The sequence below is a fragment of the Haemophilus parainfluenzae genome, assembly GCF_003252755.1.
Taxonomy (GTDB): Bacteria; Pseudomonadota; Gammaproteobacteria; order Enterobacterales; family Pasteurellaceae; genus Haemophilus_D; species Haemophilus_D parainfluenzae_N.
Map to the genome: position 1 here is coordinate 1 of NZ_QEPT01000009.1, position 57,671 is coordinate 57,671.

40 protein-coding genes and 2 pseudogenes (1 of these 42 running past the window's edge) are annotated in these 57,671 nt (G+C 38.9%); 23 read left to right on the top strand and 19 right to left on the bottom strand.

The features are described 5' to 3' along the window. The 16 genes and pseudogenes from DPV95_RS09345 to DPV95_RS09425 all read left to right on the top strand — a co-directional run. The coding region (locus DPV95_RS09345; protein ID WP_207974269.1) for a hemagglutinin repeat-containing protein at positions 1–2,639 on the top strand (2,639 nt) is incomplete at its 5' end. Beyond that, positions 2,623–3,066 carry a ribonuclease toxin immunity protein CdiI gene (gene cdiI, locus DPV95_RS09350; protein WP_111406987.1) on the top strand — a complete coding sequence of 148 codons (444 nt, stop codon included), beginning with the start codon at positions 2,623–2,625 and terminating at the stop codon, positions 3,064–3,066. The genes DPV95_RS09345 and cdiI, both read left to right, overlap by 17 nt. Before the next feature lie 62 nt (positions 3,067–3,128). Continuing rightward, positions 3,129–3,299 carry a hypothetical protein gene (locus tag DPV95_RS10455; protein ID WP_165818938.1) on the top strand — a complete coding sequence of 57 codons (171 nt, stop codon included), beginning with the start codon at positions 3,129–3,131 and terminating at the stop codon, positions 3,297–3,299. Positions 3,300–3,645: 346 nt separating this feature from the next. Then, complete coding sequence (locus DPV95_RS09355; protein ID WP_111406988.1) at positions 3,646–7,278, top strand: hemagglutinin repeat-containing protein; 3,633 nt, start codon at positions 3,646–3,648, stop codon at positions 7,276–7,278. 554 nt (positions 7,279–7,832) lie between these two features. Next, positions 7,833–16,112, top strand: a complete 8,280-nt coding sequence (locus DPV95_RS09365; RefSeq protein ID WP_111406989.1) for a two-partner secretion domain-containing protein — start codon at positions 7,833–7,835, stop codon at positions 16,110–16,112. A gap of 1 nt (position 16,113) precedes the next feature. Further along, positions 16,114–16,476 carry a hypothetical protein gene (locus DPV95_RS10640; protein ID WP_005634597.1) on the top strand — a complete coding sequence of 121 codons (363 nt, stop codon included), beginning with the start codon at positions 16,114–16,116 and terminating at the stop codon, positions 16,474–16,476. 333 nt (positions 16,477–16,809) lie between these two features. After that, on the top strand, positions 16,810–17,163 hold the full coding sequence (locus DPV95_RS10645; protein WP_165818939.1) for a hypothetical protein: 354 nt from the start codon (positions 16,810–16,812) through the stop codon (positions 17,161–17,163). A gap of 1 nt (position 17,164) precedes the next feature. Next, positions 17,165–17,524 carry a hypothetical protein gene (locus DPV95_RS10465; protein ID WP_049357091.1) on the top strand — a complete coding sequence of 120 codons (360 nt, stop codon included), beginning with the start codon at positions 17,165–17,167 and terminating at the stop codon, positions 17,522–17,524. A 148-nt stretch (positions 17,525–17,672) separates the two neighbouring features. Further along, positions 17,673–20,465, top strand: a pseudogene (locus tag DPV95_RS09385) (hemagglutinin repeat-containing protein); the annotation flags it as partial. A gap of 1 nt (position 20,466) precedes the next feature. After that, on the top strand, positions 20,467–20,970 hold the full coding sequence (locus tag DPV95_RS09390) for a contact-dependent growth inhibition system immunity protein (protein ID WP_111406990.1): 504 nt from the start codon (positions 20,467–20,469) through the stop codon (positions 20,968–20,970). A gap of 97 nt (positions 20,971–21,067) precedes the next feature. Beyond that, positions 21,068–21,793 carry a GH-E family nuclease gene (locus DPV95_RS09395; protein WP_243583181.1) on the top strand — a complete coding sequence of 242 codons (726 nt, stop codon included), beginning with the start codon at positions 21,068–21,070 and terminating at the stop codon, positions 21,791–21,793. Between the two features lies 1 nt (position 21,794). After that, complete coding sequence (locus tag DPV95_RS09400; protein ID WP_111406991.1) at positions 21,795–22,325, top strand: ankyrin repeat domain-containing protein; 531 nt, start codon at positions 21,795–21,797, stop codon at positions 22,323–22,325. Positions 22,326–22,469: 144 nt separating this feature from the next. Continuing rightward, a pseudogene (locus DPV95_RS09405) lies at positions 22,470–24,521 on the top strand (hemagglutinin repeat-containing protein); the annotation flags it as partial. Position 24,522: 1 nt separating this feature from the next. Then, complete coding sequence (locus DPV95_RS09410; protein WP_207974270.1) at positions 24,523–24,873, top strand: hypothetical protein; 351 nt, start codon at positions 24,523–24,525, stop codon at positions 24,871–24,873. A 394-nt stretch (positions 24,874–25,267) separates the two neighbouring features. Next, the gene (locus tag DPV95_RS09420; RefSeq protein ID WP_111406992.1) at positions 25,268–27,886 is read left to right on the top strand and encodes a VENN motif pre-toxin domain-containing protein; all 2,619 of its coding nucleotides are present in this window, start codon (positions 25,268–25,270) and stop codon (positions 27,884–27,886) included. Then, entirely contained in the window at positions 27,886–28,074 is a 189-nt protein-coding gene (locus DPV95_RS09425; protein WP_049368180.1) for a hypothetical protein, read from the top strand. Before DPV95_RS09420 ends, DPV95_RS09425 begins: the two co-directional genes overlap by 1 nt. A gap of 209 nt (positions 28,075–28,283) precedes the next feature. On the opposite strand, the gene purT is transcribed toward DPV95_RS09425, so the two are convergent. The 4 genes from purT to DPV95_RS09445 all read right to left on the bottom strand — a co-directional run bounded on the left by purT (position 28,284) and on the right by DPV95_RS09445 (position 31,313). Further along, entirely contained in the window at positions 28,284–29,465 is a 1,182-nt protein-coding gene (gene purT, locus DPV95_RS09430) for a formate-dependent phosphoribosylglycinamide formyltransferase (protein ID WP_049368181.1), read from the bottom strand. Between the two features lie 9 nt (positions 29,466–29,474). Beyond that, on the bottom strand, positions 29,475–29,978 hold the full coding sequence (luxS, locus tag DPV95_RS09435; RefSeq protein WP_005694994.1) for an S-ribosylhomocysteine lyase: 504 nt from the start codon (positions 29,976–29,978) through the stop codon (positions 29,475–29,477). 256 nt (positions 29,979–30,234) lie between these two features. Beyond that, positions 30,235–30,714 carry a YqaA family protein gene (locus DPV95_RS09440; protein ID WP_111406993.1) on the bottom strand — a complete coding sequence of 160 codons (480 nt, stop codon included), beginning with the start codon at positions 30,712–30,714 and terminating at the stop codon, positions 30,235–30,237. Further along, positions 30,714–31,313, bottom strand: a complete 600-nt coding sequence (locus tag DPV95_RS09445; protein WP_111406994.1) for a beta-phosphoglucomutase family hydrolase — start codon at positions 31,311–31,313, stop codon at positions 30,714–30,716. Before DPV95_RS09445 ends, DPV95_RS09440 begins: the two co-directional genes overlap by 1 nt. A gap of 111 nt (positions 31,314–31,424) precedes the next feature. Here DPV95_RS09445 and DPV95_RS09450 point away from each other — a divergent pair, with 111 nt between their 5' ends. Beyond that, positions 31,425–31,790: a hypothetical protein gene (locus DPV95_RS09450; RefSeq protein WP_054420051.1), complete on the top strand. Its 366-nt coding sequence runs from the start codon at positions 31,425–31,427 to the stop codon at positions 31,788–31,790. Positions 31,791–31,812: 22 nt separating this feature from the next. On the opposite strand, the gene ppx is transcribed toward DPV95_RS09450, so the two are convergent. The 7 genes from ppx to DPV95_RS09485 all read right to left on the bottom strand — a co-directional run bounded on the left by ppx (position 31,813) and on the right by DPV95_RS09485 (position 41,589). Continuing rightward, entirely contained in the window at positions 31,813–33,357 is a 1,545-nt protein-coding gene (ppx, locus tag DPV95_RS09455) for an exopolyphosphatase (protein ID WP_111406995.1), read from the bottom strand. 8 nt (positions 33,358–33,365) lie between these two features. Continuing rightward, positions 33,366–37,259, bottom strand: coding sequence for an autotransporter assembly complex protein TamB (gene tamB, locus DPV95_RS09460; protein ID WP_111406996.1), 3,894 nt, complete (start codon positions 37,257–37,259; stop codon positions 33,366–33,368). A gap of 9 nt (positions 37,260–37,268) precedes the next feature. Further along, the gene (tamA, locus tag DPV95_RS09465; protein ID WP_111406997.1) at positions 37,269–39,005 is read right to left on the bottom strand and encodes an autotransporter assembly complex protein TamA; all 1,737 of its coding nucleotides are present in this window, start codon (positions 39,003–39,005) and stop codon (positions 37,269–37,271) included. A gap of 188 nt (positions 39,006–39,193) precedes the next feature. Continuing rightward, positions 39,194–39,628, bottom strand: coding sequence for a D-aminoacyl-tRNA deacylase (dtd, locus tag DPV95_RS09470; RefSeq protein WP_111304931.1), 435 nt, complete (start codon positions 39,626–39,628; stop codon positions 39,194–39,196). Further along, positions 39,625–40,449, bottom strand: a complete 825-nt coding sequence (locus DPV95_RS09475; RefSeq protein ID WP_005697972.1) for a virulence factor BrkB family protein — start codon at positions 40,447–40,449, stop codon at positions 39,625–39,627. Before DPV95_RS09475 ends, dtd begins: the two co-directional genes overlap by 4 nt. Next, positions 40,449–40,922, bottom strand: a complete 474-nt coding sequence (locus DPV95_RS09480; RefSeq protein WP_005697987.1) for a YchJ family protein — start codon at positions 40,920–40,922, stop codon at positions 40,449–40,451. The genes DPV95_RS09475 and DPV95_RS09480 overlap by 1 nt, the downstream gene beginning before the upstream one ends. 1 nt (position 40,923) lies before the next feature. Next, positions 40,924–41,589 (bottom strand): MOSC domain-containing protein, encoded by a 666-nt coding sequence (locus DPV95_RS09485; RefSeq protein ID WP_111304932.1) that lies wholly within the window; start codon positions 41,587–41,589, stop codon positions 40,924–40,926. Positions 41,590–41,711: 122 nt separating this feature from the next. Between DPV95_RS09485 and DPV95_RS09490 the strand changes: the two genes are divergently transcribed. Together DPV95_RS09490 and udp are read left to right on the top strand one after the other, a co-directional pair. After that, complete coding sequence (locus tag DPV95_RS09490) at positions 41,712–43,211, top strand: helicase HerA-like C-terminal domain-containing protein (RefSeq protein WP_070713268.1); 1,500 nt, start codon at positions 41,712–41,714, stop codon at positions 43,209–43,211. Between the two features lie 47 nt (positions 43,212–43,258). Next, a complete protein-coding gene (gene udp, locus DPV95_RS09495; RefSeq protein WP_049369700.1) occupies positions 43,259–44,017 on the top strand; it encodes a uridine phosphorylase in 759 nt (252 codons plus the stop codon). A 46-nt stretch (positions 44,018–44,063) separates the two neighbouring features. Here the strand turns inward: udp and DPV95_RS09500 are convergent, their stop codons facing one another. The 6 genes from DPV95_RS09500 to DPV95_RS09530 form a co-directional block, all read right to left on the bottom strand. Then, a complete protein-coding gene (locus DPV95_RS09500) occupies positions 44,064–44,879 on the bottom strand; it encodes a shikimate 5-dehydrogenase (protein ID WP_070713266.1) in 816 nt (271 codons plus the stop codon). 82 nt (positions 44,880–44,961) lie between these two features. Then, positions 44,962–45,546 (bottom strand): hypothetical protein, encoded by a 585-nt coding sequence (locus DPV95_RS09505; protein ID WP_070713261.1) that lies wholly within the window; start codon positions 45,544–45,546, stop codon positions 44,962–44,964. A gap of 896 nt (positions 45,547–46,442) precedes the next feature. Continuing rightward, entirely contained in the window at positions 46,443–47,240 is a 798-nt protein-coding gene (gene cysE / locus DPV95_RS09515; protein WP_005695011.1) for a serine O-acetyltransferase, read from the bottom strand. A 9-nt stretch (positions 47,241–47,249) separates the two neighbouring features. Further along, a complete protein-coding gene (gene gpsA, locus DPV95_RS09520; protein WP_005695012.1) occupies positions 47,250–48,257 on the bottom strand; it encodes an NAD(P)H-dependent glycerol-3-phosphate dehydrogenase in 1,008 nt (335 codons plus the stop codon). Positions 48,258–48,310: 53 nt separating this feature from the next. After that, positions 48,311–48,820, bottom strand: a complete 510-nt coding sequence (gene secB, locus DPV95_RS09525; protein WP_005695013.1) for a protein-export chaperone SecB — start codon at positions 48,818–48,820, stop codon at positions 48,311–48,313. 9 nt (positions 48,821–48,829) lie between these two features. Beyond that, positions 48,830–49,276, bottom strand: a complete 447-nt coding sequence (locus DPV95_RS09530; protein WP_005695015.1) for a rhodanese-like domain-containing protein — start codon at positions 49,274–49,276, stop codon at positions 48,830–48,832. Positions 49,277–49,525: 249 nt separating this feature from the next. Here DPV95_RS09530 and ansB point away from each other — a divergent pair, with 249 nt between their 5' ends. The 3 genes from ansB to DPV95_RS09545 all read left to right on the top strand — a co-directional run bounded on the left by ansB (position 49,526) and on the right by DPV95_RS09545 (position 52,792). Further along, complete coding sequence (ansB, locus tag DPV95_RS09535) at positions 49,526–50,575, top strand: L-asparaginase 2 (RefSeq protein ID WP_049364285.1); 1,050 nt, start codon at positions 49,526–49,528, stop codon at positions 50,573–50,575. Positions 50,576–50,730: 155 nt separating this feature from the next. Further along, positions 50,731–52,032 carry an anaerobic C4-dicarboxylate transporter gene (locus tag DPV95_RS09540; protein WP_005695017.1) on the top strand — a complete coding sequence of 434 codons (1,302 nt, stop codon included), beginning with the start codon at positions 50,731–50,733 and terminating at the stop codon, positions 52,030–52,032. A gap of 124 nt (positions 52,033–52,156) precedes the next feature. Continuing rightward, positions 52,157–52,792, top strand: coding sequence for a hypothetical protein (locus DPV95_RS09545; RefSeq protein WP_049368196.1), 636 nt, complete (start codon positions 52,157–52,159; stop codon positions 52,790–52,792). A gap of 47 nt (positions 52,793–52,839) precedes the next feature. Here DPV95_RS09545 and DPV95_RS09550 read toward each other — a convergent pair whose 3' ends face one another. Then, the gene (locus tag DPV95_RS09550; RefSeq protein ID WP_049368197.1) at positions 52,840–54,363 is read right to left on the bottom strand and encodes a YfcC family protein; all 1,524 of its coding nucleotides are present in this window, start codon (positions 54,361–54,363) and stop codon (positions 52,840–52,842) included. A gap of 171 nt (positions 54,364–54,534) precedes the next feature. Further along, a complete protein-coding gene (locus tag DPV95_RS09555) occupies positions 54,535–55,413 on the bottom strand; it encodes a VirK/YbjX family protein (protein WP_111406998.1) in 879 nt (292 codons plus the stop codon). A 235-nt stretch (positions 55,414–55,648) separates the two neighbouring features. Between DPV95_RS09555 and lon the strand changes: the two genes are divergently transcribed. After that, on the top strand, positions 55,649–57,671 hold the 5' portion of the coding sequence (lon, locus tag DPV95_RS09560; protein ID WP_049371975.1) for an endopeptidase La. Its footprint extends 395 nt past the window's final position; the window shows 2,023 of its 2,418 coding nt (coding positions 1–2,023); it begins with the start codon at positions 55,649–55,651; its stop codon lies beyond the right edge, outside the window.

Consider the following 57,671-nt stretch of genomic DNA (forward strand, 5'->3'; position numbering starts at 1 on the left):
GCGAAAGCCAAAGTATTAGTCATCAAAAATCAACCGTGAATACGGGGACATTTAATGCAAAAGCGCGCGATGAAAAACTCAGTTTTGAGGGCGTTGATGCGAATGCGAAATTGATGGCATTATCAGGTAAAAAAGGGATTGAGATAAAAGGCGTGAAAGACGAAGAGCATCAACGCACAGAAAATAAATCTGTAGGGGGAAGTGTAGGCGTCTTTGTTGGAACCAATGGTAATAGCTATGGAATTGGTATTGAGGGTTCGGTGAATGTGGCTAAGGGCAAGTCGAACTCAGATAGCGAACGTTGGCAAAATAGTCATTTTACTGCAGATAAAATCATCACGAATAGTGAGGAAGGCGGCTTAAACCTTGATGCGGCGAATCTCAAAGCAAAACGCTGGGAAGCGGACATTCAAAATCTCACTGTCACGAGCCGTCAAGATACAGAGAAATACGAATCCAAACAAACGAGTGCGAGTGCAAGTGGCTCGGTGGCGTATGGTTCAGGTGGTGGCGGCTCAGTGAGTGCATCATACAGTAAAGCGAAAGTGGATTATGCTCAAGTAAAAGAGCAAGCCGGCATTAGTGTGGGTGAGGATGGCATGGATGTCGCTGTTCATCACCACACGCAATTAAATGGTGCGATTATTGAAAGTGATGCTGATGCAAGTAAAAACCGCTTTAAAACCCAATCAATCTCGACAACAGATATTGAAAATAAAAGTGAGATTAAAACCGAAAGTGCAAGCATTAGTGCAGGCAGTGGTGGAGTGAATCCAATGCAGGCGCTTAGCAGTGCCTTGAGCTTGCTTGGCAATAGTCATGAAAGTGAACATAGCCAAACCAAATCAGCTATCAGTGGCAACATTCAGATAGAGACCGAAACACCGGAAAATCTGACCGCACTTTCACGTGACACAAAAAATGCGAATCAACGTGTTGAAAAGCAAGATTTACAAAAAGTGCAAGAACGTCAGGAAATGGCGAAAGTTATCGGTGAGATATCGGAGAATGCGATTAATATCGCCACCTATGAAGAGCGAGAGAAAATCAACAAGCTAGGGCTTGAGAAGTTTAAGCTGGAAGAGCAAGAAAAAGCGTTGAAGGGACAAGCGGGTAATGAACAACAGCTTGCCGCCATTAAGCAACAGCTGACAAGTGTTCAAACAGAAATCACAAAAACGCAAGATGAAATCGACCGCGCTTACGGCATTGGTAGTGAAAAAGGCATGGCGATTCGAGCGGTGACGGCAGCATTACAAGCAGCGGCACAAAACGATACCGCAGGCAGTCTTGTTGCACTGGCTTCACCTTATCTCAATCAAACCATCCACGAGATGACGGCGGGTGATACCGCAAAAGCCAAGGCGACGAATCTGATGGCGCATGCGCTGCTTTCTGCAGTGGAGTTCCAAGTGACAGGCAAAGACCCATTGACGGGCGCAATTGCAGGAGTGACAGGTGAAGCAACGGCTGAAATCATCGCGAGAGCTTATGGCAAACCGGTCAGTGAATTAACGGCAAATGAGAAGGAAAACATTAGCACGTTAAGTCAATTGGCAGGCGGATTGGCTGCAGCATTGACGGCGAAAGCAAATGGCACCCTAACGGAACAAGGAGGGAGTTTCCTTGCGGCAACTTCTGGAGCTGAGACGGCTAAAAGGGCGGTGGAGAATAATTACCTAAGTGTTGCAGATGTTGAGAATCTCATTCGGGAACTGAGTAAAGCACAAAAAGAAGGCCGTGATACTAAACCGATTTTAGAGAAATACGAAGGGATTAGTGAAGAAAACCGCCAGCAACTTATAGCGTGTAATGGTAATGTGGCTTGTGAAACGGCACATTTACATGAAATGAATACAGGGGCTGAAGAGCTTGAGAGAAATTTAGGGTTCTTTAGTCGTATGACGGTGTATTACCCAAATGATTTAAATACAGCAAATCGTATTGCACTATCTAATTTAGTTGAACGTGAAAATGCAGAAAGTTTTAGCAAGCTTTCAGATACAACGAAATTTGGTTTGAATTTGATGGAGGCTGGTACAGCAATAGGTCTGGGGGCAGTAGCAGGTTCTGCAAAAGCTGGATTAAGCAATGTTAAGAGCTTAATTAATGGAAAAAATAAAGCTTATCCGACTTCAGGAATGGATGGATATAAGCGTACTAATGTTGGGGATGAGGATTATCCAGAAGGCATTCATTTCAGTATGAATTTGAAAAATCACCTAATCCAAGGGGAAGGTATTAATCAACGAAGAGGTGTTGCTGGAGGACACAATAGAGAAAACTTCCTAAATACTCTTTCCCAGGGAGGCGGTCGAATCGTTAAGGAGGAATCAACAAATGTTGATGGTATTACTCGTATTCATTATGAAATTCCAAGATTAGGAAGAGACGGTAAACCTGATGGGACTTATAAAGCAATATCTAGCCCTAAAACGGTTTATGATCCTATCAAATTCTCAGATCATGAGATGCTTGAAATGGGGCAAAAGGCTGTAGCTAAAGGATATGTTAGTAGTGTTAAAGCAAGTAATAATTATTTAAAAAATTATCAAGATTCCCAGCAAATTAATGGGATAAAATTTCGTTATTATATTGATAAAGATACTAAAGGAGTAACAAATGTACACCCAGAATAGTATTCCCTTATATACAGCCAAAGGAGAAGATTCTCGTAGTCCTTTAAATTTTTTTTATGGTGGAACAGGTGGCTTAGATGAACCTGAGTTTAGTATAAAAAGCTACTTTAATATTGTTTATTATGAGGGAGATTTTTTAAAAGCTATTTATTCTGTTCTGGTAGAAAAGGATGGATTCTGTGAGGAGGGAGCAGATTGCTATTACCCTGATATGAATAGCCCATTTCCAGAAGATCACTTTGAAGGGGTAAGGTTTGAGATTGGAGGCTTATGTGATCCTAGATATCAGGTTCATGTATCTGAAGAAATCTGCTTTATGTATTTTAAAAAAGCATGTGAACGTTTTTTGGAATTACATCCTGAAAAAGAATATGCAGAGTTTATTTATGATATTTTAAATAATTGGGAACCATCAAAGATGAAATAAAAGTCAAAATTTATGTCTGTTTTTATAGGTAAGTTAATAATATAAGAGTGCTAGAAAAAATAATGGATATATTTAAATTTTTTGAAAATGTTGTTTATCCTAGGGTGATTGAAAAATTCGGAGTTGTTCAAGTTGATTTTGAGAAAGAGGGAGATTTTGGTTATTTAACTAGATTTGACTTATATTCAAATAAAAAACGACAACTATTGAGCTCTGGAGTAGTCATTGGGTAGGATTGGAAATATATAAATTAGAAAATAGGGATATAGATATTATATATAACAAAATGATTTCTCCTGAGGAAGTATCAGAAAAAGATTTTTTTGAATTTATGGAGGTTTTATTTAATGTGATTAGTGAAAATCTGTTTTTATAGCTTGGATATATCAAGAGCGGCTAATTTTTAAAGAGTTTTTGAACCTCTCAAAAATTGACCGCACTTTTTGTATTTTTAGAGCTGTTTATCTTTAAGCAAATCTTATAATTCCACATCCAACTTCGCGTAGTAACGCTACCAAGCGGAAAACAAGTCAAAATATTTTATCCGAAGGTGCACAGCTGGAGAGTGAAGCGAAGTTGATGGCTATCGCGGAAAACGACCTTGTGCTGAATGGCGCAAAAGAAAGCCGAGATTTTGAAGAGTTTCATAAAACGAAAAGCGGAAGCGTGGCGAAGGTAACGAAAACCAGCCTTGACCAACAACAATCCGTTACTCAAGTCGGCACACAGGTGAGTGGTAAAGACGTGGTTCTTTCAGCAGGTCATGATGTAAAGGCGAAAGGCATTCAGGCTATTGCGGATGATAATCTCCATGTTCAGTCTGGACATGATGTTGATATTGCAGCAGATACCAATCATTTCAAAAATAAGCGCGTGGAAACTAAGAAAACGTCAGGGGTATTCACAGGCGGTGGTATTGGCATTACCTTTGGTTCAAAATCAGAAAAACACGATTATGAGACAGAAGGTTGGACACAATCAGATGCACGTAGCACGCTAGGTTCAATGAATGGCAATATCACAGTGAGTGCGGGTAATCATACAAATGTTCTTGGTGCGGATATGATTACACCACGCACAAATCGAATTGATATTGAAGGCGCAAGTGTGAAGGTCGAAGCCGGAAAAGATATTATTGAAAGTAAAGAGGGGCATGAGTATAAACAATCAGGCGTGACGATTGCCTTGAGTACACCGGTGACCGATATGGCACAAGCGGCTTATAACAGTGTGAAGCGAGCCAAGCAGGTGAGCAATTCAAAACTTCAAGCGCTTTATGCCATGAAAGCCGGAGAAGAGGCTTTCATGGCTGCTCAAAATGTGAGTAAGGTAGCGGAAACCTTGGATGCCTTAAGAGCCGGTAATATGCAGAATACTGGGACGACATCCAGCCCAAGTGTGAAAATTAGTATTGGTTATGGCAGCCAAAAACAAACTCAAACCAGCGAAAGCCAAAGTATTAGTCATCAAAAATCAACCGTGAATACGGGGACATTTAATGCAAAAGCGCGCGATGAAAAACTCAGTTTTGAGGGCGTTGATGCGAATGCGAAATTGATGGCATTATCAGGTAAAAAAGGGATTGAGATAAAAGGCGTGAAAGACGAAGAGCATCAACGCACAGAAAATAAATCTGTAGGGGGAAGTGTAGGCGTCTTTGTTGGAACCAATGGTAATAGCTATGGAATTGGTATTGAGGGTTCGGTGAATGTGGCTAAGGGCAAGTCGAACTCAGATAGCGAACGTTGGCAAAATAGTCATTTTACTGCAGATAAAATCATCACGAATAGTGAGGAAGGCGGCTTAAACCTTGATGCGGCGAATCTCAAAGCAAAACGCTGGGAAGCGGACATTCAAAATCTCACTGTCACGAGCCGTCAAGATACAGAGAAATACGAATCCAAACAAACGGGTGCGAGTGCAAGTGGCTCGGTGGCGTATGGTTCAGGTGGCGGAGCTTCGGTGAGTGCATCATACAGTAAAGCGAAAGTGGATTATGCTCAAGTAAAAGAGCAAGCCGGTATTCGTGTGGGTGAGGATGGAATGGATGTTACCGTTCATCACCACACGCAATTAAATGGTGCGATTATTGAAAGTGATGCTGATGCAAGTAAAAACCGCTTTAAAACCCAATCAATCGCGACAACAGATATTGAAAATAAAAGTGAGATTAAAACCGAAAGTGCAAGTATTAGTGCAGGCAGTGGTGGTGTGAATCCAATGCAGGCGCTTAGCAGTGCGTTGAGCTTGCTTGGCAATAGTCATGAAAGTGAACATAGCCAAACCAAATCAGCCATCAGTGGCAACATTCAGATAGACACCGAAACACCGGAAAATCTAACCGCACTTTCACGGGATACCAAAAATGCGAATCAACGTGTTGAAAAGCAAGATTTACAAAAAGTACAAGAGCGCCAAGAAATGGCGAAAGTGATAGGCGACATCAGCAACAACGCGATTAATATTGCCACCTATGAAGAGCGTGAGAAAATCAACAAGCTAGGGCTTGAGAAGTTTAAGCTGGAAGAGCAAGAAAAAGCCTTGCAGGGACAAGCGGGTAATGAACAACAGCTTGCAGCCATTAAGCAACAGCTAACAAACGTTCAAACAGAAATTACGAAAACGCAAGGTGAAATCGACCGCACTTACGGCATAGGTAGTGAAAAGGGCATGGCGATTCGAGCAGTAACAGCAGCATTGCAAGCAGCGGCACAAAACGATACCGCAGGCAGTCTTGTTACTCTTGCTTCACCTTATCTCAACAAAACCATCCACGAGATGACGGCGGGTGACACGGCAAAAGACAAAGCTGCGAATCTAATGGCACATGCGCTGCTTTCTGCAGTGGAGTTTCAAGTGACAGGCAAAGACCCATTGACGGGGGCTGTGGCAGGGGTGACAGGAGAAGTGACTGCACAAATCCTTACGCAGGCAATCTATAATAAAACGCCAAATCAACTTACGGCAAATGAGAAGGAAAACATTAGCACGTTAAGTCAGTTGGCGGGCGGATTAGCTGCAGCATTGACAGCGAAAGCGAATGGCACCACAGCGGAACAAGAGGGGAGTTTCCTTGCGGCAACTTCTGGAGCAGAGACGGCTAAAAGGGCGGTGGAGAATAATTACCTTTCTAAGGATGATTGGGATAATTACCGCAGAGACCTTCAAAATTGCCAAGGAAATAAACAGTGTCAAATGGATATTAATAAAAAATATGCAAAACTTGACTCTGAAAAATATGCTGATTTAGTGGCAGCTTGTAAATTAGGCGGAAGTTCTTCTAAATGTCAAACAATGTCTGAAGAAGCTAGAGATGGTGTTGACTATGCTGTACAAGAATTTTATAAACCGATGTTTGATGGGCGTAATGAATTATGGTTAAGGCAGCGTATAGAGCAAGGTTATTCCGATAGTAAAAAAGAACCAAGTGTTGCACTTTTAGGTGATGAGTCACTTAATAATTTAAATGACATGGCTAAGAATCCTAAAGTTTTAAAAAAATTAAAATCTGATGAGAATTTACGGAAAGAATTTATTGATGCAGTTGATGAATCAACATTAGCAGTTAGGATGGAAAAAAGCAATGCGTATGAGTTTGGAGAAGGGCTTTCAAAGTACAAGAATTTGGTTGATCTTACTGATCTCACAGGTGGTTATAAATACTTTAACCGAGAAATTCCTCTCGAATCGGTATACCCTGAAACTTTCATTGCTCCTTTTGCCCTGAGGGGAGCGCAAGCAATATCTTCAGCTGAAGGATTAATTGTTCAAGGCACCTCAAAAGTATTGCCTAGAGTAGGCATGGTTGCAGAGAAATATCCTTTACTTTCTGAATTAGTTGTTTCTGGAGCTATAAATACAGGATATCAACTGTCATCAAAGAAAGAATTTAGTGGGGATGACTTATTAAAAGCAGAATTATCTACATTGTTCAATAGAAACAAATCTCTAGGTCAACAAACCGCAATTAATATTGGGCTTAATGTTATGGCTACAACAAAACCAGAGGATTATGGTTGGAATGCAATCAGTGCTGTTACTGGAACCTTAGGTTCAGCTGCGGTATCTAATGGATTATCGAAAGTAAATATATCGCCTTCAATAAATAAAATGATTGTTCCCACAGGTTCAGCTATTACAAGTGAATATTTAGGTGATGCAGAAAAACTGAAACAACACTACAGATTTCTCGAGGAAAAATATGCTAAATAAGCTTAGGAAAAATTTATGGTTTAGCAATCTAGTGTTATTTTCTCTTTTATATTTATTATTTATCTCTAGAGATATAATTTTCTCTCTATTTATATATTTTAAATTTAATGAGATATATTGGAATTCAGATACATTTAAAGAGGCGTTGACCCCAACACTAGCTATGTATTTACCTCTTGGATTTCTTGATTTTGCAATAAAATTTCATAGGAAAACCAAAGATAAAAAATATTAGGAATATATCAAGAATGGTTTATTTATAGGTTATTCTTTGTTTGATATTTAAACAGACTACAATTTAAAATACTGAAGTACAAAGTGCGGTCAATTTTCAAAGAGTTTTAAAACTTCTCGAAAATTGACCGCACTTTTACAAGTAAAACGTATCACGATAATATTAATAGCCTTGGTAGATGTGGCAGTATTTTTATAATTTAGAACCAGTCATGTAACAACCGGATTTAATGTGAGCTACCGTTTTTAATGCTTATGCTTTCAGATTAGTGAATGAATTAAAACTAAACAGAATTTAAAACTTTAAAGGAAATTAAAAAATGAATAAACGTCATTATAAAGTGATTTTTAGCCGTGTATTAAACCAGCTTGTAGTGGTATCTGAGTTGGCAAAATCTCAAGGTAAAGCACAAAGTGAAAATGTGAGTCCAGAACAAGCAAAAACAGGACTATTTTCAAGTACTCTTTCACTTAATCCTATCCATTTTAGCTTAATGTTGGCATTAGGCTTTGTCTTCTTATCACCTTCTGTTCATGCAGAAGATATGGCCATTCGTGCAGATAAATCTGCACCGGGTAATCAACAACCCACAGTACTTCAAACCGGCAATGGTTTACCGCAAGTGAATATTCAAACACCAAGTGCTGGTGGGGTATCACGTAACCAATATTCACAATTTGATGTGGCAGAGAAAGGTGCTGTGTTAAACAATGCTCGTAAAGCGGCACAAACACAAATGGCGGGCTGGGTGCAAGGTAACCCGAATCTTGCTCGCGGTGAAGCAAAAGTCATTCTTAACGAGGTGAACTCCGCTAATCCAAGCCGTTTAAAAGGTTATGTGGAAGTCGCAGGCAAAAAAGCAGATGTGGTGATTGCCAACCCTAGTGGTATCCAATGTGATGGCTGTGGTGTGATTAATGCTGGACGCACCACGCTGACAACCGGTAAAGCGGAAGTAGAAAATGGTGAGTTGAAAGGCTATCGCGTAAAAGGCGGTAAAGTGACTGTTGGTCAAAAAGGGATGGATAACAGCCAATCTGATTACACCGATATTATCGCGGAGAAAGCCGAAATCAAAGGTGGGGTTTGGTCGAAGAAAGGGATTAAAGTTACCACAGGTAAAAACAACGTTGACCGCACTAACGATTCAGTTGTGTACGTGGGTGATAAAAACACCGACAACACTGACCGCACTTCTGATACTCAAGGCGAAAACCAAAGCTACAGTGTGGATGTAAGCCAATTAGGTGGGATGTATGCTGAAAAAATCCATTTAGTGGATAACGGCCAAGGCCTTGGTGTACGCAATGCGGGACACATTGGTGCATCTGCTGGAAGCGTGAAAATCGATAGCCAAGGACGTATTGTTAATAGCGGTACGATTAGTGCAACACACCAAGCTGATCTTAATGCAGAAAAGGTTATTGAAAATAAAGGTAAAATTGAAACTAAACAGGGGAATGCTGTATTGCGTTCACAAACTCGAGTAGAGCAACATGGTTCAATTGTTTCTCGTCAAGGCGGCGTGTTATTACAAACTAAAGATAAGGTGACTCAAACCGGTGAAACTGTTGCTAAGGGCGATATTCAGTATCAGGCAAAAAATATTGAAGTAAAAAGTGGTGCTTTAGTTGCTGCTGGCGTTACGGTACAGGATACTACGCAAGGTGAGATTCGTTCTCTAGATACTCAACATGCACAAGGTGCAAATCTTACTCTTTCAGCTGAAAAGACCATTTCATCCAAAGCAAAACATCTAGCGAGTGGTGAGATTAATGTGAGAGCGGAAATGGTTGATTTATCTGATAGTCAATTAAGTGGAGATCGCATCGCTCTCCAATCTGCTCAATCAGCTTTAAATCTGAATAAAACAACGCTATATAGCGAAGGAAAAACAACATTAAGCAACCCAAATCTTATTTCAACTGAAAATGCACATTTGAATGCTGATCATTTTGTGGTGGATAGTGTTCAACTTAATAATCATCAGGGCAGTTGGATTCAACGTGGCGCCGAAGCTTTTGCATTAAATGTACAAAAGGGATTAGACAATACTGAAGGAAAAATTGTCGCAGAAGGTACGCTTTCTGTTCAAACGCCATTAATTCAAAATAATCAAGGTGTGATTTGGTCAAATCAAGGTGTGAAACTTAACACAAATGCAGGACATATAGAGTCTCAATCTGGTTATTTATTTGGAAAAAATAGTCTTGATATTAGTACTTCAACCTTGAATAACCAAAAAGGTGAAATGTTAGGTGGACAGGTTTTATTGGCTGCACAGCAAGTTAATAATGAGGAAGGGAAGTTAATTGTCGGAAATCGCGCAGATTTATCAGTTAATCAATTTAATAATCAGCGTGGTATTGTTTATAACCAAGGTGAACTATCATTAAAGACAGAAAATTTACACAACCAAGATGGCATTATTTCATCTGTTTCTCGTGCGACATTGCTTGCAAATGATTTAAATAACCTTAAAGGAGTGATTCAGGGAGAGTCTGATTTAACGATTCAAACCCAAAATTTGAATAATACACAAGGTGATATTTCAGCGAAAACAGCAGCGATTTCTTCTGCTGCAATAAATAATGCACAAGGTGTAATTTCATCTCAGGATTTAACATTATCTGGTACAAATTTAAATAACAAAGGTGGCATTGTTCAAAGTGTGAATGCAACATTAAATTTGACCAAGATGGATAACCAGTCTGAAGGTGATAAAGGCTCTTTGGTTAGTGCAACAAATCGTTTAGTGTTAAATGTTACAAATGTAAATAATAAAAATACAAAAGCTAAGCAAGATACTCCTACTCAAGGTATTCAAACAGCTAATTTAGTAATGGATGCAGAGCATATTGAAAACCAATCTGGTGGTATTTATGCAGGAAAATCAGCAAATATTACAGTTAATCAATCTCTTGATAATCAAAAAGGTGAGATTTTATCAACTGGTCGAGTTGATATTGTAAATCCAGATTTGACCTTAGTTGTAAATAATGCACTAGGGACAATTGAATCAGTGATTGGAACGACATTGCAAGCTAAAACATTAGTTGATGAGGGGTCAATTAGTACAAAAGGAGATTTGGGTATTGAGTTAAATGATAGCTTTACCCTAAATAAAGCCTTTGGTGTAGGTAATAATCTTACTTTTAAAACAAAAGGTGATTTTGTTAATAACTCCAACCTTGTGGTAGGTAATTCAGCATCAGTTGAAGGATCTACTATTCAAAATAGTGCTAATGCAGAAATTTCTTCAATAAATACACGTATTCAAACTAATAAGCTAAATAACTTTGGCTTAATTGATGGCGATACCACAGTGATTAAAGCCAATGATGTAAATAACATTGGTACGGCACGTATTTATGGAGGACACCTTGCAATTCAAGCAAACAATTTAAATAACCTTGAGAATGCTGACGGAACAGCGGCGACAATTGCTGCTCGTGAGAGACTTGATTTAGGTGTCGGTAATTTAGTAAACCGTAACCATTCACTTATTATGAGTTTAGGTAATATCTATATTGGTGGACAGTTAAATGAAAATAATCAAGCAACTGGTTACGCAAATAGTATTGATAACGGTAGTGCAACCATTGAAGCTTTAGGAAGTGGTTGGATTAAAACCCATCGTCTGCTAAACCACGATTTACATTTAAGGTTAGGACATAAATATACTAAAAATCATTTTGTTACGTATTCCCCGTTTGATAGCAGTGCGACTTATTATAGTAATGAAGGAGAAAAAGGTGAGGGCTATTTAGATCATGTTAATAATAGTCGTCATAATAGCAATCAATATTTTCGTTTCAATGATGGACGTAAAGCTGTGGCAGCTCAAAATTGGCTGAAACAAGATTACATTCGAACCACAGATACAAATACCATTGAACACCAAGATCCAGGTAAATTGCTTATTGGGCAGTCTTTACATTTGGAAGGGGGGGAGTATACGAATAAACACTCCCGAATTGTGATTGGTGACACCTTATATTTAGCGGATAAAGCGATTAAGGAATCCGTCAGTACAGTAAGCCAAGGATCACTAAAACTTGATAATATTGATGTTGATGGTGAAATTCATCGTCGAGATATCGGTTTGAAAACAGATATTAAAAAAGAACATCGTTATCATGGTGTGAGAGGTAAAAAAGTTTGGGCTGTGTATGGACGAAATAAACAAAAAATCGACCGCCTATTACCTGTCGAACCGTTTAAATTTGGGCTGGAACTTTTAAAAATAGGTGAGCCGGTGGAGTCTACTGGCACAACTGTTGGGGATAAATCAGATTTCCAAGGCATTTCATTAGCGGAGAAAACACCTTTAAATACAGATTTAAATGTTCACCGCGTTAACCTGGAAGCAATCACGTCTGGAGTGATGAAAAATAAAGATAACCTTGATATCAAAACGCATTTACCAGATATTTCATTGCCACAGGCAAGCCTTTACAAAATTAACCCAGTGCTATCTAGTCAATACCTAGTGGAAACTGATCCACGTTTTATTCAGAAATCTAAATGGCTAAGTTCTGATTATATGTTTAAACAGATTCATAGCGATCCGAAAAATATTCTGAAGCGTTTGGGTGACGGTTTTTATGAACAGCGTTTAGTAAATGAGCAAATCAATCAACTCACGGGCAGACGTTTCCTTCAAGGTTACTTATCTGATTATGAACAGTATAAAGCCTTGATGGATAATGGTGCGCAATATGCGAAGAAACTTAATTTGATCCCTGGCGTGGCATTAACGGCTGAGCAGATGAAACAACTCACCTCAGATATGGTATGGATGGTAAAACGTGAAGTAACGTTAAAAGATGGTTCGAAAAAAGAAGTACTTGCACCACAGGTTTATGTAGTGAGCCGTAATGCAGATATTGATAGTCGAGGCGCAGTGATTTCAGCCAACGATGTAATTGTCAATATTCAAGGCGACATTCAAAACAGTGGAGTTATTTCGGGGCGTAATTTGACCCATTTGGCGGCAAATAATATAGAAAACCTAGGCGGAAAATTGCAAGGGCGTGAGCTTTACTTAAAAGCGAAAGAAACTCTTAATAATCTCGGTGGAGAACTCAATGCAGAAGAGCGTTTAGTGGCTCAAGCTAAAAACATTAATATAGAAAGCCGCACGAGTGAAACCGAGGATACTGGCAATTTTTACCGCAAATCCCTTGTTCAGCAAGCCTCAATTAATGTGGGTAGAAAAGATGCAGCTGATAAGGGGCAAAAAGGCACTGCTCTTTTAATGGCAACGGAAAATATCACAGTAAAAGGCGCTAACTTTAATATTAAAGGTGATGCGGCATTGCAAGCGGGTGATAAATTAAATCTTGACACGATTGAAACCCAAAACAAAGAACATTATGTCTCTAACGCTGATAATTATTACAAGCTTGATCAAAAACAAGAAGTTGGCAGTCAGTTAAATGTCACTGGAAATCTTGATGCTGTGGGTAAAAGTGCGGTTGAAATGCGAGGCGTTTCTGTAACCAGTAATGGCACTATGAATGTGATGTCTGAGGGGAATATTAATATCCAAGAAGCCCGTTATAAAGAGCAGCTTTCTAGTGGTTCAAAAAGTAAATCTAGAGGTTTAACAAGCTCAACGACAGAAGTTTATCGACATAAACACGATTATGACGTTGCGGAAGCCTCAAATTTAGATGCAGATAAGATTTATCTTCATTCAAGCAAAGGTAATGTCACTATTCAGGGCTCAAATGTAGCAGCTGGTAATGGTTTGACGGTGAAGGCTAAAAACATTGATATTCGCGAAGCTGAGAACCGAGTCTACTCTGATGATTATTACAGCAAGAAAAAATCAGGCATATTGGGAGGTGGTATTGGAGTAACCTTTGGTTCTCAAAAACAAACCACAGAAAGTGATCAGACTAAGCTTTATGCGAAAGGTAGCCAAGTAGGTAGCTTGAACGGTAATACTACGATGATTGCGGAAAACACTTATACTCAAACTGCGAGTAAGGTGAGTGCAATCAAAGACGGCGATGTGAATATTCTGGCGAAAAAAGTCGATATTAAAGCTGCAGATGACAAATATGAAACCAATACCAAACAAAAATTTGAGCAAAAAGGTTTAACTATTGCTATTAGCTCTCCTGTTATTTCTGCTATTCAAGCAGTACAAGGGGCTATCGAATCCACTAAACAAGTTGGCGATAGTAAACATGACCGAGTGAATACTATGTCGGCAGCTAATGCTGGCTTTGAGGCTTATCGTGCCTACCAATCTGGAAAAAAAGCTGTAACCGATGTCAAAGATTTTATGAATGGTGAAGGGGATGTCGACTCCTTGATCGGTGTACAAATCACTTATGGTCAACAGAAGAGCGAATCTCACTCTCATACTGAAGGAAAAACAGCCTATAAATCCCAAGTTAATGCTGGCGGCAAAGTAAATATTATGGCGACAGGTGCAGGAAAGGATTCCAATATTAATATTGAAGGCTCAGATATCTCAGGCAAACAAGGCACAACATTGATTGCAGATAACCAAGTCAATATCAAAGCCACAGAACAAAACCACCAAGAACGTAGTACCAATAAATCAAGTGGTTTTAATGCAGGGGTAGCCATTAAAGTGAGTAATGGTGAGGCTGCCGGGGTTACTGTAGGGGGTAATTACGGGAAAGGCTACGGCAATGGTGATGAAACTACTTATGTTGCTAGCCATGTAGGTGATAGCCAAAGTAAAACTGTGGTTAAAGCAGGCGGAGATGTAACCCTTGCGGGCAGTCAAGTTAAAGGTAAAGGTGTCGAATTAGATGCAGAAAATCTGAAAATTGAAAGCTTGCAAGATAAATCTAGCTATCGCGGTAAGCAAATGAATGCAAGTGCTAGTGTGACAGTAGGCTACGGTTTTGCTGCGGGTGGTAGTTTCAATAAGTCGAAAGTTAATACAGACTATGCGAGTGTAAATGAACAGGCAGGAATTTTTGCAGGTAATGATGGCTATGATATCAATGTAAAAAATAAAGTTTCTTCTATTGGTGGCGCTATCATTTCAAGTGCACCAAAAGAGAAAAATCAAATGACAGCAGAAGATTTCGAATATTCAAATATTGAAAATTATTCTAATGCGAAATCATCTGCGATGGGATTGATGGGAGGTTTTTCTGTAGATCGTGATCAAACTTCTGATGAGGATAAAGCTTTAAATAAAATTTATCGTGGTGAGGATAGAAAGGGCGAAACCTTTGAACAGGCGAATCCAAATAAAGCAAATCAATCGCTGGTAAAATTTGGTTTAGGCACAGATGATGTTCATAGTACAGATTTATACGCTGCAGCAAAAATTGGTCTAGCTAATTTAGCGAGCAATAGAAGTCAAAGTGAAAATAATCAGAGTACAACTAATGCTGTGATTAGTGATGGTAACTTTAATATTGCGAGTACGCAGGGTAAACAGAATATTGAGACTATCAAGAAATCTACTGAGCAAGAAGTAAACAAACTTGAAAAAGTAGATCATGCGAAAATGCAAAAAGAGGTTGAGCAGGATGTTGCAACGATTCAAGCGTTTGCGAAGAATGTTGGTGGTGTTACGGATGAAGCTTATCGAACAATGTTTATCGCAGAACATCGGATGTTTACTCATAAAGTGGATGAAAAAGGAGATCTTATAAAGGATCCAGAAATTCTGAAGAAAATAGATGAAGAAGCTGATGCTAAAGGTGTAAATCGAAAAGAATACTATGATCAACAAGTAAGTAAAGGACGCAATATTTATCAATTGCATGAGTTGTCAGATCAAGAGCGTAATCAATTACAAAAAGTTACTTATACTGATCCCAAAACAGGGAAAACAGAGAGTAAATATGTCGTTGCATTTAATGGCATCTTTAATGATCATAATGCAGCAGCAAAATTTGCGGTACAAAACTACATTGCAGGCAGGGATGATAAAACAGGCAATATAGATCAAAAGGTATATAAAGATGTTTATTTTGTTCACCATCCTGAAGCGAAAAATGGTTTGTCAGAGCTCTTAGTGGCGGGTTATGAGAAAATGTTTGAAACTTCTTTTGGAAATCTATTAGGTATGGATAATTCAAGTTTACAAGCGATGAATATTATGAAGCAGTATGGTAAAGATGATTTATACCTTGGTTCTCATAGTCGTGGCACATTAACATTAAGTAATGCATTAAAAGCGCTAAATACGGAAGATAACCGAGCTAAAAAGTTACTTTCGGGTACAACAATTAAAATGGTTGGCCCTGCAGCAGATGTAACAAGAGCGGATGGTTATTTAAGTCAATTGCAAACGGGTAAAGAAAGAACGGTTTCTGATGGTTCAATTCGGATTGAGAATCATGCTAGTGACCCAGTAGGTAGTATGCCGATTTTATTGGGAGGAAACCCTGCAACAACATCTGAAAATAATCTGAATAAAAGCTGGTTACAGCGAACAGCAGATATGTTTAGTGATGAACGTTTATCCGTACATAATTGCCATGGCTTAGGGCAACGACAATGCGTTATTGATGGATATCGAACGAAGAGAGATCTTAAAATGGGTAATGAAAGAACTATTTTTGAATTAAATAAAGCGAAGGAGAAATAAAATGAAAATAAGATTTTTATTCTTAATACCCTCAATCTTATTGCTTACAAGCTGTAGTGGATGGTTTCAACCACTTCCACCACATGATCATTGGCGCTTACATAATGCAGATGCATTATTCCCTGAATCAGATCCTAATGTTTTAACTAAATATGTTGATAGAAAAGAAAAAGATATGAAGGATTGCGGTATGGATTATGTGGTAGGAGAAAGTGATAATCCGGAGGTCAATCTTTGTTTAGAGAAAAAAGGTTGGTATCTAGAAGGTGGGCCGATCTGTGAAGAAAAAACAATGTGGGATAGTCCAATATGTATCCAATGGCGAAAAAAACATAGCAAGCCTGATGCTAAGCCTTGGCAGTAATTAATAAAGGTGCTTAAAAGTGCGGTCAATATTCAGTGAATTTTAAAATCTCTTGAATATTGACCGCACTTTTCTAAAGGCAAGATCTACCGCTAGATAACGCGTCTCCTGACTCGAGCTTGAACTAACTAAAATAGACAAACTGAATAAAGTTATTCATGAAAATAGTAAAAATCTTAATCAAACGAAATTGATGTTTTAGGCACCCGTCAGGAGAAGCTCGCCATCGTTTGGGCTCATAGTCGAGGAACATTAACTGTTAGTAATGCATTAAAAGCGTTAAATACAGAAGATAACCGAGAGAAAAAATTACTTTCAAACACCACTGTTAAAATGGTGGGTCCTGCAGCTGATGTTACAAGAGCGGATGGTTATTTAAGTCAATTGCAAACCGGTAAAGAAAGAACGGCTTCAAATGGTTCAATTCGGATTGAAAATCATGCTAGTGACCCAGTAGGTAGTATGCCGATTTTATTGGGGGGAAATTCTGCAACGACATCTGAAAATAATCTCAATAAAGGTTGGATTGCACGTATTAGCGATATATTTGGTGACAATTCATCAGTACATAATTGCCATGGCTTAGGACAACGACAATGTATTACTGATGGATATCGAACTGAGGGAGATCTTAAAATGGGAAATGAGCAAACCATTTTTAATTTAAATAAATCAAAAGGAGAATGATATGAAGATTCTATTTTTTATATTTGGTTTGCTAACAATCAATGCTTGTTCTTTTGGAGGATTTCAACCTCCACCACCACATGATCATTGGCGTTTGCATAATTCTAGGGTTTTATTTCCTAACTCAGATCCTCAAGGACGTATTAATTTTCTTGACAGAAGAAAAAAAGATATGTCGGATTGCGGTATGGATTTTGTTATTGGTGAAAGTGATGATCCGGAGGTGAATCTTTGTTTAGAGAAAAAAGGCTGGTATTTAGAAGGTGGACCAATCTGTGAAGAAAAAACAATGTGGAATAGACCTGCATGTATTCAATGGCGAAAAAAACATAGCAAACCTGATGCTAAGCCTTGGCAGTAATTAACAAAGGTGCTTAAAAGTGCGGTCAATTTTCAGTGAATTTTAAAATCTCTTGAATATTGACCGCACTTTTTGTGTTTTAAATATAGACTTTGTAGAGTTTTTAAGCAAAATATTTGTGCAATATTATAAGTTTTATTTATAGCTTAAAAAGAGCGAATCACGTACTCATACTGAAGGAAAAACCGCAGCCAAATCTCAAGTTAATGCGGGTGGCAAGGTGAATATTGTGGCAACGGGTGCTGGAAAGAATTCTGACATTAATATTAAAGGTTCGGATATCTCAGGCAAACAAGGCACAACATTGATTGCTGATAACCAAGTCAATATTAAAGCCACAGAACAAAACCATCAAGAACGTAGCACTAATAAATCGAGTGGTTTTAATGCAGGGGTAGCCATTAAAGTGAGTAATGGTGCGGTTGCTGGGGCTACTTTAGGCGGTAATTCCGGAAAAGGTTACGGCAATGGTGATGAAACCACTTATGTTGCAAGCCATGTAGGTGATAGCCAGAGTAAAACCGTGATTCAAGCCGGTGGTGATGCCAATATTATTGGTAGCCAAGTAAAAGGCAAACGAGTAGAACTTAATGCTGAAAACTTGAATATCGAAAGTTTGCAAGATAAATCTCGCTACTATGGTAAACAAATGAATGTAAATGGTAGTGTGACAGTGGGGTATGGCGCATCCGTTGGAGGCAGTTTCAATAAATCGAAAATCAATGCTGATCATGTGAGTGTGAATGAACAGGCTGGAATTTATTCGGGTGATGAAGGCTATGATATCAATGTTAATAAGCATACCGATCTTAAAGGAGCATTGATTATATCTACCCAAAAAGCAGAAGAAGATGGTAAAAACCATTTCAGTACAGGCAGCCTGACCCATTCAGATATTGAGAATCACTCAAACCATAGTGGCAGCAGTTTTGGTGTGAGTGGTAGTGTGTCAGCTAACTTTGAAACACCATTTGGAGAGAATGGTGCAGCTCAAAGTACAAAACAAGCCACGGATAAAGATGGTAATCTGCTTTATACCGATAAAAATGGCAACACAACTGTTAATTCTAAAGGAGTAGATGGACAAGAGAACACCAAGAAATTGGCTGAAGGCAAGGAATCTCTCCAATTCTCCTATGGCATGGGCTATGGTAAAGATTCCGATAACCAATCTAGCACAACAAAAAGTGGTATTAATACACAAAATATCATTATTAAAGATGAAGCAGAGCAATTAAAACGTACAGGTAAAACGGTACAAGAAGAGATTGCTGCGATTAAAACTGAGATCACTACAGAGAGTGCACAAAGCCAAAGTGGTAAATTAGAGAATCGTTTTAATAAAGATGATGTTCAAAAAGAACTTGATTTCCAACGTGAGGTGACAGAGAAATTTGGACCAAATGTCGCGGAAGCAGGAAGTTTGCTTGCTAATAAATTTGGCGAAGAAGCGAAAGCGAAACGTCATGAAGCCGCAATTGCGTTAGAAGAAGCAGAAAAAACCAAGGCAGAAAACAACAACGAAATTAACCAAGCTTTAGTAAAACAAGCACGAGATAATTTTGAGACAGCGAGTCGCGAAGCCAAAGAATGGGAAACGGGAGGAAGTCAACGTCTTGTCATTGATTCGGCATTAAATGTTATCAGCACAGCTTTAGCTGGCAGACCAGCAGCGGAAGTGGTGGCTTCAGGATTATCGCCTACGGTGAATAATCAAATTAAGAAAGCGACCACAGATGCAAAAGGTAATGTGAATACCGCTCTCAATTTGACTGCTCATGCACTTTGGGGCGCGGTAGAAGCCTATGCGGGCAATCGTAATGTTGCTGCGGGTGCGGCGGGTGCTGCAGGTGGAGAGGCGGCGGCTCATTTTCTTTCCTCGACACTTTATGATAAATCACCTGAAAAGCTGAGCGAAGAAGAAAAACGTACAGTATCTTCTTTAAGCCAAGTAGCAGCAGGTATTGCGGGTGGTAGTTTATCAGATAGTTCTGATGGAGCGATTATTGCGGCTAAAACAGCGAAAAGTGCGGTAGAGAATAATGGCATGGCAGATGATGTTCATCCTAGTGATGAGCGTAAGCAAAACATTGAAATGTATGCCAAGGTTTTATTCAATGGAGATGAGGATAAAGCTAAAGAATATCAAGAAGGTCTAGAGCTTGCAGAGGCTCAGGGTCAAATTGATAGTATTAAAGACACAGCGGATGCGGTTGTTAATTTAGATGATACCGTAGTGTCTTTATGGGAAGCAATCTCAAATCCAGGGAAGACCTATAATAATGTTGTGGTCTCGTTGAAAGATTGGGATGAGGCTTATGCGCTTGCTCTTCAAGAGAATCCAAAACTCGCGGGAGAAATGCAAGGTTACCGCCAAGGCAAAATGAAAGGTGTTTCGACTGGAGGCGTGGTTCTAAGTGGTGCTGGATTGGCTATGGTTGAAGGGATCTCTAAGATTACAGATATAGCTAAATCAGGAAAATTAAACTTATCAAGAAAAGGCATACCTAATAGTCAAATAGGTATTCAATGGGGGAAAGGGATTTCAAATCAAGGTAAACCATGGGAAGCTTATGTTCAATCGAAGCTTCCGGATGGCTCAATAAACTTAAATGATATCAAACCTAATTTTAAAACCTTTGATCATCTTCTTCCTGATGGTACAGCAATAAGTTCAAAAACAATGGATACGGTTGGTTCAAAAACTTACCAAAATCCATCAAAAATTACTTATACATTGAATAAGTATGTTGATGATATGGTTAATTTTAGAAATGATGGTAAAAACGGAGTTATAATTAACAATTCAGATATAAAATCAAAAGAATTATATTTGGCAATTCCGGCTAAAACATCAAAAGAACAGATGAAAGCTATAGATAAATCTATAGAATATGCTAGATCGAAAGGAACTAATATTATTGTTAATAAGGTAAATTGATATGACCAAACCTAAAGCTGCTTTTGTTAGAATTAATAAAGATTTCTTATTAGTTACCTCTTTTATTAGAGGAATGATTGCAATGACAGATCCAGATCAAGATTTTATTTTTAATGAAGTTGATATTTCTGATTTAGATCTAGGAAAGTTAATTAAAGAAAAGCTTAATGAAAGTAAAGAAATTTCGTTCGAAGAGTTTCAGGCTATCTTTAATTCTGAAAAAATGAAAGGACTACAAAAAAATCTCGAAGAGGAGATGAAAAAACGCTATGGATACAAAAATAAAAAATCTATCTATAAGGATATGTCTTTTTTATCTTTAGAACAGGACGCTAGTTTTATAATTATAGCGCCACTTCACCAGGATTCTCTTGGTGGTTATTCAGGAATTTCACTTCCTGACAATTCACCATTAGAATTTAAATATGATAAGAATATTTCAGATGAAGAATTAGGAAAAGCTGTAAGACAAGCCTTGACGTATTGTACGAGTATTTATCGGTAAGATATTGTCCTCAAAATATAAAGTGCGGTTAATTTTAAAGAATTTTAAAACCTCTTAAAAACTGGCCGCACTTTTGTATTTTCAACGATATAAGTTATTGTCAGAAAATAATCACTGGCAAACGGTGAAGGGTGTTAGCATCAAGGCTGAGAAGTTAAGTGCATATAACCTGACAGTTGAGACTGACCATACTTACTTTATCAAAGGAGCGAATTCTGACCTTGATGGGGTGTGGGTGCATAATGATTGTTGGCATGCTTTACCTGATGGGGCTAAACGAATAAAAGATATTGATGGATATCATGCTTATAAGTTTAAAAATCAGGATGGAAAAGAAATTACTGTGATCAAAAAAGACTTAAATCGTTTTGAAACAGTGAATCACAACGCAGGGACAGATCCTCATTTTAATAGACTATCTCAACGAATTGATGAACAAACAGGACGTTATTTATCGACAGATAAACCTGTAGATCAATTTTATAATCGTTCCTATCTTCGTTCTGATACCATGAAGAAAATCTTTGAACAATACGAGGCTCTACCTAATGGTAATTACCGAGATAAGATTGCTCGTACGATAATCAAAGGACCAATCGATATAGGACATGCTTATGGTTGGGAGCATAGACGATTATCTCTTGCAGCTAAAGAATTAAATTGGAGTCAAAAACAATTTAATGATTATGTAAATGCAAGACCTAATAAATTTAGGTTAGAAAATATGTCTGAAAATCGGAGTCATAGAAATGAGATGCCTGGTAAAGGTGATATCTTAGATATAAAACAAGATATGAGAAATTTTATGAATGGAGGAAAATAAGATGGATTTTTCTAAATTTAATGACTTGGATTTGGAAGAAAAAATTGTAGAGAGTAATTTTAATAATGATTTTCAACTATTAAGAAAAATATTTTTAGAAAAAAAATTATCAGATATAAAAAAAATTACTAGCTTAGATAAATGGAATTATCTACATAGGATACTTTGCTATTCGGAACCTAAAGTAGAATTAATACAATTCTATATTGATAATGGCGTTGATGTTAATGCTCAGGATATATATGGAATGACTCCTTTGCATTATGCATTACGAAGTAAAAATGCTGAGGCGGCGATAGCGTTGCTCAAAGCAGGAGCAAATCCTAATTTACCGAACCAAGATGGTTTAATCCCTTTATCTATGATTGGATATATCCCAGAGAGATTGGATGTTTTAGAGCTTATGCTTCAAAAAGGGGCAAATGTGCATTACTTAGTCAATGAGGATGAAACCATTCTTGAAAGTTATAAACCTACAGAGAATGAGCCTCAATTAAAACCAATTTATGAATTAATGAAAAAGTATTCGTAGAATTTAATGTTTGAAAGTGCGGTCAATTTTCCAAGAGTTTTAAAACCTCTCGAAAACTGACCGCACTTTTTGTGTTTTAAATATAGGCTTTGTAGTGTTTTTAAGCAAAATTTGATGCAACATTGTAAGTTTTATTAATAGCTTAAAAAGAGCGAGTCACGTACTCATACTGAAGGAAAAGCCGCAGCCAAATCTCAAGTTAATGCGGGCGGCAAGGTGAATATTGTGGCAACGGGTACCAGAAAGGATTCTAATATTAATATTGAGGGTTCAGATATTTCTGGTAAACAAGGCACGTTTTTATCGGCTGATAATCAAGTGATTGTTAAAGCGGTTGAGCAGAATCATAAAGAGCGTAGTACCAATAAATCTAGTGGCTTTAATGCAGGAGTTGCTATTAAAGTTGGCAGTGGTGTAGCTGCTGGGGCTACTTTCGGCGGTAATTACGGAAAAGGCTACGGCAATGGTGATGAAACTACTTATGTTGCTAGCCATGTAGGTGATAGTCAAAGTAAAACCGTGATTAATGCAGGTGGTGATGTCACTCTTGCAGGCAGTCAAGTGAAGGGTAAACGTGTTGAATTGGATGCGGAAAACCTGAATATCGAGAGCTTGCAAGATAAATCTCGCTACCATGGTAAACAGATGAATATGCAAGGTAGTGTGACGGTAGGCTATGGTTTTGCCGCAGGTGGTAGTTTCAATAAATCAAAAATCAATGCTGATCATGAGAGTGTGAATGAACAGGCAGGAATTTATGCCGGAGATGAAGGTTATGATATTAATGTTAATAAGCATACCGATCTTAAAGGTGCATTAATTACCTCTACACAAAAGGCAGAAGCAGATGGTAAAAACCATTTTAGTACCGGCAGCATTACCCATTCAGATATTGAAAATCACTCAAATTATAGTGGCAGCAGTTTTGGTGTGAGTGGTAGCGTGTCAGCTAACTTTGAAACACCATTTGGCGAAAATGGTGTCCCACAAAGTGGAAAACAGGCAGTGGATGATGATGGTAATTTGATTTATAGAAACGACCGAGGAGAATTGACCACAGAAGCCAAAAATGCGCAGGGTAAAGACAACGCAAAAAAACTTGCTACAGGTTGGGATTCTTTAGAAACATCAACTGGATTAGGTGTTGGGCGAGATAAAGAAAGTCAAAGTAGCGTGACAAAAAGTAGTATTAATACTTCGAATATTGAAATTAGAGACCAAGCGGAACAACTAGCGAAAACTGGAGAAACGGTTGAGCAAACTCTAGATAGCATTAGAACCGATGTGACTACGGATAATGCAGAGCAGCATTCCGGTAAGTTAGAAAATCACTTTGATAAAGACAAAGTGATGAAAGAGCTAAACATTCAAGTGAAAGTTACTCAAGATTTTCGTAAAAATGCCTTCTCAATGATTGATGCCTATGTGCTTCCAAAACAGGCTGAATTGAGAAAACAAATCAAGGAAGCTAAAACTGAAGAGGAAAAGATCGCACTTTATGGAGAAATTTATAAATTGCAATATCAAAAACGTTTGCTTGAAACAGTGGTTGGTATTGCCGCTGGCTCACCGGATGTTGCAATCACTCAAGGAACTTTGCAATTAGCCGCGACGAAGATGAGAGAGGAGACTTTGGCCAATTCAAGATTATTTAAAGGCATTAAAGATGCTAAGACGGGGAAAATTCTTCGTAATGATAGTTATGATAGCGGTTATTTTGATGGAGTAAAATTAGGTGGTGTTCGAATTGATATCAATGCAATTTGTACTCAAGGAGTCGGTTCCTGTGAAAAAAATGCAGATGGGTTAGTTGTATTTAAAGGTGAAAATGGATTTTCATTGGATGATGCTATTGATCCAAAGAAAAATGAAAAAGCGAGTGGATTGTATGGAGAAACCGGTGGCTTTCAATCTGTTCAAGGTGAGTGGAATCTACATTTTACGAGAATTCCGTATAGCATCGGTTCTATCTCGGATATGGCGGTAGAATCCTTTGCCGGTACTCACGACCTGTTAGGAGGCCAAGTATGGGGCTGGTATGATAAACAAGGAAATACTGCAGAAAAAAATAAACTTACTGGTGTAGCATCAGGTGTAACAACTGTTATTGTAATACCGGTATCCGCACCATTTGCTTTATCCGATGTAATGTCATCAGATATGTTTGAACTTTTGATGAAAATAGGAGGTAAATAAAATGAGATACACCTTATTTCTTCTTTGTTTTATATTAAACGGATGTTGGTATTCAAGCGGATGTTTTTATACTCCACAAATGGTTAATTGTGTTGATAAAGGCAAATTATGGCCAGCTATAGCACATTATCAAAAGCCTTATAGTATAGGTAAAACTGATCAGCAACAGCGTTGGAAAGATGCTGTTAGCTGCGGTAGTAAATATGGAGATCAAGAACTTCACTATATCAATAAAACTGGTAAATACAAAGAATTTCAATCTTGTATGGAAAGAAAGGGATATTACCGATACTGGCCAGCTGAATGTGGCTATCAAGATCCTAAATGGGATAAGGGAAAATGTAATTTATAAAGCATTGAATTTATTATTTAAATAGAGTGCGGTCAAAAATTTTGGAGTTTTTAAATTTTAAAAACAATCTGAAAAATGACCGCGCTTTTTTTAGAGAAAGAAAATTAATTCGTCATCAAGTTAGCGTACGTTAATTGTTGGTTCACGCACCTTGCACTAGTTATGGGGATGGAAGTAATGAAATCTTTAGTTATATTCTTTATGACTATTTTTATTCAATCTTGCCTTTCATATTCTTCAGATGAGGCTTGGCATAATCTTAATAAAATGTACAAAGAGGCTAATGGAAAAAAATATGCATGAAATATAAAGGAAATGTACATGTCATGTATTATTGTGAAAATGAAAATAAAGAACAATAGCTAAAGTAGAAAGTAAAAAATACATATAATGGATGAGATTTTTTCCACCGTGTACTTTATATATATATGGTTTTTCTGCTGGTGGTAGTTTCAATAAATCGAAAATTAATGCTGATCATGCAAGTGTGAATGAACAAGCAGGAATCTATGCGGGTGATGAAGGCTATGATGTGAATGTAAAAAATCACACAGATTTAAAAGGTGCGATCATTACTTCAACTCAACAAGCTGAAAGCTTAGGATTAAATCAATTTAGTACTGGTACATTAAGCCATAGTGATATTGAAAACCACTCATCTTATAAAGGTTCTTCAATAGGTATATCTGCTAAGGGAGATGCAAATGGCGGATGGACTGGTCAAGAGAAAAATGGTATTTCTGGCGGTGTGGGTTATGGTCGCGAAAGTGATAATCAAGATAGTGTGACTAAAAGCGGTATCAATACTCAAAATATTGAAATCCGCAATGAAAACGCACAACAAGCACGTACAGGGAAATCCATCACCGAGACCCTTGCAGCAATTAAAACAGATATCAATACTGATAATGCAGAAAGTCAAAGTGGTAAATTAGAAAATCGTTTTGATAAGAATGCCTTACAAAAAGAACTTAATATACAGGTGGAGGCAACAAAAGGGTTTGTTCAAACAGCGAGTGCAGCTGGGAATGCAATTGCAAATAAATTAGGTGAAGAAGCGGTTGCTAAACAACGTGAAGCACAAGCTGCTCAAGAAGCGGCTGACCGTGCGTATAAAGCTAACCCAAGCAAAGAAAATGAAGCTGCATTAAATACGGCGAATCAAAATCTGATAACGGCTAATAATGAAGCGGACAAGTGGCAAACTGGAGGAGAATATAAGCGAAAAATTGATGGTGCCATGAATGCCATTTCTGCAGCATTGGGTGGTTTGCCAGCAGCGGGTATTGCTACCTCCGCAATTTCGCCAGAAATAAATCATCAAATTAAGCTAGCCACTGAGGGTAGCCCTATGGCTAATAAGGTTGCCCATGCAGTTTGGGGCGCGGTGGAAGCTTACTCCGCAAATCAAAATGCAGCAGCGGGAGCTGGCGGTGCTTTAGCGGGTGAGGTGATGGCTGATGTAATTGCAAAAGAGCTTTATGGTAAAAAGCCGAACCAACTTAATCGAGAAGAAAAAGAAGTCGTATCTTCTGTTAGTCAAGCAGCCGGTGCTTTAGTGGGCGGAGCGGCAGCAAATAGTAGCCAAGGAATTGGTGTAGGACTAACTACAGCTAAGAATGCCGTGGAGAATAATTTCTTGAGTGATGCATCAAGAGCGAGATTAAATGCCTTAAAAACAAAATATCATCGTGGAGAAAAATTAACAAACAAAGAAAAATTGGAGTTTAGAGATTTAATTGAATCAGATCAGCGTAGTGACATTCTCTTGGATAAATTTAGAAAAGATCCAAATTCCTTAAATAGCAAGGAAAGAGAGGCATTTTTAAGCTATGTAGATCGTTATTATATAGAAACTGTTACGGGGAATACCGCATCTGGTTATAAATTGGCATCACCAACATCACTGGTTAATGCTCAAAATCGTTTTGAATCAGAATATTTAATAAACGATCCTGTACCAAAACGAGATTATGGTCATTTCCCTTTTGCTGGTACGGATGCGCAAAGATCGCAAGCAGTGAATACTTTGCCAGAAGAGAGTAAGAACTGGCTAGGATGGCGTTCTGAAAAACATTCTCGTGATGAAGATATGTATTATACTGTCAAGAACGAACTTGATGCTTCTGAGAATTATAAAAATTCAGCGAATGGGAAAATAGCTTATTCAGTTAAGGATGGGTTGGAGGCAGGCTCTATGTTTGCTTTAGGTAGTGGAACTGCTGTTGTAAGAAGTGTTGCCCTCATGGAGAAAGCCGCCGCAACAGTTGGAGGTGAGGCTATTACTCTAGCTAATAAAGGGGGGCAAGTGTTACGTCTTGGCAAAGATGCGGCAACAAAAGCTTACATTGATGGTCAGATAAGATATGTTAATTTAGTTGATAAGGGAATTAAAGCCTACAATACCACTTTAACAAAAGCAGCAAATGCCTATATCAACGGACAGCTTGCGTATGCGGATGCTATTGCGAAAGGAGTTAATACAGCTAAAATAGCGGCACGAGAAGGTATTGAAGGAACTCGGGAATTAGTGAGTCAAGGGATTTATTATTCTTATCGACCAGCTGAGTTGGTTGTTGATACTGGGAAAGCTATAGCTTCAATGCCTAAACCATATAAGACAGCACTTGGTGTCAGTACTGGTGCAGGGGTCGCAGGTGAATCGTTTTATTATATGGATGGCTCGAAAAGTTTATCTAATCCAGCAGATGTTTTGGGCTCTGTATATAATGTTGGTGTAAATGCAGCTTATGATTCCGCTTTTTATACGGCAAACCCATTGCAATCTTTAGGACTTGATACATTGAAAGGGATTGCTAAAGATGGTAAAGGTGCTAACGATGCTTTTTATGATTCTGGTAAATCTAATAGCATATCAATGAGCATTGAGGGGTTAGGTAAAAAATTTGGTTTGAGTGATACAATGACTAAATTTATATCTTCATCAGTTAATAATGCTGTTGATTATAATAAAGAAAGCATAAATAGAGATAAGCCTTCTAAAGGAGAATAATGAAATTTATTATTACACTAATAAAAGTAGCTATAGTTTCTTTTTTAGCTACATCAATTTTTTATTTATTTGAATATATAGAATATGGAGGAGTACAGGATTTCTTCTCTTTTATAAAAAAATTTTATTTATATATACTTTTTATTGTTATATTAGGAATCTTAGGTAGGGAAAAAATAGATCATTGAATTTTAATGGATAGGTATTTCAGTAATATATCCAAAAGATTAAGTTTTCTGACGTTAGGTTTTTATTGGCTTTTAAATTTTTAGCTACCTAAAAGGTATATAATTTAAAATATCTAGATATAAAGTGCGGTCAATTTCCAAAGGGTTTTAAAACCTCTTAAAAATTGACTGCACTTTTTATTTTCAACGATATTTAAGTTGAGCAAACTTTATAATTTCACATCCAACTTCGCGTAAGCGCGCTCTACTTTTTCTAATGCTTTTTCTACGGAAACATCACGAGCAAGTAAGACACCTAAACGGCGATGGCCATTGACTTCGACTTTGCCGAAAATGCGAATATTGGTGTGCGGTTCAGCCAATACTTCGGTGATATTGCCAAATTGCACGTTTTTCGATTGACCTTCTACCACAATGGCTTTGGAAGCGGATGGGCTAATTAAGGTGATTTCTGGGATAGGTAAGCCTAAAATTGCACGGGCGTGTAAGGCAAATTCAGATAATTCTTGAGAAATTAGCGTGACCATACCAGTATCATGTGGTCGAGGGGAAACTTCATTGAAGATAACCTCATCACCACACACAAACATTTCCACGCCGAAAATACCGCGACCACCTAATGAAGTGGTGATTTTTTCTGCGACCTCTTGTGCTTTTTTCAAGGCTGCATCAGACATGGCTTGTGGTTGCCACGATTCACGATAGTCGCCATCTTCTTGACGATGGCCGATTGGCGCTAAGAAGCTGGTGCCATTAATGTGGCGAACGGTGAGTAAGGTGATTTCATAATCGAATTTAACAAACCCTTCTACAATCACGCGTCCTGCGCCTGCGCGACCACCTTGTTGAGCGTAATCCCAGGCTTTTTGTAAGTCGTCTTTGGATTTTAAAATACTTTGACCGTGGCCAGAAGAAGACATAATTGGTTTTACCACGCAAGGAATACCGATTTTTTCAACCGCACTTTGGAAGTCCGCAAAGTTATCGACAAATTGATAAGGTGAGGTTGGTAAGCCAAGCTCTTCGGCAGCCAAACGGCGAATGCCTTCGCGATTCATCGTCAGCTTGGTGGCTTTGGCGGTAGGCACAACATTAAAACCTGCTTTTTCTAATTCAATCAGCGTATCTGTCGCGATGGCTTCCACTTCCGGCACGATGTAATCTGGGCGCTCTTTTTCCACTAAGGTTTTGAGGGCTGCCCCATCTAGCATGGAAATCGTATAAGCGCGATGTGCCACTTGTTGTGCTGGGGCGTTTTCATAACGATCGACGGCAATCACTTCCACGCCTAAACGTTGTAATTCAATCACCACCTCTTTGCCCAGTTCACCAGAGCCAAGCATCATCACTTTAATAGCATTCGGGGTTAATGCTGTACCTAGGGTTGTCATGTTGTGTCCTTATTTTAAGAAAGATTCATCAAGTGCTAAATCGTCATTTTTATTAATCCCCACACCGCGAGCAATCACATTTTTAGCAATATCATGTGCTTCTTCTAAAGAATGCTCGGTGTAAGTTCCACATTGGTATTCGTTTAATTCAGGAATTTGGTTTTGATCTTGCACGGTTAAAATATCTTTCATAGAAGCTAACCATGCATCAGCCACTTGTTGCTCGTTTGGTGTGCCAATTAATGACATGTAAAAACCTGTGCGACAGCCCATTGGGGAAATATCGATAATTTCTACATTGTCATTGTTTAAATGGTCACGCATAAAGCCCGCAAATAAATGCTCAAGGGTGTGAATCCCTTTTGGTGGGAGAATTTCTTTGTTTGGAATGCAAAAACGAAGATCAAAAACGGTGATGTCATCGCCCTTTGGGGTACGCATCGTTTTGGCAACACGTACGGCTGGTGCGTTCATACGGGTGTGATCCACTTTAAAACTGTCGAGTAATGGCATATTTATTTCCTTGAAAATCAGTGATTTGTAAATTAATCGCAGGTTTTTGTAAATTTTTTTACATTTTTTTACAATTTCTTTGAACTTTTCTTTTTAGCGTCGGTCTTATAGAACAAGCAACTTGCAGTTGTTTTAATAAAATTGGTTCCTTAGGTTATTTGCCCCTTACTTGATAAGGGGCGTTTTTTTATCTGTTGAATATCAATTCGTCTTTATTCTAGCCCACAACCCGGTTATGCACAAAGGCTATTCTCGGCTATGACACGAAAGGTAAACTGAAAAAGAGCAAGGCAATATAACGCAGTCCTTTTCCAATCGTCATAAAAATCAAACAACTTAGCCAATTCAATCGAAGCCAACCGGCTACCGCACAAAACACATCCCCGATAATAGGCAACCAGCTCAATAATAAAGTGATGGCGCCATAGCGTTGTATTTTGTTTATCACCCATAAAGTGCGGTCATTTTTGCTGTCAATTTTCGGAAACCATCGCCCAATCCAGTAAGTGGTGAGGCTACCTAGTGTGTTTCCTGCGGTTGCCATAAAAACAAGCCAAAAAATATCCGCACTTAATAATGAACCGACCAATACTTTTGGCACAGCCAGGGAGACAAACACAATTTCTGAATTACCTGGCAAAATGCTGGCGCTTAAGAAAGCGCTGAAAAACATCAGCCATAAACCATGGGTTTGCCAAAAATCAGCCCAAAAGCTGAAAGAGAAAATGTCCCACATTAGGCTCTAATAATCTCGCGCGTTCTGACATCAAACACATCCATCCCTGCATTTAATCCCGCTTTTACGCCGAGATCGGCATCTTCAAAGACTATACAGCGTGATGGTTCGGCTTTTGCCAGTTCTGCGCAGCGTAAAAAGGTTTCTGGATGCGGTTTATGTTCTTTCACATCATCAGCGCTGACAATAGCGTTAAAGTAATGTTTGATATTTAATTTTTGCATTAACATATCAATGATTTGGCGGTTTGAGCCTGAACCAAGTGCAATTGGCTTTTGTTGATAGTAATGACGCACCACGTCAAAGGTCGGAAGTAATTTTGATTCTGTTGGAATCAATTCATAGGAAAGTTTGCGTTTTGCTTGTATCACTTCATTTAAACGTTCTTGTGGCATACCGGCATCTTGCATAATGGCAGAGGCGATAGTGCTCACGGTTGCGCCACCTAAATCATACATAATTTGGCTGTTAAAACGATAACCAAATTGTTCTCCCACCATGTTCCAGGCGCGGGCGTGTACTGGCATGGTGTCGATTAAGGTGCCATCCATATCAAAAATAAGGCCATCATATTTTTCAAAAAGTCTGTTATCTATCATTTATTGCTTTCCTAGTTAGTAAATTTTTTCACTTTGTTTCAATTTTGTGATCTGTGCACTGGTAATTTTGTGAAATAGCGGTAAAGTTATCCTATCTTAAAAAGGAATGTTATGTCGTTACTCAAACAATTAACCCGTTGGAAAATTCGCGGTCAGATTGATCAGGACGTTATTGATATTATTCTGACTTTGCAAAGTCGCCTAGAGCATCATTGGCGCATTGATGTGTCCATTCCGACGGTTATCACACTCTTATTGCATATTGCCAACAGCCTTGCCCGATTAAAACGAGGCGGTTGCGTTTCTCCGCTTCATCAATCCTTTTATGATGAAATGCAAAGTGCAGTCATTTTCCCTGATGTTTTGGAAATTCACCACGATTTGCTTTCTTTTATTCCGCAAGACATTCCCGAAGCCGAGCAGAGCTATTATCTCGCCAATATTTATAGCTTGCTGTTGGAGCAAGATAAAAAATAAGGGCACGAAAGCCCCTATTCTATCAGTTAAAAATTAAACTGAGTTCTAAATCTTTGAGTAAATTGCTTTCTAAGCGTAAATCATTCCATACTAACGGATTATTATCCAAGTAATGTTTCTCAAAAGTCAGTTCCCAAGTCTGCAAAGAGCGGTCAATTCTGAGATTGATTTTATCGGTGCTATCTGTCGCCTGGCGAGATTTATTCAAAATTACCGAAATGCGTAAAAGAAGCAGTAAAGCAAGGACATCTTCATCCGCATAACGAGCAAAAATCGGTAAATCATTCTTTTTAAATGCACCCGTGTGATAACGAACTAAATTCACCAATAAGCGTTGTTGCTCACGATCAAAACCCGGTAATTCCATATTTTGCAGAATATAAGCGGAATGTTTTTGCACATTGCGATGATTAATGACAATACCGACTTCTAATAAGCGTGCCGCCCAAATCAGCAGGTTTTTCATTTCATCAGCAAGATGCGGTTTTTGCCAATGGGTGTATTGGCCAATTAAGGTTTTCGCACTATTGGCTACGCGATCAGCCTGCGCCAAATCTAAGTTAAATTGTTCGGCAAGTCCTAGCGCGGTACGAGTACGGATGTCTGAAACTTGGAAGTTTTTTTCTAAGCTGTAAATAACTCCTTCACGCAAAGCACCGTCAGAATAGCGCATATTTTCTAAGCCAAAAACGTCAAAAACGGCACTTAAAATGGCTAAGCCTGGTACAAAGACATCGATGCGATCAGGGTTTAAACCCGCTATGTTAAGCTCTTCAAAATGGGAAGCTTGTAAGGTTTGTTCAATTAAATTTTGTAATCGTTCAGCTGTGATGATGCCGTTAGGATCAAGGGTCGCGGTAATCACTTGATAGACGGTTTTGATGGTGCCAGATGAACCTAACACTGATTGCCACCCGAGCTTGCGATATTCCCAGCTTAAATCTTCAATTTTATTGACCGCACTTTGGCGAGCTTGCTCGAAGTTTTCTTTGGAAATTTCGCCATTCGGAAAGAATTTTTTGGCAAAGCTCACACAGCCCATGTGACGACTTTCTGCCACTAAGGGGGTGAAATCATCACCGATGATCATTTCGGTCGAGCCACCACCAATATCGATGACCAGTTTACGTCCGCTTTCTGGTTGAGTGTGGCAAACACCCGCATAAATGGTTTTGGCTTCCGTTTGACCGCTGATGATATTAATCGGATAAGGAAAGACAGTGGCAGCCTGACGTAAAAATTCGTCATTATTGACCGCTCTTCGTAAGGTATAGGTGCCTACGACATTCACATCTTCTGGTGCAAAACCTTGTAAGCGTTCAGCAAAAAGTGCAAGGCAATTTACACCGCGCTCAATGGCTTCTTGGCTTAATACATTGTGCTCATCTAAGCCGTCGGCGAGCCTCACTTTTTGTTTTAAACGAGAAAGCACCTGAATCGAACCATTGATAATGCGCGCCACAATCATGTGGAAGCTGTTTGAGCCTAAATCAATGGCGGCAATCTCCCGGGCCTCACCTCGGTGATGAGGTTCTACGAGTTGAGCCAGTTGCTTGTCGTTATGCATGTCCTTTCCTAAAATTCAAATTGATACAATAAATCAAAAACTTGGTTTGTGCTGGAAACCGATTGGAAATAAAGTTGTGGCATTAAGCGGTAACGTAAGGTCACTTCGGCTAAGCCATCAAACAATCCTACACCATATTTCACTTGTAAGCGTTTACCAATATTACCACTAACTTGTACTTTGGAGCTATCCCCAACACCGGCAGTGCCTAAGTTTAAGTCTTGAATACCAAAGGCTTCACCAATACCGCCGACTACTTTACCACTTTTCGCTAAACCTAAGCCAAGTAATGCGGCGCCCACAGAACCACTAGAACCTGCTTCACCGCTGTTTTCTAATGAGCGACCGGTTAATAAATAAGAAAGTGCCTGGTCTTGAGATTTGGCTGGATCAGAGAAAATAGTGACTTGTGGGCTAGATGCCATACCAATCACTTTTACCCCTGCGGTCACTTTACTGTCTTCCATGGCTTCTGGGTTACGAATCGCCTCAATATTTAACATCGGTTGTGAAGGTAAACCGGCGAAGCTGATTTGCCCTTTACGAATTAATAAATCCTGTCCAAAAGAAGCATAACGACCATTTTTCAGGTTAATTTGACCGAATAAACCTAATTTGCCTTTATCCTGTTTTACAGAAAGTAAGCCGTTCAAATTGGTTTTTAAACCATAGGCATCTAAATGCACATCATCACCGATTTTAATTTTTAAATCAGATTGAATTTGCATGCCCGATTTGGTTTCTGAAGCAAATTGGCGATTAATGAGTTCTTCTTTACTTTTTCTTGGGCCATTTAAAATGACTTCGTCTTCACTCACCGGTTCAGCATTATCCGGCAAGCTTTCAATGGCAATTCTTGCCCATGGAATATCCACGTTTCCGCTTAAATCTAAGCGTTTTGGTGACGCTTTGACAACCACATTTGGGCTGACTTTTAATTTCGCCATAGATGGAATATCGACTTTGAAATTATCTGCTTGCGCTCTGACTTCTGCCGTCCAGTTATCCATGTGAGCCCAGTTAGCTTGCCCGTTAATATTTAGCTTGCTATCTGGTGTTTGAACATGACCATTTAAGATTGAAGAGGTACCATTAAAGCGAATTGCGACTTGGCCATCAGTTACGTCAAAAGGCAGGCTTTTTAGTTTTGTTTTTATATTGCGAATATCGAAATTACCGTTTAATAATGGTTTTTCTAAATTGCCACCGAAACTTAAGCGAGAAACCACTTCACCATCCATGCTTTCCCCGCTAGAGAAAAGTTGATTCGCTAAGGATAAGCGTAAACCTTCAATGGTAAAGGTGCCGCCTAATTGACGACCTTTACTTAAATCATTAATTTTTAAGTCCGTGCCGATTCGGCCTTGATTCTGAACGTTAATGTCTGATTTCAGAGTTAAATTGTTATTTTGAATATCGGCATTCACACTTAATTTAGGAATATCTAGCTTAAAGGTGCGGTAGTCTAATTTTTGTGCCACACCAATGTTATTGCCTTCCACTACCACATTTAGTTGTAACGGTTTATCACTGAACCATGCCACTTTTCCTCGGCTTTGTAATTGGCCTTTGAGCGTGTTTTGACCCATCAATCTATTCACTAAATCTAAATTAATGCGTTTAAGCTCAAAAGGAACTTCGCCGTTTTTCCCTGCCGTAAATTGTTGTGGAAAACACAAATCTAAATCTTGGTTAACCCAGCAGTGTGACCCAATGGTGGCTTGGATTTTTTTATTGTCATAAGTCACCGGAATGGTTTGATTCACTTTAAAATCACCAATAGGTGAGTTTAGGCTCACTTGGCTTAAATTGCCTTTCCATTGCTGAGAAGTGCGGTCAAAATTCCCCGCGATTTGTAAATCAGCTGCAACGGGTTCACCTTTTGATTTTAAGGTGAGCGTATGATGTTTTTCATCACCTGATGCATTCAAATCAATGTTATGCAATTTAACGCTGTCACCATAACGGAAGTTTTCCGCTTTGACGGTGAGTTCACCTTTCACTTGTGGTTCACTGACAACATTACCTTTAATTAAGGCTTTGGATAAATCTAATCCTTGGAAGTGCAAGCCTTGTGCAGTTAAATCAGTATTAATGGTTGGCGCAGTAAGCTTACCTAAAATCTGTGCTTTGCCGACTACGGAGCCCGATAAATCTTGCCACAGGCCACGTAAACTTGGTGCGTTGATATCTAAATCTAGGTTTGATTTGTCACCTAATATACCTTTTGCCGCAATGCGGTTATCGCCATAGTTCAGCAATAAATCAGGAATGTTTAATAAGGTTTCATTACTTAAAAAGACACTACCTTTTAAGCTTAATGGGCGAGAGGAAAGACTACCGGTTAAATCCACGGTAGGTACATCCACTTTCCAATGATTGGAATCAGCGGAACCTTGTGAGCTCACTTTGCCTGATAATACGGCTGGCATGGCAGGCACATAAGGGCGAATGTTCATTTTGTTTAAATCAGCGGTCACATCCCATTGCGCGCCGTCTTTCCAGTTTGATGAGCCTGTTAAACGTGCCGTACCATCTAGGGCGGCAAGTTTTAATTCGTTGATGGTGATTTCGTAGAGTTTACCGTCTGCATTTAAATCGACGTGAGTATGAGGGATATGATCCATACCTTCCACGCCCCCAACAACCTCTGCGTGATAATTCAATAAATCGCCTGTGAGTTTGATATCAACATCGTTAATTTTGAGCGGTGCTAGGCTGTCTGCAAAAGCATATTGACCTTTTTTCGCTTTTAACTGCAGATTTAATGGCATTTTATCTTCGGCCAGTTTCACGTCACCGGTTAAGGTGGCATCAAGTACACCCTGTGTGGTTAACGAAAGTGCGGTCGTTTTTTTCAATGAACCCGATAAATTGAGATCAACTTTGCTGGCAGGCAGAATGGTTTTGTCTTTTGATTTAAATGCTTGGAGATCAGATTTTAATGTGAGAGCCACCGGAAAATCTTCATTGAGCTGGAGTTGTCCTTGGCTAGAAAGTGTACCAAGAGAGCTGTCAATGTCGAGTTTTTGTAATTTCACTAAATGATCGGTGGCATCCGCTTGCAATTCCACTTTAGGCACAGTGATTTTTTGGATTTCTTCGCCTTTTTCATTGAGCGATTGATATTGCCAGTTTGTACCCAAAAAACTTGGAATGTGCATATCAAAAGGCAAGTTCACCGCATTTAAATTACCTAAAAAAGCCGGTGTGAGTGTTTGCTCAATTTGCGCCCAATCAACGGGTTTAGCGGGTTCTTTTTGCTCGGGCTGAGGGGGATTCGGTTGAGTTTGGGAGACCGTTGAGAAAAGCACGTCTGAAAGCGTGGTGGGCTCAAGGGTAAGGCCAGATTCATTGTTTAAACTGATCGCACTTTGAAAAGACGAAAACGTAATATTGCTTTGATCGAGTTTCATATCAAAGTCAGTAATCGCCACATTTTTCACTAGCACAGAAACCGGTAAATGGATTTTTTCCATTGGACCACTTTCCGTTTGTTTCTCTTCAGAAGGTGGCATTACACTGGTATCAATGGCAATTTTCGGCTGTGTTAAGCTGAGATCATCAACAATAATATCACCCGAAAGTAAACGAGCTAAATTCAGTTGTAAGCGCGTTTTAGGGAGAGCTACATCTACGCCGGTGGTTTGAAAACGTAAATTTTCTAAGACTAAACCATCTTGTAAGCCACCGCTGACTTGCTCAATAGATAAGCTATCGAGCATTTTATCCGCAAGTTGAATAAGTGCACGTTGTCCACTATCAAAAGACAGTGCTGTGACTAAGCCTAAAACAGGGACAAAAATGACCGCACTTCCAACACATAAAATTTTACGGTAGGTCTTTTTCTTTTTAATGGGGTGCATGGTTTGGTTATCTGGTTGTTTTTCTTGTTCAGACATAGTCATACCCTAAATTTCAGCACCTAAGCCAATGTAAAATTGAATGTTTTTGCTGTTATCTTTATCTCGAATTGGCGTTGCAATATCAAATTTGATGGCACCGACAGGCGATGCCCAACGTACCCCAACACCCGCACCATAACGCAATTCATTGGCTGTGTAAGAGTTAGCAGCTAAGCCTGTATCTGCAAATACCGCTCCCCACCAATTAGAGTAAACTTGATATTGATATTCTAGGCTACCCGTCAATAAGCGAGACCCACCCACGAGTTTTCCATCTTTATTTTTTGGTGAAATTTTCTTATACCCATAACCTCGTACGCTGCGATCGCCCCCAGCAAAGAAACGTAATGCAGGTGGAATTTTACGAATATCAGTGGTATTTAAATAACCAATTTCTGCACGGGTAATAAAACGGTGATTTTCTGCATAAGTACGAATCCAGGCTGTGGAAGCCTGAACTTTAAAGAAGTTGGCTTCAGACATCCATAGTTTATTCCCTAAATCGACCGTGATTTTTTGGGTATCTCCCCATGTTGGGAATTGACCACCTTTTAAACGAGTTCGATTAAAGCCTCCTGTTGGGTAAACAAGGAATGTTTTATCAGCAAGATCTGCTTGTGTGAAACTGTCATAACGGACACGAATACCGCCAAAATATTGCCAACCCTCGCTATTATTCCAATAACGTAATGCAGCGAATGTGAGGGCCTTGGTATTTGTGTCATTTTTATTTTCTTTTTCATAACCAGTTGAAAACTCATAATAATAATTTAATGGATTTTTCAATAATGGCATTTTATAGGTGGCTTCAAAGTTTTGCTTTGGCGCAGAGACGTAAAGATTTGTACGAAAGCTATGGCCTCGACTATTGATCCAAGGTTTTGTCCAACCAATTTGGACATGAGGGCCCGTATCGGTTGCAAAACCTACCCCAAGTTCCATGGAGTTTTTCTTACGTGGATAAAGTAAAAGTTCGATATCGACTAATTTATCTTCTTCACGGACATGCGGTTGTAAAAGTACGGAGCTAAACCAGTTGGTGGAAGAAAAATTATTGGTTAATTCAGATAAATCACTGACTAAATAAGGCTCGCCCGATTTGATGTTGAGCATGTTTTGCAAATAATCTTCGCGAATTTGGGAATGGTTGAAGGTGATATTGCCATAATGATAACGTACGCCACTATCAAACAGCATGCGCCACCATGCTTCATGCGTTTCTGGGCTGATTTCTAAACGAGAAATTTGGAATTTCCCGTCAAGATAACCACGAGCTAGCGCAAGGTTTGAAATGCTGCTTTTATAGTCATCGTATTTTTGATGCTCAACTAACTCACCTTGTTTTGGCAAGTTTTTACGGAGTGCCGTGAAGTTTTCGTCTTCTGCGGCTTCGCCTGTAATTTCAACGTCTGTTCCCGCAATTTTACTTGGCTCACCCGGGGTGACATTCGCAATAAGTAAATCTCGTTGACCTTTACGTTTTTTCAATTCAAAGGTCACGGAAGAACCATAATAACCGAAGACTCGAAGGCCTTTATCGACAGCATCTGAAACTAATTGTTTATACCGATCTGAGCCGTCCATCTCGCCTTTATCAATGAGATTGACATTCATGTCAGTATTGCGAATGGCGCGTTCACCCTTAATACCGCGGATCTCAATATCTACGGTTTGTTCTGCAAGGGCTGAAAAACTCATCCATCCAAGCAAAAGTGCGGTTATTTTTAACGAAATTTTTTTCATTTTATTACAAGCTAAACTTTAAGAAGATCCACATCAAACCGCCCTAGTTTACCCATAAAATAAGGGGATTACCAACGCAATTATGGATGGGATTTGAAATTGTTATATGCATTTGAGCGTTAATACGACAATGCGATCAAAGAAAGAGTTTCCTTTGCTTTGAAAAAAATAGCGATTTTTCTCTTTATTCAGACATTTAACCAAAATGTAACTGGGCCATCATTGGTGAGGCTCACTTGCATATCTGCTGCAAATTGTCCGTTAGCAACGGTCACTTTTTCTGTACATTTTTGCGAAAAATATTCATATAATTCGTTAGCTAATGCTGGTGCGGCACCTTTTGAGAAACTTGGTCGTAGCCCTTTTTGTGTGTCTGCAGCTAAAGTAAATTGGGATACCACAAGCACTTCGCCACCGATTTGTTGCACGTTTAAATTCATTTTGTCATTTTCATCACTGAAAATACGGTAATTTAACACTTTCTCAGCGAGCTTATCTGCTTTGGCTTGGTCGTCTTCTTTTTCCACGCCTAATAAAACCAATAATCCCTTGCTGATTTGTCCCACAATTTGACCTTCAACTTCCACTTTAGCCTGAGTCACACGCTGGATTAATGCAATCATTTTACTTCCTCTAAATTTGTTTGATTCATTGACTGCACTTCTGCAAGCACTGCAGCTAATTGTGCACCGAATAACACCACCGTCCAGCTGATTTGAATCCACAATAACATGATCGGCAGTGTTGCCATGGCGCCATAAATTAATTGATAAGATGGGAAGGTGGTGATGTACCAAGTAAAGGCTTGTTTCCCTAAAGTAAAGAAAATTGCCGCAATTAATGCGCCTGCTGCGGAGTGTTTGATGCTCACTTTCTTATTTGGCACGACCATATAAATGAGCGTGAAAATAAACCAAGTAGAAAGAAATGGCACAAAGCTGAGGAGTTTTAAGCCAAAAGAGAGCGTTTCAGATTGCTCGAACATGGCTTTAACATAGGAACTTGCCGCAATGCTAGTACCGATTAAAAGCGGGCCGAGCGTTAAAATGAGCCAATAAATAGCAAATGACGTAAAAATCGGGCGATTACTAGTGTCTTGCCAAATACCATTGAGTGTACGGTCGATGGAGTTAATGAGCATCAATGCCACTAAAATCAAACTCACAATCCCCACGGCACTCATTTGCTTGGAGTTACGGACGAATTCATCAATATATTGTCCCACAACATCACTCGCGGAAGGCGCGAAATTGGTGAAGATGAATTCTTTCAATGCACCGGTTACTTCGTTAAAAACGGGAAAAGCAGAGAAAATTGAAAACACCACCATAATTAATGGCACGATAGCGAGCATGGTGCTGTAGGTGAGTGAACCGGCAGCTTGCGTTAATTTATTTTCTTGAGAACGCTGCCAGAATAATGCGAAAAAAGACGTTAAGGTCATTAGAGCAAGCCTCCGCAACAATGTTTAAATTTCTTCCCTGAGCCACAAACACAAGGCTGTTTATTGCTTGGGAGCGGTACAGTGGGATCAACAAAATACCAACGACCATCAATTTTTACAAAAAGAGAATATTCGTGATGCACTTGCGGCTGTTCGTTGCCTTGAAAATGTGCTTTAAATTCAACCGCACTTTGTGTTTTGGTTAAGGTTTCTGCTTTGACAATATCTAAACCGAGCCATTGCGTTTCATCAGCCCAATCTTGCAGGGCTTTTTCATCTAATAACGTTTGTTGGCTTGGCACAGTGGTTTGCACGATATAAGGAATCTTTTTAAGCACAAACGCTGAATAGCGGGAGCGCATAAGTTGTTCCGCGGTTTCTGGAAACATGTTGCCTGAATGAAAGCGTCCGCAACAATCTTCATAAGAAAGCGAAGATTGGCACGGACAAAGTGCGGTCGTTTTAGCCGACATTTTAGGCTGCCTTTTGTAAATTACGTAATTGTGAATGAATAGAACGTTTAAATGCTGGCGCTAATTCCTCAATGGCTAAGGCTTCTTCTAATTCTGCCACACTTGAAGGGGCAGAAAGTAGCGTGTTTAAACGACGAATAGTCCATTCTGGATAAGGACGGTGTTGCAAGATGAGTTCATCGCCTTGATGAATTTCACCTTCTTCGATCACGCGAACATACCAACCTGTCCAGCCAGACTGACGAATTACCTCTCTTGTATTCTCATTCTTGGTATTATGAGATAAACGCTCGCAAGGTTTGCGTGGTTGAGACACTTCTAAAAGCGTAGTGCCAATTTTGTAAAGATCGCCTATGCAGACATTATCCTCATGCAAGCCGGATACCACAAAGTTTTCACCATAAATCGCGCTACCGTGAAAATCAAACTTTTCACCAAGTAGCTCGTTTAAAGCGGGGAAAGATACATCAGACATAAAAAATAAGGCTTTATCAACACCACCGTGATGGGCTTTTAAGCCTACATCGTTACCTTCTGCACCCATCGTGTGAATGTTTACCATCGGTACCGGTTTTTTACGGATAGCACTTTCATATGAGCTGCCATCCGAGAAAGTTAATATTTCTACTAACCCTGTTTTAATAATAAGAATTTTTGCGTTTGACATCTATTTTTCCTGCTTTTAATTAGTTTTGAGAAATTATACCGTAAAATCACTTAAATTTTGACCGCACTTCGTTTTTTCCTTATTATTCGTTTAAATAAAACCAACAAAACAAAGGAATCTTTATGCAATATTCTCTCGCGCGTACCGAACAAGGTCAAACCCTTGGTATTACCGCAAAAATGGCAAACCGTCATGGCCTGATCGCTGGGGCGACAGGGACGGGTAAAACTGTCACACTACGCAAAATGGCAGAAGCATTCAGTGATGATGGCGTGCCAGTCTTTTTAGTGGATGTAAAAGGCGATTTGTCCGGTTTAGTTAAAGCGGGGACATTCAGTGGCAAAGTGGCGGAACGCATTGAGCAATTTGATTTAGGTGGCGAGAGTTATTTAAATGGCTATCCTGTGTCATTTTGGGATGTATTCGGTGAAACCGGTATTCCACTTCGTACCACGATTTCTGAAATGGGACCATTATTACTTTCCCGTTTATTAAATTTAAACACAACTCAAGAAGGCTTATTAAACCTCGTATTCCGTGTGGCAGATGACAAAGGCTTGCTACTCATCGACTTAAAAGATTTACGTGCAATGCTTAAATTTGTAGCAGAGAACGCCAAATCGTTCCAAGTAGAATATGGCAACGTATCAGCTGCGAGTGTGGGCGCGATTCAACGTGCTTTACTGACACTTGAAAATGAAGGGGCGACCAATCTTTTTGGTGAGCCAGCATTGAACCTTGAAGATTGGTTACAAACTCGTGATGGTCGTGGCGTGATCAATGTTTTAAATTCTGAAAAATTAATCAATTCCCCAAGAATGTATAGCGCATTCTTGCTTTGGTTGATGTCTGAATTATTTGAACAATTACCGGAAGTCGGCGATCCGGATAAACCAAAATTTGTGATGTTCTTCGATGAAGCACACTTACTCTTTGATGGCGCACCGAGTGTGTTGGTGGACAAAGTGGAACAAGTGGTTCGTTTGATTCGTTCTAAAGGTGTAGGGATTTATTTTGTGACCCAAAACCCATTAGACTTACCGGATACCGTGTTAGGCCAATTAGGTAACCGTGTTCAGCATGCGTTACGTGCTTTTACACCACGCGATCAAAAAGCAGTGAAATCTGCGGCAGAAACGTTCCGTTCAAATCCAGCAGTTAATGTGGTGGAAACTATTTCAACTTTAGGTGTGGGCCAAGCATTGATTTCATTCTTAGATGAAAAAGGTATGCCAACGCCAGTTGAAGTGGCTTACGTGTACCCACCGAAAAGCCAACTAGCCCCGATTACTGAAGAAGAGCGAGCCGCGTGGGTGAAAGACGATGAGCTTTATGCCTTCTATAAAGATTATGTGGATAATGAGTCGGCTTTCGAAGTATTAAATGCTCAAGCGGATTTAGCAGCAGTGCAACAAAAACAAGCTGAACAAGCGCAGCAAGAGGAAGAGAGCGGTTTATTTGGTCGCTTAAGCCGAATGATTTTTGGAACACAAAAACGCGGGGATAAACTTTCTCCGACAGAACAAATTGTGAATAGCGTGGCAAAATCAGTGGGTCGAAATATTCGTAATGAAGTGACTAAACAAATTATGCGTGGTATCTTAGGCGCATTGAAAAAATAACGAAAATTTGACCGCACTTTGCGGCAAGAAGAAAAAAGGAGACTGTTATGTCTGATGTATTTCACTTAAACCTGACTAAAGCACAACTGAAAGGTGCAACACTCGCTATCGTACCAGGGGATCCTGCACGTAGCGAACGTATTGCTAAAAAACTTGATAACCCTGAGTTTCTTGCAAGTACACGTGAGTTCACTTCTTGGTTAGGCTATTTAAATGGTCAACCGGTGGTGGTGTGTTCAACCGGTATTGGTGGCCCTTCTACGTCTATCTGTGTGGAAGAGCTGGCTCAGCTTGGCGTGCGTACATTCTTGCGTATTGGTACAACAGGTGCAATTCAACCACATATCAATGTAGGTGATGTTCTTGTTACAACGGGCGCAGTCCGCCTTGATGGTGCAAGCCGTCACTTTGCGCCAATTGAATATCCAGCAGTGGCAAATTTTGAATGTACCACGGCACTTTACAATGCAGCTAAAGAAAAAGGCATAGAGCCATTTGTAGGAATTACAGCTTCTTCAGATACGTTCTATCCAGGTCAAGAACGTTACGATACCTACAGCGGCAAAGTGTATCGTGATTACCAAGGCTTGTTAAAACAATGGCAAGATCTCAATGTGATGAACTATGAGATGGAATCAGCCACATTATTTACGATGTGTAATGCCCTTGGCTTACGAGCAGGTATGGTAGCTGGTGTGATTGTAAACCGTACACAACAAGAAATTCCAAATGAAGCCACCATGAAAGATACGGAAGATAAAGCAGTATCTGTGGTGGTGGAAGCAGCAAGAAAATTGTTAGCGTAAAACTCAGATAAAAAGAACCGCACTTTTTAGAAGTGCGGTTTATTTTTTAACTATTTTTTCGAGCAAAAGCGGCGGCTTCGGCGATTAATTGGTCATCAGGTCGAATGCCTGTGTAGAGCTCAAATTGTTCAACAGCTTGTAGCACAATCACTTCTGCACCAGAAATCGTTTGTTTCCCTTGCTGTTGAGCAAATTGGATAAATGGTGTTTCAGCAGGAATCGCCACCACATCAAAAGCGGTTTGAGCTTGTTGAATAAGATTTTCAGGAAAGGCGAGATTAAATTCTTCTTTTCCACCTTTCATCCCAATTGGCGTAACGTTGACTAAAATGTCTGCCGATTGATTGCCTAAAGATGGGATATATTCATAGTCATAAAGTGCGGCTAAATTTTTACCTGTTTTTTCATTTCGAGCAAAAATCTTAAGATGCTCAAATCCACTGTTTTTAAAGGCTGCGACGACGGCTTTTGTCATACCACCACTGCCTTGTACAATCACTCTACTCTTTTTATCTAATTGATATTCTTCGATAAGTTTAACAATGGCAATATAGTCGGTGTTGTAAGCACGAAGAAAACCTTGATCATTCACAATGGTATTCACAGACTGAATGGCTTGTGCAGAAGGGGAGATTTCATCTAAAAATGGCATGCAGCTTTCTTTAAAAGGCATTGAAACGGCACAACCTCGAATACCAAGTGCACGAATGCCTTTGACGGCGCTTTCAATATCCGTGGTAGTAAAGGCTTTATAGATAAAATTAAGCCCGAGTTTTTGATATAGATAGTTATGGAATGTTGTGCCAAAATTGCCCGGTCTGCCAGAAAGAGACATGCAAAGTTGGGTGTCTTTGTTAATCATATTTTGGTCTTAAATATTCAAATTTATATCATCATCAATAAAATATTGATTCATTTCAAAAGCTGGTTTTGCCGCTTTGTCTTTAATTAGATTGGTAATGATATCTTAAAAAAGTTATAGGGTGTAATACTACACTAAATAGAAAAGTAAGAGCGAAAAGCGTTCCGATGCAAAATACACAATTTAAGAACAATAAACATACAACATTATCGGTAATAAATAATGTATTAGTTTCTACAGCTTGAAGATCCCAGCTATCGATGTATGTCAAAAATATAAATGTTGCTACAAGAAGCAGTAATGATATGATGAAGACTAGTTTTCTCTGTATGGTTTTTATTATACTTTTCTCTATTGTAATACCAGAATCAATCATTTCACGTTCAGATAAATAAGTAAACTTTGAAGTCAATACAGTATAAATAGCAAACAAAGGGGCTATTATCATTGATAAATTTGAAATTACTTCAGATTGAAAGGAGTATATATGAGAGTATACTCCATTCCCTTTTATTAAATACGTATCAATGAATACTTCAAAATCAGTTATTGGAATATTATTAAAAAAAATGACTACGAGAACAAACAATACTGATATAAAAACACTACCATATACTAAAAAATCCTCATTTATCAAAAATTTTGGATATTTTTTATCTCCGTTCATATAGATCCCATCTTATTAAGTTTTTCAAGATAATCTGCTATACTTAAATTACCGTTATTAACACGCATAGCAAAACTAGACATATTATTTCCCTCAATAAATTGCTAAAAGCGGTTAAACTTAGTTTGATGCTACATTTTTATATGTTAATTGTCTAAGAATTCATCATTTAAAGTCAAAATGAAATTTTTTAAAATTTATTACAATAATTTTAAGTATTTGTAAGTATATTAACCTTTTAAATATTCAAATTTATATAATCATCGATAAGATATTGGTTTATTTCAATTTGGTCGGTATATATGATACTTTAATGAAGATACTGGGTGACGTATTACGCTAAACAGCACAAAAAGTGTAAAGAATGTCCCTGTATAAATTATATAAGTTAAGGATAGCAACCATATTACATTATCCCTAACAAATAATGTATTAGTTTTAGATTCTTCAAGATCCCAATTATATATGTATGTTAAAAACATACACATCGTTACAAGAAGCAGTGCTGATATAATAAAGCAAAATTTCATTAATATAGTTTTTTTTACACTTTTCTCTATTACCCTTCCACTATTAATAATTTCATTTTCCGACGAGTAAGTGAGCTTCAAAGTTAATGCTAGATAAATAGCAAACAGTGGAGCAATAATCATCGACAAATTTGAGATTATTTCAGATTGAAAGGAGTATATATGAGAATATACTCCTCTCCCCTTGACTAAATATTTATCGATAAATATTTCAAAGTTAGTTATTGGAACATCGTTAAAAAAAATAATTACAGATATGAATAATAGCAAAACAAATATGAAGCTATACGTAAAAAAAAACTCATTCATCGAAAGTTGTGGATACTTTTTTTCCTCAGTCATATGTTTTCCTTTTTGCAAATATTTTTAAATATTCAAATTTATATCATCATCGATAAAATATTGATTCATTTCAAAGGCTGGCTTCGCCGCTTTGTCTTTGCCGACAATACGAGCAGGCACACCTGCAGCGGTGGCATATTCAGGCACAGGTTGAAGTACAACAGAGTTGGCACCAATTTTGGCATATTTGCCCACTTCGATATTACCGAGAATTTTTGCCCCTGCTCCAATCATCACACCTTCTCGTACTTTTGGATGGCGATCGCCGGATTCTTTACCTGTACCACCGAGGGTAACACCTTGTAAGATAGACACATCATTTTCAATTACCGAAGTTTCGCCGACAACAATACCGGTAGCGTGGTCAAACATAATGCCGTGCCCAATTTTGGCCGCAGGATGAATATCCACATCGAAAGCCACTGAAATTTGATTTTGTAAATAAAGTGCGAGTGCTTTTCGATTTTGGTTCCACAAATAATGGGTAATTCGATAGCTCTGAATAGCGTGAAAACCTTTTAGATAAAGCAATGGTGTGGACCACAATTCCACAGCAGGATCGCGGTGGCGCACAGCTTTAATATCACAAGCAGCACAGTCAATGATATTGGGCTCGGCCTGATAGGCTTCTTCAATAATTTCACGTAGCGAAATTGCCGGCATGATCGGGTTAGCCAGTTTATTTGCAAGTAAATAACTCAAGGCACTGCCAAGATTTTGATGTTTTAAAATGGTGGAATGGAAAAAGCTTGCGAGCATTGGTTCGCATTCTGCTAATTCTTTTGCCTCTTGGCGAATGTGTTGCCATACTTCTAACGTCATTTTTTCTCCTTATTCGCCTTTTCGTTCACGACCTAATAAGCTCAGTGCGACTTCTTGTGCACTTTTACCACAAAAGAGCATTTGGTAAATTTGTTCTGTAATCGGCATTTCCACGTCTTGTCGTTGCGCCAATAAATAGGTTTCTTTGGTGTTATAAAACCCTTCCACCACCTGACCAATTTCATCCATGGCTTGTTGGCTATCAGTCCCTTTGCCAAGCATTAAACCAAATCGACGGTTACGGGATTGGTTATCGGTACAAGTGAGCACTAAATCACCTAAACCAGACATGCCCATAAAGGTTTGTGTATTCGCTCCCATGGCTACACCTAAGCGAGTAATTTCCGCAATTCCACGGGTAATCAATGCCGTTCTGGCATTGGCACCAAATCCCATACCATCTGAAATACCTGCGCCAATCGCAATTACGTTTTTAATGGCGCCACCTAATTGAACGCCAATCATATCTTGGTTTACATACACCCGAAAATGCTGACTGCAATGAATTCGCGCTTGAAATTCTAAGGCAAACTTTTCATTACGAGAGGCAAGGGTAATCGCTGTTGGTAAACCTTGAGCCAATTCTTTCGCAAAAGTGGGACCTGAAAGCACTGCGGTTGGAATTGCTTTACCTAAGGTTTCTTCCACTACTTCTTGTAGTAATCGGCCAGTGTTACGTTCTAATCCTTTAGTTGCCCAAATTAAACGATGATCAGGTTTTAAGTGCGGTCGAATTTTTAAGAGAATTTCGCCGAAAGCATGGCTTGGCACCACAATTAAAATGTCTTTCGATTGCTCAAGCGCCGTTTTCAAATCCAATTCTAAATGCAAACTTTCTGGAAATTCAATATCAGGTAGAAAACGGCGATTTTGACGTTCCTGTTGCATTTGATTAATGTGCTCGGGATTGTGCCCCCAAAGATAGGTTGGAGAGCCATTGCGAGAAAATGAGATAGCGAGTGCTGTTCCATAAGAACCGCAACCAAGAATGGTAATTGGAGATTGGGATGGGTTCATTTCAATCACCTTTAAAATAAAAGGGCAGACGGTATCGCCTGCCCTTATCACAATTAATGTTGGGTTTCCTGATTTTCTTCCGCTTCGGCTGCTGCTTGCTGCTTGTTCATGTAATCAATGAACAACGCATCGAAGTTTACTGGAGAAAGGTTTAATGCCGGGAATGTACCGCGATTTACTAAGTTAGAAATCAATTCACGTGCATAAGGGAAAAGCATATTTGGGCATTGAGATGTTAAGCAGTGTGCCATTTGAACATCTTCTAAACCGCTGATTGTAAATACGCCAGCTTGTTTTACTTCACAAATAAACGCCACATCACCAGAGTCTTCCATGGTGGTTTCTACGTTGATGTTTAACGTGACTTCGTATAAATCTTCACCCACTTGAACGGCTTCAGTGCTTAAATCAAAGCCGAGTTTTGGTTTCCATTCTTGGTGGAAAATATGAGGAAGATTTGGTGCTTCAAAAGAAACATCTTTTACATAAATACGTTGAATTTGAAGTACTGCTTCTTGTTGCTCTTCAGCTGCTACTTCAGGTTGTTGATTTTGTTCAGACATAGAGGATCCTTACTTATGTTTTTTTACTAATGGTAAATTTGCACCCGCCCAAGCCGCTAAACCGTCTTTTAACACATAAACTTTTTCAAAGCCTTGTTTGGTTAAAAGTTCTGCGGATGTAGCAGAAGAAACACCGTTAACATCCACAATGATAAGCGGTTTTTCTTTGTGATGTTCAATTTTGCCTACATTTTGATTTTTAATTTCAGTTGGAAGCAAGTTGACGCTACCAATGATATGGCCGCGTTGGAATTCATCAATAGGGCGTAAATCAATCACCACGGCTTCTTCATCGTTCATTAAGCGAACCGCTTCAGGGTTGGTGATGACGCGATATTTTTGTGTCGCACTTTTAAAAAAGGTGAAAAGTGTCATAAAAAGGACAGCAAACCATGCGATCGTTAAAAAAGTGTGTTTTTGAGCAAATTCAATTGCTTGAGGAATAAATTCTTGCATGTTGTTCTCAACTTAATTTTGATAATGAATAAGAGTTTATCTTCAGATGAAATAAGGCTTTAAGTATAACCGCACTTTAGTTATCTTTCAAAAAAATTATCAAGGAAACGCAACGTTGGCGAAAGCTTATACAATCGGATCAATAAAAATGTGATCGGGATCATAAATATCTTATCTTTGTGTTTATTCTACGCCTAATTAAGTAGAGAATAGCCAAACTTAGATTATAAAACGTGAAAGGAGACGCGCATGAAATTAAAAAAATTAACGGCACTTATGATGCTCGGATTTGGTTTTTCGATCGCACAAGCTGCGGAATTACCTAATATTACAATTTTAGCAACAGGTGGCACGATTGCCGGAAGTGGCGAAACTGCCGTTTCTTCTGCTTATAAAGCAGGGCAACTCAATGTTGATGCACTAATTGATGCGGTGCCCGAAATTAAGCAGCTTGCAAATATAAAAGGTGAGCAAATTGTAAAAATTGGTTCACAAGATATGAGCGATGATGTGTGGTTAAAATTAGCAAAAGCCATTAATGCACAATGTAAAGACACCGATGGTTTTGTGATTACTCATGGTACCGATACCATGGAAGAAACTGCTTATTTCTTAGATCTTACTGCGAAATGTGAAAAACCAATTGTATTAGTGGGTGCGATGCGTCCTGCAACAGAAAAAAGTGCGGATGGTCCGTTAAACCTTTATAACGCCGTTGTCGTGGCAACGGATAAAAAATCATCAGGTCGTGGCGTATTAGTGGCGATGAATGGTGAAGTATTAGGTGCACGTGATGTGACCAAAATGAGTACCACTGCAGTACAAACATTCCATTCACCAAACTATGGTACCTTGGGTTATATCCATAACAGTAAAGTAGATTACGAACGTTCGCCTGAAAGTAAACATACCGTAAATACACCATTTAACGTAGATAAATTAGACAGCTTGCCGAAAGTGGGCATTGTTTATGCTTATTCTAATGCACCAATTGAGCCGTTAAATTCATTATTAGATGCGGGCTATCAAGGTATTGTTTCAGCGGGTGTAGGTAATGGTAACGTGAATGCCGCACACTTAGAACGTTTAGAAAAAGCGGCGAAAGATGGCGTTGTGGTAGTACGTTCATCTCGTGTGCCGACAGGTTACACAACGCGTGATGCTGAAGTGGATGATTCTAAATATGGCTTTGTGGCTTCAGGTACATTGAATCCGCAAAAAGCACGAGTGTTATTGCAATTAGCCTTAACACAAACAAAAGATCCAAAAGTGATTCAACAATACTTTGAGGATTTCTAGGAAAGTCATTGAAAGTGCGGTCAGAATTTGAATCAAATTTTAACCGCACTTTCGGATAAAATAGACTAATCCAAGTAATAAATATAGATAATGCACTAGTTTGTTGTTAATATATGTTCCGGAATTATTTTTAAAATTAATATGGAGAAAATATTATGATTTGGGCTCAACTTTTAGTCGTCCTACTCTTTATTTACCTAGGGGCTAGATTAGGCGGTATTGGTATCGGTTTCATGGGTGGTATGGGTGTTGTTGCACTTTCACTACTTGGCTTAAAACCGGGCGCCATTCCGTTTGATGTAATTTCAGTTATCATGTCTGTAATCATGGCGATTGCAGCAATGCAAGTTGCGGGTGGTATGGATTTCTTAGTAAAAATGGCTGAAAAAATCCTACGTAAAAATCCGAAATACATCACTTTCCTTGCGCCAACGGTGACTTATTTTATGACTGTACTTGCGGGTACTGGTCACACCGCGTTCTCAACACTTCCAGTGATTGCTGAAGTGGCAAAAGAACAAGGCATTCGTCCTTCACGTCCACTTTCTATTGCGGTTATCGCTTCACAAATTGCGATTACAGCCTCTCCAATTTCTGCTGCGGTGGTATTCCTTTCAGCTGAATTAGAGAAAAACTTTGGTTTAAGTTACTTACAATTATTAGGTATTTGGATCCCAACTACTTACGCAGCATGTATGATTACTGCGGTGATTTGTAACTTCCTTGGTAAAGATTTGAAAAATGATGAAATTTACCAAGATCGTCTCGCGAAAGGTTTAATTACTATGCGTGGTGAAATGCAAATTGAGATCAAACCTTATGCAAAACGCTCTGTCGCAATTTTCCTTATCGCGATTTTAGTGGTCATGCTTTATGCTACTGCAATAAGTAAAACAGTTGGTTTAATTCAAAACCCAATTCTTTCTCGTGATAACGCCATTATCTCTTTCATGCTTGCGACTGCAGCCATTATCACTATGGCATGTAAAGTGGATACTGCAAAAATTACTAATGCAGCAACTTTTAAATCCGGTATGTCAGCGGTAATTTGTGTGCTTGGTGTAGCATGGTTAGGTAATACTTTTGTTGAAGGTCATATCGATCAAATCAAAGCGGTATCAGCTGAGTTCTTACAACAATACCCTTGGAGTTTAGCGGTCATCTTGTTCTTCGCAAGTACCTTACTTTACTCACAAGCTGCAACTGCAAAAGCATTATATCCAACTGCAATTTTATTAGGTGTTTCACCGGAAGCCGCGATTGCAGCATTTGCCGCAGTATCAGCATTATTCATTCTTCCTACTTACCCAACCTTAATTGCGGCAGTAGAAATGGATGACACCGGTTCAACTCGTATCGGTAAATACGTATTTAATCACCCATTCTTAGTGCCAGGTGTGATTGCAATTGCTTTATCAGTTCTATTCGGTTTCTTAATGGCGGGTGCAGTTCTATAATCTCCTATTAAGCTAACATAAATGAAAACCATCTTGTCTTCGGATAAGATGGTTTTTTAATGGGGAACTTCTTCTTATTGTGATACTCTAAAAGGCAACCTCTTTTTATATATAAGGAAAACCAATGAAGTTATTTAAAATCCTTTTTGCTGCATTAATTGCTTATGCACCAACAGCATGGTCTGCGGTGGATTATAATATTAAATACAGTTCGAATTATTTAATGCCCGCGTATGTGCATTTTAAAGCTGATGGTTCACAGTATTCAGTCAATGCGAAAATTAATGTTCCGTTGTACAACATTGTGTTTACTTCTCGTGGTTCACAAAACGCGAGTCAATTTAAAATGGTGAATTATCAAGATGTGCGTAATGGTAAGACTTATGCCATTTCTAAAATTTCGCCAACAACAATTGAATACGGTAAAGTGAAAAATGGGTTAGAAACTGAGCCGTTAAAATTACCAACTTTTGATTTATTCACCATGGCATTTCAATTGAGTTATTACGATAAATTGCCAACCAGTTTCCAAATTACAAATGGTAAAAAACTTTACCCAATGGAAAATGTGAATGTGAAGAAAGTAGAAAAACAGATCCAATATAACAAGCAAACTGTCACGGAAATTACCTATTCATTTAAAACCGGTAACAAAGACATTATGGTGAAGAAATTCTCAGGTGAGCAATTTCCACGTTATATCAAATACAGCCGAGATGGTGATGATTACGAGTTAGAATTTGATGATTTTGTAAAGTAGAATCGGATGAGAACAAGAAGCCACGCAAGATTGCGTGGCTTTTTATTTTAGTGTGCATACATAAATACTTGAGTGAGGAGAAGTATCGATGAGATAACAAATTGACAGCCTACGATTGGCATGACAAATTTCAACCATTTATTAAATGGAATACCAAGCATTTGTAACGTAACAAGGACTAATCCTGTTGGTGCAAGGAACAACATAATATATTGCCCCCAGTTGTAGGCTGATACGACGATGTCTCTTGGAATGCCAACAGTATCAGCTAGCGGAGCCATAATTGGCATAGCGAGCACGGCAAGACCTGAAGATGAAGGTACAACCAATCCTAAGAAAATGAAGACAATGAGTTGGCCGATAATAAAGATTCCGCCATTCATTCCAGCAACAAGGTGTGTCATACAATCGAGGATGGTGTCAGAAATCATTCCCTGTTCTAGAATGATATTAACTGCTCGAGCTAACCCGATAATCAATGCAACGCCGACTAATTCAGAAGCACCATGAGTAAAGCCATTTACGACATCTTTTTCAGGCAATCCGCTGATAAACATAATAATTATGGTGATGGCCAGGAAGGAAGTCGCCATCTGAGGGAACCACCAACCGCCAAACATCACCCCCCATACCATGAGAGGGAAGGCGCCACTAAATAGAATCAGAATTAGTTTTCTTCTAAAGGTAAATTCAACGGTTGCATTGGGATCGATATCTTTCATATAGAGATCATAGAAGGCTTGGCGATCGTCATAGGTATAAGAAAATTCAGGATTAGCACGCAGTTTTTTACAATACCAATACATGTAAGCAATCACACACGCACCACCAAGAATCAGACCCAGTGTACGAAATCCCATTCCTTCCGTGAATGGAATCCCTGCCGCATTTGAAGCGATGACAACGGAAAATGGATTAATTGTAGAGAAGGCTGTGCCCATTGAGGCAGCAAGGAATATGGCACCAACACAGACAATAGAATCATAGCCTAAGGCTAAAAAGACAGGAACAAGAATTGGGTAGAAGGCTACCGCTTCTTCCTCAATACCACAAGCCGTACCGCCTAACAGCATTAACACACAGACAGCAAAGACAACGGAGAATTCATTTCCTTTCGTTTTTTTGGTTAGAGACATTAATCCGGCATTGAATGCTCCTGTTTTGTTTATTACACCAATCATTCCACCGAGTATGAAGATAAAAATCATAATATCCGCGACTTCAATGGTGCCATCCACCATGGCGTGAATCATATCGGTAATGCCTTTTTCGTGTTGTTCAATGCGTTGATAGGTATTGGGGATAGCAATCGGCTTTTTGATAATGCCGTTGATGAAATTAGAAAGTTGAATTTTGATATTGAGTTGATTAAGGGTTTGTTCTGTTGCTGGATAGCTTTGATCGGGAATTCCGTGAGTTTTGACAATAAAATGATTTTCGGTGGTGTCGTAGGAAAGTTTAGAGTAGGACCCTGAAGGAATAAGCCAAGTAAGACCAATAGCAATAAGAAGAATAATAAAGAGAATGCTAAATGCGGAAGGGAATTTCATCTTTTTCTTTGATGCTTCCATTATGGAGAACTCCTTGTGTTCGGATTAGTCAATAAGCCGAGCGCGTATTTTACACAAAACGAGTAAAAAAGCAAAGGGTGATTTTTGGATGAATGTAATAATAGAAGGGTTGGCAATCGTTTACCTAAACCAGGTTTGATTGTGGTTAAACCTGGCTTAAGTCTATTTTATTTAGGAAAATTGAGTAATTTTTTCACTCAAATCATCCAACATTTCATAACGTTTTCGGTACATAGAACGTTTTTTGCTAGCGATTTCTTCCAGCGGTTTGCGGGTACTTTCAAGCGGTAATTGCCAATATTGACCTTTTAATTGACCTTGGTTTTCCTGCCAAAATTCATCGTAGTTGAATAGGATTTTACTGCGCGCAGATAAACGGTATTTACCTTGTGAAGTGTGAGGGATACCGATTAATTCACATTGCCATTTTTCAGCTAACAAGCGGAAAACATTCATCAACATAAACATTGGACGAACACCGTGTAATTCTTTTGTGGCTTGTTTCACAGCTTCTTGCGCCTCTTCATAAGAAGGACCTTGAATGGAGGCAATGAGTAATTTATTTGGTTTTAAGAAGGTGAAAGAAGCATCATAAATGCTACGCCCATCATTGTCTTTTAAGTTAATGGAAAAATAACCTTCAAAAGGGTCAATCTGGTTGATGTTGAAATAAATACCAAGTTGATCCGTTAATTGTGCTAATAAAAGGGATTTTTCTTGGAGTAGTTTTTTACAAAATTCTACGCCCATTTTTTCTTCAAGCATTAGCAGATTATTGGTAATGGCATTGAGTCGATCGGTTGCAGAAAAACGTTTGTCACAATAGGTGGCAAGCAATGCATTAAAACGATATGGATTTTGTTGAAAAAGCGGAATCCAGGTTTGATTATCATTTAAGAAATCAACCAAAGCATCACATTGTTTTTTAAATAAAAATTTACGTCCGTAATAACGGGCTTTATCCCTTAATTGTTTTTTTAATGGATGATTACAAGAATCGGGCAGTAATTCTTGAAAGGTCGCGAAAGTAATAGTTTGTTTTGCTGTCATAATGGATAAAGTGCGGTTATTTTTTCAAACGTTTTTTATTGGGTAAAATCATGCTGATTTTTGACCGCACTTATTGTACCTGTATTCCATGGTTTTTCCAATTAAGCATCAATAAAGGTGGTTCTTTACTTGCCTATTTCTCGATTTGTCCTTAATATGCCAAATCCTACCTTGAATTTATGCAACTCATCCCCATATTCAATAAAATTATAGAATTGATGTAAGAGAGATAATTATGAACGCCAAAAGAACTCAACAACGTACACTTCCTGTGTTGCCATTACGGGATGTTGTCGTTTTCCCTTATATGGTGATGCCACTTTTTGTTGGGCGCGCAAAATCGATTAGTGCCCTTGATGAAGCCATGAATGAGGGCAAACAATTATTATTGGTGTCACAAAAGCAAGCGGATTTGGAAGAACCTACCGTTGATGATGTATTCGATGTCGGGACGATTGCGAATATTATTCAACTATTAAAATTGCCAGACGGCACGGTGAAAGTGTTGGTGGAAGGGCAACAACGCGCGAAAATTAATCAATTAAATGATGGTGAAGACCATTTTTCAGCGGAAGTCACACCGATTGAAACCACGTTTGGTGATGAAAAAGAATTAGATGTGGTGAAGGCAGCTGTTTTAAATGAATTTGAAAGCTATCTTCAACTCAATAAAAAAATTCCTGCAGACGTTTTAGGTGCGCTTCAACGTATTGATGATGCCGATCGTTTAGCTGATACCATGGCCGCGCATATTCCAGTGACTGTTCGTCATAAACAAAGCGTATTAGAACTGGCTGGTGTACAAGAGCGTTTAGAATATTTACTTGGCATGATGGAATCTGAAGCGGATATTCTTCAAGTTGAAAAACGAATTCGTGGCCGTGTGAAAAAACAAATGGAGAAAAGCCAGCGTAACTATTATCTTAGCGAACAAATTAAAGCGATTCGCAAAGAAATGGACGATGGTGAAAGCGAAGATACTATTGATGAAGTTGAGCAACTTCGTCAAAAGGTTGAAGCTGCAGGTATGCCAGCAGATGTGCGTGAAAAAGTAGAGAGTGAGTTACAAAAACTCAAAATGATGTCAGCGATGTCTGCGGAAGCAACGGTGGTGCGTAGCTATGTTGAGTGGATGCTTCAAGTGCCATGGCATAAACGCACTAAAGTGAAGAAAGATATCGCAAAAGCACAACAAGTCTTAGATGCGGATCACTACGGTTTAGAACGTGTGAAAGAACGCATTTTAGAATACCTTGCGGTGCAAGCACGTTTAAACAAAATCAAAGGTCCAATCCTTTGCTTAGTCGGGCCACCAGGGGTAGGTAAAACCTCACTAGGTCAATCTATTGCGAATGCCACAGGTCGTAAATATGTGCGTATGGCATTAGGTGGAGTACGTGATGAAGCAGAAATCCGTGGTCACCGTAAAACTTATATTGGTGCATTACCGGGTAAATTGATTCAAAAAATGGCAAAAGTTGGCGTGAAAAACCCACTCTTCTTGCTTGATGAGATCGATAAAATGTCTTCGGATATGCGTGGTGATCCTGCGTCAGCCTTGTTAGAGGTGCTTGATCCAGAACAAAATACTACCTTCAATGATCACTATCTTGAAGTGGACTACGATTTGTCTGATGTAATGTTTGTGGCAACCTCAAACTCCATGAATATTCCTGGTCCATTGCTAGACCGTATGGAGGTGATTCGTCTTTCTGGTTATACCGAAGATGAAAAACTCAATATTGCGATGCGTCATTTGTTGCAAAAACAAATTGAACGTAATGGATTGAAAAAAGGCGAATTAACTATCGAAGAAAACGCCATTTTAGATATTATCCGTTATTACACCCGTGAAGCTGGTGTGCGTGGATTAGAGCGTGAAATCTCTAAAATCTGTCGTAAAGCGGTGAAGAATTTATTAGTCAATCCAAAAGTGAAATCCATTACCGTTAATTCAGACAACTTACATGACTATCTTGGTGTGAAACGTTTTGAATTCGGTAAAGCGGATACGCAAAACCGTGTAGGCGAAGTAACTGGCCTTGCGTGGACAGAAGTGGGCGGTGACTTACTGACCATTGAAACCGCTTCAGTAGTGGGTAAAGGTAAATTAACCTTCACTGGTTCATTGGGCGATGTGATGAAAGAATCTATCCAAGCAGCGATGACTGTAGTCCGTGCACGTGCTGAAAAATTGGGTATCAATTCTGAATTCCATGAAAAACGTGATATTCATATTCACGTGCCAGATGGTGCCA

What these genes read in the sequence shown, in the direction of transcription:
- DPV95_RS09490 (WP_070713268.1), top strand. Translation starts at nt 41,712, where the DNA reads ATGCAATATTCTCTCGCGCGTACCGAACAAGGTCAAACCCTTGGTATT.
- cysE (WP_005695011.1), bottom strand. Translation starts at nt 47,240, where the DNA reads ATGACGTTAGAAGTATGGCAACACATTCGCCAAGAGGCAAAAGAATTA.
- DPV95_RS09475 (WP_005697972.1), bottom strand. Translation starts at nt 40,449, where the DNA reads ATGACCTTAACGTCTTTTTTCGCATTATTCTGGCAGCGTTCTCAAGAA.
- DPV95_RS09410 (WP_207974270.1), top strand. Translation starts at nt 24,523, where the DNA reads ATGAGATACACCTTATTTCTTCTTTGTTTTATATTAAACGGATGTTGG.
- DPV95_RS09355 (WP_111406988.1), top strand. Translation starts at nt 3,646, where the DNA reads ATGGCTATCGCGGAAAACGACCTTGTGCTGAATGGCGCAAAAGAAAGC.
- DPV95_RS09450 (WP_054420051.1), top strand. Translation starts at nt 31,425, where the DNA reads ATGTCGTTACTCAAACAATTAACCCGTTGGAAAATTCGCGGTCAGATT.
- DPV95_RS09550 (WP_049368197.1), bottom strand. Translation starts at nt 54,363, where the DNA reads ATGGAAGCATCAAAGAAAAAGATGAAATTCCCTTCCGCATTTAGCATT.
- dtd (WP_111304931.1), bottom strand. Translation starts at nt 39,628, where the DNA reads ATGATTGCATTAATCCAGCGTGTGACTCAGGCTAAAGTGGAAGTTGAA.
- DPV95_RS09480 (WP_005697987.1), bottom strand. Translation starts at nt 40,922, where the DNA reads ATGTCGGCTAAAACGACCGCACTTTGTCCGTGCCAATCTTCGCTTTCT.
- ansB (WP_049364285.1), top strand. Translation starts at nt 49,526, where the DNA reads ATGAAATTAAAAAAATTAACGGCACTTATGATGCTCGGATTTGGTTTT.
- tamB (WP_111406996.1), bottom strand. Translation starts at nt 37,259, where the DNA reads ATGTCTGAACAAGAAAAACAACCAGATAACCAAACCATGCACCCCATT.
- DPV95_RS09445 (WP_111406994.1), bottom strand. Translation starts at nt 31,313, where the DNA reads ATGATAGATAACAGACTTTTTGAAAAATATGATGGCCTTATTTTTGAT.
- DPV95_RS09420 (WP_111406992.1), top strand. Translation starts at nt 25,268, where the DNA reads ATGAGATTTTTTCCACCGTGTACTTTATATATATATGGTTTTTCTGCT.
- purT (WP_049368181.1), bottom strand. Translation starts at nt 29,465, where the DNA reads ATGACAACCCTAGGTACAGCATTAACCCCGAATGCTATTAAAGTGATG.
- cdiI (WP_111406987.1), top strand. Translation starts at nt 2,623, where the DNA reads ATGTACACCCAGAATAGTATTCCCTTATATACAGCCAAAGGAGAAGAT.
- DPV95_RS10465 (WP_049357091.1), top strand. Translation starts at nt 17,165, where the DNA reads ATGAAGATTCTATTTTTTATATTTGGTTTGCTAACAATCAATGCTTGT.
- DPV95_RS09365 (WP_111406989.1), top strand. Translation starts at nt 7,833, where the DNA reads ATGAATAAACGTCATTATAAAGTGATTTTTAGCCGTGTATTAAACCAG.
- DPV95_RS10455 (WP_165818938.1), top strand. Translation starts at nt 3,129, where the DNA reads ATGGATATATTTAAATTTTTTGAAAATGTTGTTTATCCTAGGGTGATT.
- DPV95_RS09485 (WP_111304932.1), bottom strand. Translation starts at nt 41,589, where the DNA reads ATGTCAAACGCAAAAATTCTTATTATTAAAACAGGGTTAGTAGAAATA.
- luxS (WP_005694994.1), bottom strand. Translation starts at nt 29,978, where the DNA reads ATGCCATTACTCGACAGTTTTAAAGTGGATCACACCCGTATGAACGCA.
- DPV95_RS09545 (WP_049368196.1), top strand. Translation starts at nt 52,157, where the DNA reads ATGAAGTTATTTAAAATCCTTTTTGCTGCATTAATTGCTTATGCACCA.
- DPV95_RS10640 (WP_005634597.1), top strand. Translation starts at nt 16,114, where the DNA reads ATGAAAATAAGATTTTTATTCTTAATACCCTCAATCTTATTGCTTACA.
- ppx (WP_111406995.1), bottom strand. Translation starts at nt 33,357, where the DNA reads ATGCATAACGACAAGCAACTGGCTCAACTCGTAGAACCTCATCACCGA.
- DPV95_RS09555 (WP_111406998.1), bottom strand. Translation starts at nt 55,413, where the DNA reads ATGACAGCAAAACAAACTATTACTTTCGCGACCTTTCAAGAATTACTG.
- gpsA (WP_005695012.1), bottom strand. Translation starts at nt 48,257, where the DNA reads ATGAACCCATCCCAATCTCCAATTACCATTCTTGGTTGCGGTTCTTAT.
- DPV95_RS09440 (WP_111406993.1), bottom strand. Translation starts at nt 30,714, where the DNA reads ATGTGGGACATTTTCTCTTTCAGCTTTTGGGCTGATTTTTGGCAAACC.
- tamA (WP_111406997.1), bottom strand. Translation starts at nt 39,005, where the DNA reads ATGAAAAAAATTTCGTTAAAAATAACCGCACTTTTGCTTGGATGGATG.
- DPV95_RS09390 (WP_111406990.1), top strand. Translation starts at nt 20,467, where the DNA reads ATGACCAAACCTAAAGCTGCTTTTGTTAGAATTAATAAAGATTTCTTA.
- secB (WP_005695013.1), bottom strand. Translation starts at nt 48,820, where the DNA reads ATGTCTGAACAAAATCAACAACCTGAAGTAGCAGCTGAAGAGCAACAA.
- DPV95_RS09530 (WP_005695015.1), bottom strand. Translation starts at nt 49,276, where the DNA reads ATGCAAGAATTTATTCCTCAAGCAATTGAATTTGCTCAAAAACACACT.
- DPV95_RS09500 (WP_070713266.1), bottom strand. Translation starts at nt 44,879, where the DNA reads ATGATTAACAAAGACACCCAACTTTGCATGTCTCTTTCTGGCAGACCG.
- DPV95_RS09400 (WP_111406991.1), top strand. Translation starts at nt 21,795, where the DNA reads ATGGATTTTTCTAAATTTAATGACTTGGATTTGGAAGAAAAAATTGTA.
- udp (WP_049369700.1), top strand. Translation starts at nt 43,259, where the DNA reads ATGTCTGATGTATTTCACTTAAACCTGACTAAAGCACAACTGAAAGGT.
- DPV95_RS09540 (WP_005695017.1), top strand. Translation starts at nt 50,731, where the DNA reads ATGATTTGGGCTCAACTTTTAGTCGTCCTACTCTTTATTTACCTAGGG.
- DPV95_RS09425 (WP_049368180.1), top strand. Translation starts at nt 27,886, where the DNA reads ATGAAATTTATTATTACACTAATAAAAGTAGCTATAGTTTCTTTTTTA.
- DPV95_RS09505 (WP_070713261.1), bottom strand. Translation starts at nt 45,546, where the DNA reads ATGAACGGAGATAAAAAATATCCAAAATTTTTGATAAATGAGGATTTT.
- DPV95_RS10645 (WP_165818939.1), top strand. Translation starts at nt 16,810, where the DNA reads ATGGTGGGTCCTGCAGCTGATGTTACAAGAGCGGATGGTTATTTAAGT.